Origin of the sequence: Streptomyces sp. SLBN-31, from assembly GCF_006715395.1 — a bacterium.
Taxonomy (GTDB): domain Bacteria; phylum Actinomycetota; class Actinomycetes; order Streptomycetales; family Streptomycetaceae; genus Streptomyces.
The window spans coordinates 901672-959342 of sequence record NZ_VFNC01000001.1; the positions used below are offsets into that span (position 1 = coordinate 901672).

At 71.3% G+C, this 57671-nt stretch carries 45 protein-coding genes and 1 pseudogene (1 of these 46 running past the window's edge); 23 read left to right on the plus strand and 23 right to left on the minus strand.

Annotated features, from left to right (window positions below; all coding sequences use genetic code 11):
- Window positions 1-597: the 5' portion of a TetR/AcrR family transcriptional regulator gene (locus FBY22_RS04370; RefSeq protein WP_142142573.1), read on the minus strand. It extends 15 nt beyond the left edge of the window; the window shows 597 of its 612 coding nt (coding positions 1-597); the start codon lies at window positions 595-597; its stop codon lies beyond the left edge, outside the window.
- A 161-nt stretch (window positions 598-758) separates the two neighbouring features.
- On the opposite strand from FBY22_RS04370, the gene FBY22_RS04375 reads away from it, so the two are divergent.
- Window positions 759-2438 (plus strand): MFS transporter, encoded by a 1680-nt coding sequence (locus tag FBY22_RS04375; RefSeq protein WP_142142574.1) that lies wholly within the window; start codon window positions 759-761, stop codon window positions 2436-2438.
- A 96-nt stretch (window positions 2439-2534) separates the two neighbouring features.
- Complete coding sequence (locus tag FBY22_RS04380) at window positions 2535-3299, plus strand: DUF2127 domain-containing protein (protein WP_142142575.1); 765 nt, start codon at window positions 2535-2537, stop codon at window positions 3297-3299.
- Here FBY22_RS04380 and FBY22_RS04385 read toward each other — a convergent pair.
- Window positions 3296-3523 (minus strand): hypothetical protein, encoded by a 228-nt coding sequence (locus FBY22_RS04385; RefSeq protein ID WP_260844707.1) that lies wholly within the window; start codon window positions 3521-3523, stop codon window positions 3296-3298. The genes FBY22_RS04380 and FBY22_RS04385 overlap by 4 nt on opposite strands.
- A gap of 186 nt (window positions 3524-3709) precedes the next feature.
- Between FBY22_RS04385 and FBY22_RS04390 the strand changes: the two genes are divergently transcribed.
- The 3 genes from FBY22_RS04390 (at window position 3710) to FBY22_RS04400 (ending at window position 6797) form a co-directional block, all read left to right on the plus strand.
- On the plus strand, window positions 3710-4096 hold the full coding sequence (locus FBY22_RS04390; protein ID WP_142142576.1) for a MerR family transcriptional regulator: 387 nt from the start codon (window positions 3710-3712) through the stop codon (window positions 4094-4096).
- The gene (locus FBY22_RS04395) at window positions 4093-4425 is read left to right on the plus strand and encodes a co-chaperone YbbN (RefSeq protein WP_142142577.1); all 333 of its coding nucleotides are present in this window, start codon (window positions 4093-4095) and stop codon (window positions 4423-4425) included. Before FBY22_RS04390 ends, FBY22_RS04395 begins: the two co-directional genes overlap by 4 nt.
- Before the next feature lie 155 nt (window positions 4426-4580).
- The gene (locus tag FBY22_RS04400; protein WP_142147356.1) at window positions 4581-6797 is read left to right on the plus strand and encodes a UvrD-helicase domain-containing protein; all 2217 of its coding nucleotides are present in this window, start codon (window positions 4581-4583) and stop codon (window positions 6795-6797) included.
- 63 nt (window positions 6798-6860) lie between these two features.
- Here the strand turns inward: FBY22_RS04400 and glgB are convergent, their stop codons facing one another.
- The 5 genes from glgB to FBY22_RS04425 all read right to left on the minus strand — a co-directional run bounded on the left by glgB (window position 6861) and on the right by FBY22_RS04425 (window position 16450).
- Window positions 6861-9758 carry a 1,4-alpha-glucan branching enzyme gene (gene glgB / locus FBY22_RS04405; RefSeq protein WP_260844708.1) on the minus strand — a complete coding sequence of 966 codons (2898 nt, stop codon included), beginning with the start codon at window positions 9756-9758 and terminating at the stop codon, window positions 6861-6863.
- Window positions 9759-9790: 32 nt separating this feature from the next.
- Entirely contained in the window at window positions 9791-11179 is a 1389-nt protein-coding gene (locus FBY22_RS04410) for a maltokinase N-terminal cap-like domain-containing protein (RefSeq protein WP_142142578.1), read from the minus strand.
- A gap of 95 nt (window positions 11180-11274) precedes the next feature.
- Window positions 11275-12975: a maltose alpha-D-glucosyltransferase gene (gene treS / locus FBY22_RS04415; protein WP_142142579.1), complete on the minus strand. Its 1701-nt coding sequence runs from the start codon at window positions 12973-12975 to the stop codon at window positions 11275-11277.
- Complete coding sequence (locus FBY22_RS04420; RefSeq protein WP_142142580.1) at window positions 12972-15023, minus strand: alpha-1,4-glucan--maltose-1-phosphate maltosyltransferase; 2052 nt, start codon at window positions 15021-15023, stop codon at window positions 12972-12974. The genes treS and FBY22_RS04420 overlap by 4 nt, the downstream gene beginning before the upstream one ends.
- Before the next feature lie 227 nt (window positions 15024-15250).
- Window positions 15251-16450: a S8 family peptidase gene (locus FBY22_RS04425; protein ID WP_142142581.1), complete on the minus strand. Its 1200-nt coding sequence runs from the start codon at window positions 16448-16450 to the stop codon at window positions 15251-15253.
- 261 nt (window positions 16451-16711) lie between these two features.
- Between FBY22_RS04425 and FBY22_RS04430 the strand changes: the two genes are divergently transcribed.
- Window positions 16712-19330 carry a glycosyltransferase family 1 protein gene (locus FBY22_RS04430; RefSeq protein ID WP_142142582.1) on the plus strand — a complete coding sequence of 873 codons (2619 nt, stop codon included), beginning with the start codon at window positions 16712-16714 and terminating at the stop codon, window positions 19328-19330.
- Between the two features lie 67 nt (window positions 19331-19397).
- Here the strand turns inward: FBY22_RS04430 and FBY22_RS04435 are convergent, their stop codons facing one another.
- From FBY22_RS04435 to FBY22_RS04455, 5 genes and pseudogenes are all read right to left on the minus strand, one after another.
- A complete protein-coding gene (locus FBY22_RS04435) occupies window positions 19398-19916 on the minus strand; it encodes a DUF1990 domain-containing protein (RefSeq protein WP_142142583.1) in 519 nt (172 codons plus the stop codon).
- Window positions 19917-19985: 69 nt separating this feature from the next.
- Window positions 19986-21653, minus strand: coding sequence for a M4 family metallopeptidase (locus FBY22_RS04440; RefSeq protein ID WP_142142584.1), 1668 nt, complete (start codon window positions 21651-21653; stop codon window positions 19986-19988).
- Between the two features lie 303 nt (window positions 21654-21956).
- Window positions 21957-23978 carry a M4 family metallopeptidase gene (locus FBY22_RS04445; protein WP_142142585.1) on the minus strand — a complete coding sequence of 674 codons (2022 nt, stop codon included), beginning with the start codon at window positions 23976-23978 and terminating at the stop codon, window positions 21957-21959.
- A 232-nt stretch (window positions 23979-24210) separates the two neighbouring features.
- On the minus strand, window positions 24211-25917 hold the full coding sequence (locus FBY22_RS04450; RefSeq protein ID WP_142147358.1) for an ABC transporter ATP-binding protein: 1707 nt from the start codon (window positions 25915-25917) through the stop codon (window positions 24211-24213).
- An 80-nt stretch (window positions 25918-25997) separates the two neighbouring features.
- Window positions 25998-27709, minus strand: a pseudogene (locus tag FBY22_RS04455) (ABC transporter transmembrane domain-containing protein).
- Between the two features lie 641 nt (window positions 27710-28350).
- Between FBY22_RS04455 and FBY22_RS04460 the strand changes: the two are divergent.
- From FBY22_RS04460 to FBY22_RS04475, 4 genes are all read left to right on the plus strand, one after another.
- Window positions 28351-29286 (plus strand): MFS transporter, encoded by a 936-nt coding sequence (locus tag FBY22_RS04460; RefSeq protein WP_142142586.1) that lies wholly within the window; start codon window positions 28351-28353, stop codon window positions 29284-29286.
- Complete coding sequence (locus FBY22_RS04465) at window positions 29283-30257, plus strand: NADP-dependent oxidoreductase (protein WP_160159858.1); 975 nt, start codon at window positions 29283-29285, stop codon at window positions 30255-30257. Before FBY22_RS04460 ends, FBY22_RS04465 begins: the two co-directional genes overlap by 4 nt.
- Before the next feature lie 415 nt (window positions 30258-30672).
- Entirely contained in the window at window positions 30673-31005 is a 333-nt protein-coding gene (locus tag FBY22_RS04470; RefSeq protein WP_142142587.1) for a helix-turn-helix transcriptional regulator, read from the plus strand.
- 361 nt (window positions 31006-31366) lie between these two features.
- The gene (locus FBY22_RS04475; RefSeq protein WP_142142588.1) at window positions 31367-31777 is read left to right on the plus strand and encodes a MerR family transcriptional regulator; all 411 of its coding nucleotides are present in this window, start codon (window positions 31367-31369) and stop codon (window positions 31775-31777) included.
- Window positions 31778-31789: 12 nt separating this feature from the next.
- Here the strand turns inward: FBY22_RS04475 and FBY22_RS04480 are convergent, their stop codons facing one another.
- Window positions 31790-33649: an ABC transporter ATP-binding protein gene (locus tag FBY22_RS04480; RefSeq protein WP_142142589.1), complete on the minus strand. Its 1860-nt coding sequence runs from the start codon at window positions 33647-33649 to the stop codon at window positions 31790-31792.
- Complete coding sequence (locus FBY22_RS04485) at window positions 33646-35424, minus strand: ABC transporter ATP-binding protein (RefSeq protein ID WP_142142590.1); 1779 nt, start codon at window positions 35422-35424, stop codon at window positions 33646-33648. Before FBY22_RS04485 ends, FBY22_RS04480 begins: the two co-directional genes overlap by 4 nt.
- Window positions 35425-35629: 205 nt before the next feature.
- Here FBY22_RS04485 and FBY22_RS04490 point away from each other — a divergent pair, with 205 nt between their 5' ends.
- Genes FBY22_RS04490 through FBY22_RS04505 form a run of 4 tightly spaced genes read left to right on the plus strand, consistent with a single transcriptional unit; the run spans window position 35630 to window position 39203 of the window.
- Window positions 35630-36559, plus strand: coding sequence for an ABC transporter ATP-binding protein (locus tag FBY22_RS04490; RefSeq protein ID WP_174267085.1), 930 nt, complete (start codon window positions 35630-35632; stop codon window positions 36557-36559).
- Entirely contained in the window at window positions 36556-37290 is a 735-nt protein-coding gene (locus tag FBY22_RS04495) for an ABC transporter permease (protein ID WP_142142591.1), read from the plus strand. Before FBY22_RS04490 ends, FBY22_RS04495 begins: the two co-directional genes overlap by 4 nt.
- A gap of 25 nt (window positions 37291-37315) precedes the next feature.
- Window positions 37316-38584 (plus strand): sensor histidine kinase, encoded by a 1269-nt coding sequence (locus FBY22_RS04500; protein ID WP_142147364.1) that lies wholly within the window; start codon window positions 37316-37318, stop codon window positions 38582-38584.
- Complete coding sequence (locus FBY22_RS04505) at window positions 38574-39203, plus strand: response regulator transcription factor (protein WP_142142592.1); 630 nt, start codon at window positions 38574-38576, stop codon at window positions 39201-39203. Before FBY22_RS04500 ends, FBY22_RS04505 begins: the two co-directional genes overlap by 11 nt.
- 1 nt (window position 39204) lies before the next feature.
- Here the strand turns inward: FBY22_RS04505 and glgX are convergent, their stop codons facing one another.
- The gene (glgX, locus tag FBY22_RS04510) at window positions 39205-41439 is read right to left on the minus strand and encodes a glycogen debranching protein GlgX (protein WP_174267086.1); all 2235 of its coding nucleotides are present in this window, start codon (window positions 41437-41439) and stop codon (window positions 39205-39207) included.
- A 151-nt stretch (window positions 41440-41590) separates the two neighbouring features.
- Here glgX and FBY22_RS04515 point away from each other — a divergent pair, with 151 nt between their 5' ends.
- From FBY22_RS04515 to FBY22_RS04540, 6 genes are all read left to right on the plus strand, one after another.
- Window positions 41591-42793: an Ig-like domain-containing protein gene (locus tag FBY22_RS04515; protein ID WP_142142594.1), complete on the plus strand. Its 1203-nt coding sequence runs from the start codon at window positions 41591-41593 to the stop codon at window positions 42791-42793.
- 123 nt (window positions 42794-42916) lie between these two features.
- Window positions 42917-44155 carry an Ig-like domain-containing protein gene (locus FBY22_RS04520; RefSeq protein ID WP_174267087.1) on the plus strand — a complete coding sequence of 413 codons (1239 nt, stop codon included), beginning with the start codon at window positions 42917-42919 and terminating at the stop codon, window positions 44153-44155.
- Window positions 44156-44230: 75 nt separating this feature from the next.
- Window positions 44231-44998 (plus strand): enoyl-CoA hydratase/isomerase family protein, encoded by a 768-nt coding sequence (locus FBY22_RS04525; RefSeq protein WP_142142596.1) that lies wholly within the window; start codon window positions 44231-44233, stop codon window positions 44996-44998.
- A 264-nt stretch (window positions 44999-45262) separates the two neighbouring features.
- Window positions 45263-45766, plus strand: coding sequence for an ATP-binding protein (locus FBY22_RS04530; RefSeq protein WP_142142597.1), 504 nt, complete (start codon window positions 45263-45265; stop codon window positions 45764-45766).
- Window positions 45767-46193: 427 nt separating this feature from the next.
- On the plus strand, window positions 46194-47000 hold the full coding sequence (locus tag FBY22_RS04535; RefSeq protein ID WP_142142598.1) for a polysaccharide deacetylase family protein: 807 nt from the start codon (window positions 46194-46196) through the stop codon (window positions 46998-47000).
- Window positions 47000-48178 (plus strand): YncE family protein, encoded by a 1179-nt coding sequence (locus FBY22_RS04540; protein ID WP_142142599.1) that lies wholly within the window; start codon window positions 47000-47002, stop codon window positions 48176-48178. The genes FBY22_RS04535 and FBY22_RS04540 overlap by 1 nt, the downstream gene beginning before the upstream one ends.
- Window positions 48179-48184: 6 nt before the next feature.
- Here the strand turns inward: FBY22_RS04540 and FBY22_RS04545 are convergent, their stop codons facing one another.
- Entirely contained in the window at window positions 48185-48817 is a 633-nt protein-coding gene (locus FBY22_RS04545) for a GNAT family N-acetyltransferase (protein ID WP_142142600.1), read from the minus strand.
- Between the two features lie 49 nt (window positions 48818-48866).
- Between FBY22_RS04545 and FBY22_RS04550 the strand changes: the two genes are divergently transcribed.
- From FBY22_RS04550 to FBY22_RS04560, 3 genes are all read left to right on the plus strand, one after another.
- Window positions 48867-49778: a MerR family transcriptional regulator gene (locus FBY22_RS04550; protein WP_142142601.1), complete on the plus strand. Its 912-nt coding sequence runs from the start codon at window positions 48867-48869 to the stop codon at window positions 49776-49778.
- 58 nt (window positions 49779-49836) lie between these two features.
- On the plus strand, window positions 49837-50049 hold the full coding sequence (locus tag FBY22_RS04555; protein ID WP_115905780.1) for an EF-hand domain-containing protein: 213 nt from the start codon (window positions 49837-49839) through the stop codon (window positions 50047-50049).
- Between the two features lie 202 nt (window positions 50050-50251).
- On the plus strand, window positions 50252-50914 hold the full coding sequence (locus FBY22_RS04560; protein ID WP_142142602.1) for an NADPH-dependent F420 reductase: 663 nt from the start codon (window positions 50252-50254) through the stop codon (window positions 50912-50914).
- Window positions 50915-50924: 10 nt separating this feature from the next.
- Here FBY22_RS04560 and FBY22_RS04565 read toward each other — a convergent pair whose 3' ends face one another.
- The 7 genes from FBY22_RS04565 to gcvT all read right to left on the minus strand — a co-directional run bounded on the left by FBY22_RS04565 (window position 50925) and on the right by gcvT (window position 57593).
- Entirely contained in the window at window positions 50925-51470 is a 546-nt protein-coding gene (locus FBY22_RS04565) for an MOSC domain-containing protein (protein ID WP_142142603.1), read from the minus strand.
- A gap of 40 nt (window positions 51471-51510) precedes the next feature.
- Window positions 51511-52068: a glycoside hydrolase family 25 protein gene (locus FBY22_RS04570; RefSeq protein ID WP_142142604.1), complete on the minus strand. Its 558-nt coding sequence runs from the start codon at window positions 52066-52068 to the stop codon at window positions 51511-51513.
- Window positions 52069-52129: 61 nt separating this feature from the next.
- Window positions 52130-53161, minus strand: a complete 1032-nt coding sequence (locus FBY22_RS04575; protein WP_174267088.1) for a phosphatidylinositol-specific phospholipase C domain-containing protein — start codon at window positions 53159-53161, stop codon at window positions 52130-52132.
- A 107-nt stretch (window positions 53162-53268) separates the two neighbouring features.
- Window positions 53269-54636: an L-serine ammonia-lyase gene (locus tag FBY22_RS04580; RefSeq protein WP_142142605.1), complete on the minus strand. Its 1368-nt coding sequence runs from the start codon at window positions 54634-54636 to the stop codon at window positions 53269-53271.
- A gap of 59 nt (window positions 54637-54695) precedes the next feature.
- Window positions 54696-55961: a serine hydroxymethyltransferase gene (gene glyA / locus FBY22_RS04585; RefSeq protein WP_142142606.1), complete on the minus strand. Its 1266-nt coding sequence runs from the start codon at window positions 55959-55961 to the stop codon at window positions 54696-54698.
- A 14-nt stretch (window positions 55962-55975) separates the two neighbouring features.
- Entirely contained in the window at window positions 55976-56353 is a 378-nt protein-coding gene (gcvH, locus tag FBY22_RS04590; RefSeq protein ID WP_142142607.1) for a glycine cleavage system protein GcvH, read from the minus strand.
- Window positions 56354-56474: 121 nt separating this feature from the next.
- Window positions 56475-57593 carry a glycine cleavage system aminomethyltransferase GcvT gene (gcvT, locus tag FBY22_RS04595; protein ID WP_142142608.1) on the minus strand — a complete coding sequence of 373 codons (1119 nt, stop codon included), beginning with the start codon at window positions 57591-57593 and terminating at the stop codon, window positions 56475-56477.
- Between the last annotated feature and the right edge of the window lie 78 nt (window positions 57594-57671).

Genomic DNA, 57671 nt, shown 5'->3' on the forward strand with positions numbered 1-57671 from the left:
CTTCGTCACCAGGGAGCCGGCCAGTGACGCCGGTACCCCCGCGGCCGTCAGGGCGGTGACCGCCGCGGAGCGGCCCGCCTCCTCGGGCGGCAGCAGGCCGTCGTTCACGGCCTCCATGAGCGCGAAGAGCAGCTGCTCGTGCACGTACGCCAGTGCCGGCGCCGGCAGCGGGGAGCTGAAGACGCCACGGTCCAGGCCCTCCCGCAGCAGTGCGACGGAGGCCTCGCGCACCGGGGCGAGCCGCTCGCGGATGCCCCGCATGGTGACGCTGCGCTGGGCCAGGGAGACCAGGATGCGGTAGCGGTCGGCGACCTCCCAGACCGCGAGGACCGAGCAGGCCAATGCCTGCGCCGGATCCCCGGCCCTCTCCCGCCCCGCCGCGTGCGCGGCCGCCACCGCCTCCACGGCCCCGTCGACGAGCGTGCCGACCAGCGCCTCACGGTTGGGGAAGTGGCCGTAGACCGTCCGTCGTACGACACCCGCCGCGCGCGCGATCTGGTCCATGGACGCGTCCGGGTCGCGCAGCAGCTCGGCGAGCGCGACGTCCAGGATGCGGCGGCGGTTGGCGTCGGCGCGGCTGCTGCTACCCGTGGTCATGGCTGACATTGTGCCTCTCCCCACTTCCCCCGCAGCGACTTGCACAGGGCTGTGCAATCGGCGTACATTACACATCGTTGTGCAAGTGCACAGTGCTGTGCAACCCGCAGTGCCAGTCCACCGTGCAAGACACGCTGTTGCCGAGGAAGGCCACCCCTGCCATGCGACTCTTCCTGACCGAACCGGTCGACCAGACGGAGCGCCCCTACGCCCGGCGTTGGTGGGCGCTCCTGGTCCTCTGCCTGAGCCTGCTGATCATCGTGATGGCGAACACCGCCCTCACGGTCGCGGCCCCCGACATGACCCGCGACCTGGGTCTGTCCAGCGCCGACCTGCAGTGGGTCATCGACGGGTACACCGTCCCCTACGCCGCGCTGATGCTGCTGTTCGGCGCGATCGGCGACAAGTACAGCCGCCGCGGCGCCCTCCTGCTCGGCCTCACGGTCTTCGCCGGCGGTGCGGTCTTCGGCTACCTCGCCGACAGCGCCGCGACGGTCGTCGCGGCCCGCGCCGTGATGGGCACCGGCGCCGCGCTGATCATGCCCGCCACGCTCTCCCTGCTCGCCGCGACCTTCCCGCGGGCCGAACGCGCCAAGGCGATCACCCTGTGGACCGCCACGGCGGGCCTCGCCATCGCCGCCGGTCCCGTCGTCGCCGGCGCGCTGCTGAAGAACCACGGCTGGGCCTCGACGTTCCTGATCAACGTGCCGATCGCCGCCGTCGCCCTCGTCGCCTCGCTCTTCCTCGTCCCGCCGTCCAGGGCCGGTCACAGCGACCGCGTCGACCACGTGGGAGGGCTGCTGTCGGTGGTCTGGATCGGCTCGCTGGTCTACATGATCATCGAGGGCCCGCACTTCGGCTGGGGCGTCAAGGCGGTCACCGCCGCGGTCGTCGCCGGCGCCGGCCTGCTCGCCTTCGTCGCCTGGGAGCTGCGCCACCCGCGCCCGGTCCTCGACGTCCGCCGGTTCGCCCACCGCGGTTTCGCCGGCGCCAACCTCGCCGTCGCCCTCTTCTTCCTCGCCGTCTTCGGCGCCTTCTACTACCTGACCCAGCACCTGCAGTTCGTTCTCGGCTACGACGCCCTGCAGACGGGCCTGCGCATGCTCCCGCTCGCCGGTGCCGTCTTCGCCGGCTCGGCCGTGACCGGCCGGCTCACCCCGAGGGTCGGCATGAAGTGGACGGTCACCGCGGGCATGGTCGGCGGCACCACCGCCCTCGCCCTGCTCACCCGGATCGACGCGACGTCCTCGTACGGCGACTTCCTCGCCCCCCTGATCATCCTGGGCCTGGCCATCGGCCTGGCGCTCTCGCCCTGCACGGACGCCATCATGGGCGCCTTCCCGGAGTCCCAGCTGGGCGTCGGCGGCGCGGTCAACGACACCTCGATCGAGCTCGGCGGCTCGCTCGGCATCGCGATCCTCGGCTCGCTGCTGGCGACCTCGTACTCCGGCCACCTCTCGGACGCCACCGCCGGCAGCAGGCTCCCCGCCACCACACTCGCCACCGCCCAGGACTCGGTCGGCGCCGGATACGCCGTCGCGCAGGGCATCTCCGAGAAGGCGCGGCAGGCGGCCGCGCAGGCCGCGCGGGCGACCGATCCGCAGCAGGCGGCGCAGCTCAAGGCGCAGGCGCGGGAACTCGCCGCGGGCGCCCGGCAGATGGCCGACGCGGTCGGCTCGTCCTTCTCCTCCGCGGTCGCCCACACCAGCCTGATCGGAGCGGTGGTCCTGGGCATCGGCACCGTCGTGGTCGCCCTGCTGCTGCCCGGCAGCGAGAAGGGCGCCGGTGAAGAGGCCCGGGAGCAGGAGGAACGGGAACTCGTCGGCAGCGCGGCGAACTGACCCGCCCGGACCGTCGTCTCTTACGTCGATGCACTACCGTGCCGTGCCGGACCGTCCGGGACGGCACGGCCGTAGGCACGTATGGAGGCTCGGGGGATGAAGATCGACTGGGACCGGCGGACCTGTGCGCGCAAGGGGCACGTCACCTACGCGCCGGACGACCCCCGCCTCCGTGTCCGGCTGCACGCCGACACCGCGCTCGGCGAGGTGTGGCGCTGTCTGCGCTGCGGCGACTTCGTACTCGGTGAGCCGCACGGCTCGGGGCCGGCGTCCGAGGCGCCGCTCGTGCCGCGCGGCAAGGTGCTGCGCGATCTGTTCATCCTGCGCTTCCTGGCGATCGAGCGGGCCGTGCGCGGGGTGTTCATCGTGCTGGTGGCCGCGGCGGTGTGGCGGTTCAGCAACAGCCAGGACGCGGTGCGCCGGCTCTTCGACGAGTACCTGGACGTCTTCCGGCCCGTCTTCCGGCACTTCCACTACGACCTCGACCACTCGCCGGTCGTCGGCACCATCCAGAAGACGTTCGGCTACAAGCACTCCACGCTGCTGCTGGTGGCCGGACTGCTGCTGGCGTACGCGCTCATCGAGCTGGTCGAGGCGGTCGGCCTCTGGTACGCCAAGCGCTGGGCGGAGTACCTGACGGTCGTCGCGACCGCCGCCTTCCTGCCGCTGGAGATCTACGAGCTCACCGAGCACGTCAGCTGGCTGAAGATCACCACCCTCGTCCTCAACATCCTCGCCGTGCTCTACATCGCCCTTGCCAAGCGGCTGTTCGGGCTGCGGGGCGGCCGCAGGGCGTTCGAGGAGGAGCGCCGCAGCGCCTCCCTGCTGGAGGTCGAGGAAGCGGCCGGGGTCCCGGTCTAGGCGTCCCCGGCCCACGGGTCGGTGATCTGTCTGAGCAGGGTCAGGGCTTCGCGCAGCTGGTGCATGCGGCGCTTGCCCAGGTGCGCCTCCCACTCCTGCTCCACCTCGGCGACCACGTCCTGGGCGACCGACCGAGCCGCGAGCGCTCGGTCGGCCAGGCACACCAGCCGGGCCCGTCCGTCGTGCGGGTCCGGCAGTCTGCGGACATTAGACCCGGGCCGCACATCCCCTGACCCGCGCGGCCCGTCCCCTCTCCCCGGGACGGAAAGCCTCGGGGCCGACGGCCGACGCATGAAGGCGAACCACAGTGGACCGTCGCTCGCGCCTTCAGATCCCGGCCGGCCTCCGCATGCCGTCGCCGCCGGTTCGGCCTTGCCTTGACGCGGGCGTCAACGCCTACCGTCGTACTCATGCGAATCGGCGAGCTGGCCGCACGGGCCGGGACCACGACGCGAGCGCTCAGGTACTACGAGTCGCGCGGGCTGCTGTCCGCGCGGCGCGACGAGCTGGGACACCGGACGTACGACGAGAACGACCTGAGGCTGCTGCGGCAGATCAGGACGCTCCAGGACTTCGGGTTCGACCTGGAGGAGACCCGGCCCTTCGTGGAGTGTCTGCGCGCGGGACATCCGGAGGGCGACTCCTGCCCGGCCTCGCTCGCGGTCTACCGGCGCAAGCTGGCCGAACTCGACGAGCTGATCGGCGAGCTGCAGGCGGTCCGGGCGCAGATCGGGGTGCGGCTGGCCTCGTTCGATACGGAGCCACCGTTGTGCGAACTGGGAGGGCAGGGATTGTGATCAGGGCTGCGGGTGTTTCCGAGGTGACCGACGCGGATTTCACGACCGAGGTCATCGGCTCGGCATTGCCGGTACTGGTGGAGTTCACCGCCGACTGGTGCCCGCCGTGCCGGCAGATGGGGCCGGTGCTGAGCGCGCTCGCCGCGGAGGAGGGCGAGCGGCTGAAGGTGGTCCAGCTGGACGTGGACACCAATCCCGAGACGACGAACGCCTACAAGGTGCTGTCCATGCCGACCTTCATGGTGTTCCGGGACGGTGAGCCGGTGCGGTCGATGGTGGGGGCGCGGCCCAAGCGGCGGCTCCTGGCGGAGATCGAGGACGCTCTCTGAGCCGACGGCACAAGAAGAAATCCCCCGGGCAATTGCGCCCGGGGGATTTTCTTGCGTATATTTAATGGTTCGCGACTTCATGGGATTTCGGTCGCAAAGAAGTTCAGTAGGCACAGTATATCGGCGCGGGAGTGGAATTGTCAAACAGCGATGAAATTCGCGGTGAGCAGGAATTCATCGACACCCTTTACGCCCGCGTGGACGCCCTGCGCGCAGGCACCGAAGCCGGTGTCACGGACGCGCTCGCCCAGGGAAACACGCCCATGCAGGCCCGGCTCGAACGGGACATCCTGGTCGCCGAGCGGTCGGGACTGCTCGCCGCGCTGAACGCCGTCGACGGCTCGCTCTGCTTCGGCCGGATCGATCTCACCTCGGGGACGAAACACCACATCGGCCGGATCGGCCTGCGCACCGACGACGCCGAGCGCACCCCGATCCTCATCGACTGGCGGGCCGAGGTCGCCCGCCCGTTCTACCTGGCCACCGGCCACACCCCGATGGGCCTGCGCAGGCGCCGGCACATCACCACCGGCGGCCGCACCGTCACCGGCCTGCACGACGAGATCCTCGACCTCGGCGACCGGGAGCGCACCGGACACGAGGACCCGACCGGCGACGCCGTCCTGCTCGCCGCGCTCGACGCCGCCCGCACCGGCCGTATGCACGACATCGTGCAGACCATCCAGGCCGAGCAGGACGAGATCATCCGGGCGCCGCACCGCGGGGTCCTGGTCGTCGAGGGCGGCCCCGGCACCGGCAAGACGGCCGTCGCCCTGCACCGGGCCGCCTACCTCCTCTACGAGCACCGGGAACTCCTTGCCAAGCGGGCCGTCCTCATCGTCGGCCCCAATCCCGCCTTCCTCGGCTACATCGGCGAGGTGCTGCCCTCCCTCGGCGAGACGGGCGTGCTGCTCGCCACGGTCGGGGAGCTGTTCCCCGGCGTGAAGGTGACGGCCACCGACTCCCGCGAGGCGGCCGCGGTGAAGGGCCGCGCCGACATGGCGGACGTCCTCGCCGAGGTCGTGGCCGACTGGCAGTCGCTGCCCGACCCGGTGATCGCGATCGAGCACGACCGGGAGGTGCTGATGCTCGACGACGGCCTGGTGAAGGTCGCCCGCGAGAAGACCCGGGCCGCCCGACTGCCGCACAACGTGGCCCGCGAGCACTTCGAGGGCCACATCCTCAACACCCTCACCGAGCTGTACGCCGAGCGCGTCGGCACCGACCCCTACGACGGCGGCAGCCTGCTGGACGAGGCCGACATCACCCAGATCCGCGACGAACTCGCGGAGAACCCCGAGGTCTGGGCCGCCGTCGACCAGCTCTGGCCGCGGCTGACGCCGCAGCGCCTGGTCGCCGACTTCCTCGCCGACCCCGTCGGTTACCTCCCGGACGAGGACGCCGCCGCCGTCCGCCGCCCGGTGACCCGCGAGTGGACCGTCGCGGACGTGCCGCTGCTGGACGAGGCGGCCGAACTGCTCGGCGTGGACGAACGGCTGGCGCGGGCGCGCGCGGATCGCGAACGGCAGACGCAGGTCGCCTACGCGCAGGGCGTGCTGGACGTCTCCTACGCCTCGCGCACCTACGAGTTCGAGGACAAGGACGAGGAGGACTCCGAGGTCCTGTCCGCGCACGACATCATCGACGCCGAACGGTTCGCCGAGCGCCAGGAGGAGGACGACCACCGTAGCGCCGCCGAGCGCGCGGCCGCCGACCGGACCTGGGCGTTCGGGCACATCATCGTCGACGAGGCGCAGGAGTTGTCGCCGATGGCCTGGCGGCTGCTGATGCGCCGCAGCCCCACCCGCTCGATGACCCTGGTCGGCGATCCCGCGCAGACCGCGGAGGCGGCGGGCGTCGGCTCCTGGCAGCAGATCCTCCAGCCGTACGTCGAGGACCGCTGGGAGCACACCCGGCTTGGCGTCAACTACCGCACCCCCGCCGAGATCATGGAGCTCGCGGCGGCCGTGGTGCGCGCCGAGAACCCCGGCTTCGAACCGCCGAGCTCGATCCGCTCCACCGGCGTACGGCCCTGGGTCCGCGCCACCGACGACCTGCCCGGCGCGGTCGCGGAGGCGGTGAAGGAGCTGACCCCCGACGAGGGCCGGCTCGCCGTCATCGCCCCCCGCCACCTCCACCGCAGGCTCGCCGCGCGGCTGGACGGCGTGACGGCGGGCGCCGAGCCCGACCTGACGAGGACCGTGGTCCTCCTCGACCCGCGGCAGGCCAAGGGGCTGGAGTTCGACTCCGTGCTGGTGGTGGAGCCGGGGCTGTACGGCACGAGCGACCTGTACGTGGCACTGACCCGGGCCACCCAGCGGCTGGGCGTCCTGCACACCGGACGACTGCCGAAGGCGCTGGTCACCGCGTGAGTGACGCCGCTCGCCCGGGTGAGAGGTGCTCTCACCCGGGCGAGCGGCGTCGGTGCCCCGCGGTCAGGCCGGTCGCAGCCAGATGGTCGCGAGCGGCGGGAGGGTCAGGCGGATGCTCGCCGGGCGGCCGTGCCAGCCCTGCGGCTCGGGCTTGACGACGTCCGCGTTGGTGACGCCGCCGCCGCCGTACTTGCCGATGTCCGTGTTGAGGTACTCGTGCCAGGCCGGTACGTCGTCGGGGGCGCCCAGCCGGTAGTCCTGCCGGACGACGGGGGAGAGGTTGGAGACGGCCAGCAGGGGGCTGCCGTCGGCGGCGAACCGCAGGAACGCGAAGACGTTGTCCTCCGCCGCGTCGCCCACGATCCACTCGAAGCCCGCCGGGTCGGTGTCCTGCTCCCACAGGGCCGGGGTGTGCCGGTAGACGGTGTTGAGGTCGCGGACCAGGTCCTGCACCCCGCGGTGGTCGGCCTGGGCGCCGTAGCCCGGGTCGAGCAGCCACCAGTCGGGCCCGCGTGCCTCCGACCACTCGGCTCCCTGCGCGAACTCCTGCCCCATGAACAGCAGTTGCTTGCCCGGGTGGGCCCACATGAAGGCCAGGTAGGCGCGCAGGTTGGCTCGCTGCTGCCACCAGTCGCCGGGCATCTTCGACACCAGCGACCGCTTGCCGTGGACGACCTCGTCGTGCGAGATCGGCAGCACGTAGTTCTCGCTGTAGGCGTACACCATCGAGAACGTCATCTCGTTGTGGTGGTACTTGCGGTAGACCGGCTCGTGGCTCATGTAGTCGAGCGAGTCGTGCATCCAGCCCATGTTCCACTTCAGGCCGAAGCCCAGGCCGCCGAAGCCGCCCGGACCGCGGTGGTGCGTGGCCCGCGTGACGCCGTCCCACGCGGTGGACTCCTCGGCGATGGTCACCACGCCCGGCACCCGCCGGTACACCGTCGCGTTCATCTCCTGCAGGAACGCCACCGCGTCCAGGTTCTCCCGGCCGCCGTGCTCGTTCGGCACCCACTGCCCCGGCTCGCGCGAGTAGTCCAGGTACAGCATGGAGGCCACGGCGTCGACCCGCAGGCCGTCGATGTGGAACTCCTCGCACCAGTAGACGGCGTTCGCCACCAGGAAGTTGCGTACCTCGCGGCGGCCGTAGTCGAACTCCAGGGTGCCCCAGTCGGGGTGCGCGGACCGCAACGGGTCCTCGTGCTCGTAGAGGGGCCGCCCGTCGAACTCGGCCAACGCCCAGTCGTCGCGCGGGAAGTGGGCCGGAACCCAGTCCATCAGGACGCCGATGCCGGCCTGGTGGAGCGCGTCGACCAGATACCGGAAGTCGTCCGGGGTGCCGAGGCGGGCCGTGGGCGCGTAGAAGCCGGTGACCTGGTAGCCCCAGGAGCCGCCGAAGGGGTGCTCGGCGACCGGCATCAGCTCCACGTGGGTGAAGCCGAGGTCCTTGACGTACGCGGGCAGCTGCTCGGCGAGCTGACGGTACGTCAGACCAGGTCGCCAGGACGGCAGATGGATTTCGTAGACGGAGAAGGGGGCCTGGTGGGCGGGGAGTTCCGCGCGCCGGGAGAGCCATTCCTCGTCCCGCCACTCGTGGTGGGAGGCGGTCACTATCGACGACGTGTCCGGCGGCTCCTGGGTGCGGCGGGCCAGCGGGTCGGCGCGCAGGGTCTTCGAGCCGTCCGGGCGGGTGATCTGGAACTTGTACAGCTCGCCCTCGCCGACCCCGGGCAGGAACAGCTCCCACACACCGGAGGAGCCCAGGGAACGCATGGGATGGCCGGTGCCGTCCCAGAAGTTGAAGGTGCCGGCCACGTGCACTCCGCGCGCGTTCGGCGCCCACACCGAGAACCGGGTGCCGGCCACGCCCTGGTGGGTCATCGGGTGTGCGCCCAGCACGGTCCACAGCTGCTCGTGCCGGCCCTCCCCGATCAGGTGCAGGTCCAGCTCGCCCAGCGTCGGCAGGAATCCGTAGGCGTCGTCGGTGTCCTGGACGGTGCCCTCGTACGTCACCTGGAGCCGGTAGGCCGGAACCTCGGCCAGGGGCACCAGTGCGGAGAAGAACCCGTCCCCGTCGTCGTGCAGCTCCGCCCGCAGCTCCCCCGCGACGACCGTCACGGCCAGCGCGTACGGCCGGAAGACGCGGAAGGCGACCCCGCCCGGGACGAGGTGGGCGCCGAGGACGGTGTGCGGGTCGTGATGCGTACCGGCGAGCAGCCGCTCGCGGTCGCCGGCGTCCAGGGCGGCGGAGGCCTCCGGCACGGGGACGGGGGCCGGCGAGCCGGCACCCGCCGCAGTGACCTCGCGGGAGGAACTCGCGGCGGCGTGCTCGGCGGCAGTGGTGTCCGCGGCGACGGCCTGGGACGCGGTGGTACCGACGGTGGTCGCCTCGGCCGCGACCTTCTTCGTCGCGGCCTTCCCGGCCGGGGTCTTCTTGGCGGCCGTCTTCGACGGGGCCGCCTTCTTCGCGGCCGCCTTCTTCACGGGGGCCGGTGCCGCCGCGGTCTTCCCCGCGGTGGTCGCCTTCTTCGCGGTCGCCTTCGTCGTGACGGCCTTCGCGGCGACGGCCTGCTCGGCGACCGTCTCCCCGGCCACCGCCTTCTTCGCGGCGGTCTTCTTCGCCACCGCCTTCTTCGCGAGGGCCTTCTCGGCCGGGGTCTTGGCCGCGACGACCTTCTTCGCCGGGCTCTTCTTCGCGGCGGTCTTCTTCGCCGTGCCCTCGCCCGTCGTGGCCTTGCGCGCCGCTGCCTTCACGGGCGTCGCCTTCTTCGCGGCGGCCTTCTCGGCGACCGCCTTCTCGGGCGTGGTCTTCTCGGCCGTCTTCCTGGCGGCCGGCGCCTTCTTCGGCGCGACGGCCTTCTCCGCCACCTTCTTCACAGTTTTCGCGGCCTTCTTGGCCGTCTCCTCGGCCGTTTTCTTCGGACTCTTCGGATCCGAACCGCTGGACGTGGGGCGGGGGGTCACGGGCGGCGCCTCCTCGGCGAGGGTCGGTCGGTTCAGTACAGGTCGGACGTGGCGTAGTGCTCTATCGCCGCCATCGGGACGGACAGCCATTCGGGGCGGTGGCGGGCCTCGTAGAGCACCTCGTATATCGCCTTGTCCGTTTCGTATGCTCGCAGCAGCACCGGGTCGGTGCGTGGATCCTGGCCGCTGACCTCGGCGTATCCGGTGCAGAAGGCGGCCCGGCAGGTCTCGGCCCAGCCCTCGTCGGGCCGTTCGGCGGAGTGGGCCGCGTAGTCGAAGGACCGCAGCATGCCCGCCACGTCCCTCTCCGTCGGCTGCGGCATCCGCCGCTCCGCCAGCGGTTTCGACGGCTCACCCTCGAAGTCGATCAGCCACCACTGGCCGCCCGGCGAGCGCAGGCACTGTCCGAGGTGCAGGTCCCCGTGGATCCGCTGCGCGGTCCAGGTACGGCCCTCGGCGGCCAGGTCGGCCAGCGCGGTGAACGCCGTGCGCAGCGCGGGCGCGTACGGCCGCAGTGCGGGCACCGCCTGCGCGGCCGCGTCGAGGCGTTCCGTCATGCCGTCGGCCAGCAGCTGCATCTGGGTGTGCCCGAGCGTGACGGTCGGCAGGGCGCGGGCCAGCGCGGTGTGCACCTCGGCGGTGGCGCGGCCCAGCGCCCGGGCCTCGCTGCCGAAGTCCTCGCCCTTGGCGAGTTCCCGCAGCGCCAGCTCCCAGCCGTCGGAGGCGCCCTGCAGGAAGGGCTGCAGCACGCCGAGCACGTACGGCTCACCGCCCAGCTCCGCCCGCACCCACGCCGTCGGCGCCGGCACCCGGGGGCAGCCCTCCCGGGCGAGGGCCAGCGGCAGCTCCAGATCGGGGTTGACGCCGGGCACCACCCGGCGCAACAGCTTCAGAATGAACGTATCTCCATAGATGACGGAGGAGTTCGACTGCTCGGCGGTCACCACGCGTGGGACGAGTCCGGAGCGGATCTCGTGGCCGGCCTCGCGCTCGAAGCGCAGCCCGCCGATGCGGGCCTCGGAGCGCAGGGCCTCCAGGAGCACCTCGGCGGACCGGCCGTCGTACAGGGCCTCGTAGACTGTCCGGCCGGCGAGCGGGCCGTCCTCCACGTGTCCGATCAGCGCGGGCGCCAGCCGGGGCGGCAGCGCCTCGCGCACGCCTATCAGGAGCTGGTAGCAGTCACCGGGGTGCGGCTCGGCACCCAGGGTGAGCGGCTGATGGGCGCGCACCAGCAGGTGGTACAGGCCCAGCTTGCCGCCGGCCGGCAACAGCTCGGTGGCCTCTACCAGTGAGAATCCGGTGACCGGGCGTCCCTTGCCCGCGAACCAGCGCTGCCTCGGCAACCATTCCCTGAGCAATGGGTCCAGGGATTCCAGCAGGCCAGGGCTGGTCTTGCCGGAAAGTGTGACCGTTTCCGCCATAACGTCACATTCCTTTCCCCGGGGTGGGCGGGGTGTTACGTATGCGTGCCCCGGGTGGGGCAGAGGAAACGCTCCACCCGGGGTTCTGCGTGGCCCTACGACGGCTCCTTGCGCAGCCGGAACCAGTAGAAGCCGTGCCCCGCCAGGGTCAGCAAGTACGGCAGCTCACCGATGGCGGGAAAGCGCACCCCGCCGAACAGCTCCACCGGATGCCGGCCGTTGAAGATCCGCAGATCCAGCTCGGTGGGCTGCGCGAACCGGGAGAAGTTGTGCACGCACAGCACCAGATCGTCCTCGTACTCCCGCAGGAACGCCAGCACCGCCGGGTTCGACGACTGGAGCTCCGTGTAGGACCCGAGGCCGAAGGCCAGGTTCTGCTTGCGGATCTCGATCATGCGGCGGGTCCAGTGCAGCAGCGACGAGGGCGACGACATCGACGCCTCGACGTTGGTGACCTGGTAGCCGTAGACCGGGTCCATGATGGTCGGCAGGAACAGCCGCCCGGGGTCACTGGAGGAAAAACCCGCGTTACGGTCCGGTGTCCACTGCATCGGGGTGCGCACGGCGTCGCGGTCGCCGAGCCAGATGTTGTCGCCCATGCCGATCTCGTCGCCGTAGTACAGGATCGGCGAGCCGGGCAGGGACAGCAGCAGGGCGGTGAACAGCTCGATCTGGTTGCGGTCGTTGTCCAGCAGGGGCGCGAGGCGGCGGCGGATGCCGATGTTGGCGCGCATCCGCGGGTCCTTGGCGTACTCCGCCCACATGTAGTCGCGTTCCTCGTCGGTGACCATCTCCAGGGTCAGCTCGTCGTGGTTGCGCAGGAAGATGCCCCACTGGCAGCCGGAGGGGATGGCGGGGGTCTTGGCGAGGATCTCCGAGACCGGGTAGCGCGACTCCCGCCGTACGGCCATGAAGATGCGCGGCATGACCGGGAAGTGGAACGCCATGTGGCACTCGTCGCCGCCGGACTCGTAGTCGCCGAAGTAGTCGACGACGTCCTCCGGCCACTGGTTGGCCTCCGCGAGGATCACCGTGTCCGGGTACTGGGCGTCGATCTCCTTGCGGACCCGTTTGAGGAAGTCATGGGTCGCCGGAAGGTTTTCGCAGTTGGTGCCCTCCTCGGCGTAGAGGTAGGGCACGGCGTCGAGGCGGAAGCCGTCGATGCCCAGGTCCAGCCAGAACCGCAGCGCCGAGATCATCTCCTCCTGCACGGCCGGGTTCTCGTAGTTGAGGTCCGGCTGGTGGGAGAAGAACCGGTGGAAGAAGTACTGCTTGCGGACCGGGTCGAAGGTCCAGTTGGAGGCCTCGGTGTCGACGAAGATGATCCGGGCGTCCCCGTACTGTTTGTCGTCGTCGGCCCACATGTAGTAGTCGCCGTAGGGACCGTCGGGATCCCGGCGCGACTCCTGGAACCACGGGTGCTGGTCGCTGGTGTGGTTCATGACGAAGTCGATGATGACCCGCATGCCGCGCTGGTGGGCGGCGTCGACGAACTCGACGAAGTCGGCGAGGTCGCCGAACTCCGGCAGGACGGCCGTGTAGTCGGAGACGTCGTATCCGCCGTCACGCAGCGGCGACTTGAAGAAGGGCGGCAGCCACAGGCAGTCCACTCCCAGCCACTGCAGGTAGTCGAGTTTGGCGGTGAGGCCCTTGAGGTCGCCGACGCCGTCGCCGTCGCTGTCCTGGAAGGAGCGGACGAGGACCTCGTAGAAGACCGCGCGCTTGAACCACTCCGGGTCCCTGTCCTTGGCGGGCGTGTCCTCGAAGGTGTCCTGAACGGGCTCGTTGACGATCATATGGTGGGTGACCCTCCGATCTGCGGGGTGGACGGTCGCAGGACGGTGAACACGTGCGCCGGACGAGTGCCCGGTTCGAGGCGTACGTAATTTGCCCTGCCCCAGTGGTAGGTCTCGCCGGTGAGCTCGTCACGCACCGGCACCGACTCGTGCCAGTCCAGGCCGAGTTGCGGCATGTCCAACGAGACCGTGGCCTCCTGGGTGTGGTGGGGGTCGAGGTTGGCGACCACCAGAACAGTGTTCGATCCGCTCCGCTTCGAGTACGCGATGACGGCGTCCTGGTCCGCGTGGTGGAAGTGGAGGTCGCGCAGTTGGCGGAGGGCGGGGTTCGCCCGCCGGATGGTGTTGAGTTTGGTGATCAGGGGGGTGATGGTGCGGCCCTGGCGTTCGGCCGTCTCCCAGTCGCGGGGTTTGAGCTGGTACTTCTCCGAGTCCAGGTATTCCTCGCTGCCCTGGCGCAGCGGGATGTTCTCGCACAGCTCGTAGCCGGAGTACACCCCCCAGGTCGGCGAGAGGGTGGCGGCCAGGACCGCGCGGACCTCGAAGGCGGGCCGGCCGCCGTGCTGGAGGTACTCGTGCAGGATGTCGGGGGTGTTGACGAAGAAGTTCGGCCGCATGTAGGCCGCCGTGTCCGTCGACAGCTCGGTGAGGTAGTCGGTCAGCTCCTGCTTGGAGTTGCGCCAGGTGAAATACGTGTACGACTGCTGGAAACCGATCTGGGCCAGGGTGCGCATCATCGCCGGCCGGGTGAACGCCTCGGCCAGGAAGATCACGTCCGGGGCGGCGGCGTTGATCTCGGCGATCACCCGCTGCCAGAACACCACCGGCTTGGTGTGCGGGTTGTCCACCCGGAAGATCCGCACCCCCGCCGCCATCCACACCCGCAGCACCCGCAGCGTCTCGGCGACCAGCCCGTCCATGTCGGCGTCGAAGGCGATGGGGTAGATGTCCTGGTACTTCTTCGGCGGGTTCTCGGCGTAGGCGATGGTGCCGTCGGGCCGGTGGTGGAACCACTCGGGATGCTTGTGCACCCACGGATGGTCCGGCGAGCACTGCAGGGCGAAGTCCAGCGCGATCTCCAGCCCCTGCGCGCGGGCCTGCTCCACGAACCAGGCGAAGTCCTCCATCGTGCCCAGCCGCGGGTGCACGCTGTCGTGGCCGCCCTCCGGCGAACCGATCGCCCACGGCACCCCCACATCCTCCGGGCCGGGGGTGAGGGTGTTGTTGCGGCCCTTGCGGAACGTGGTGCCGATCGGATGGATCGGCGGCAGATAGACGACGTCGAAACCCATCGCCGCGATCGCCCGCAACCGCCGGGCCGCGGTCCGGAAACTGCCGTGCGGCTCCTCGGCGGTCCCCTCCGAACGCGGGAAGAACTCGTACCAGGCGCCGTACAGCGCCCGCTCCCGCTCCACCAGCAGCGGCAGCGTCTCCGAGGCCGTCACCAGCTCCCGCAACGGATGCGCGGCCAGCGCCGCGTCCACCTCCGGCGTCAACGCCGCCGCCAGCCGGGAGGCGGCCGGACGTGACTCGTCGCGCAGGGCGGCGGCCGCGGCCAGCACGGTGTCGCATGCCGGCGCGGGCGCGTCGGCGGCCGCCCGTTCGTACAGCCGTGCGCCCTCCTCCAGGACCAGCTCCGTGTCCATGCCGGCGGGGATCTTGATCTGGGCGTGGTGGCGCCAGGTGGCGACCGGGTCGCCCCAGGCCTCCACGGTGTACGTCCAGTGGCCGGGTTCTCCGGCGGTGACGGTGGCGCCCCAGCGGTCGGTACCGGGGGCCAGCTCGCGCATCGGCGTCCAGGGGCCCGGTCGGCCCTCGGGGTCGGTGAGGACGACATTGGCGGCGACGGCGTCGTGGCCCTCGCGGAAAACGGTGGCCGAGATCTCGAACGACTCTCCGGTGACCGCCTTCGCGGGGAGGCGGCCGTGCTGGACGACCGGGCGGACGTCGAGGACAGGGATGCGTCCGACGCCGGCGGTGGCCGGCCGGTCGCAGGGCGTCTCGGCGCTGGGTGTCGGGGGTGCTGACGAGTGGTGCGTGGCGGGCATGACCGCTCCTGTCCGCGTCAACGTGGGTGGCCGGTTGGCTGTGGGGAGGGGGGTCCTGCGTGGCTTCTGTCGTGAAAGGTACCGGAGGAGCCTTCCCACCCTGTTCGGGTGAGCATTCCGGCACTTTGTTAACTACTCACGCGTTTGTCTACACACAAGACTGGCCCCGTTCGTGACCGAACGGGGCCGTCTCTGGGCCAAGTTCCCACGAAGTTCCTACGTAGTTCCTAAGAAGACGGCACCTGCAGCAGTTCGTCCGGCGAACCGGGTCCCCGTCCGGTTACCCCGGAGACCGCCAGTCGGAACAGGGCGCGGGCGACCTGTGCCGGCGTGGCCCTCGGATGGCCGGCCAGGTACAGCGCGGCGGCGCCCGTCGCGTGCGGTGTCGCCATCGACGTGCCCGAGAAGGTCGCCTTCGCGGTGTCGCTCGTACCCCAGGCCGAGGTGATCGACACCCCTGGCGCGAAAAGGTCGACGGCGCCTCCGTAGTCGGAGAACCCCGCCCGGGCGTCCGTGCGGTCGGTCGCGCCGACCGTGATGGCCTCCTTGACGTCCGCCGGGGAGTGCAGGGCCGCCGGCATGCCGTCGTTCCCGGCCGCGACGGCGTAGGTGACACCGGAGGCGATGGAGTTGCGGACGGCCGCGTCGAGCTGGGCGTTGTGAACGGTGCCCAGGCTGAGGTTGGCCACCGCCGGCTTCCTCGCGTGCCGGGTCACCCAGTCGATCCCCGCGATGACCTGCGACGTCGTACCGGAACCGGAGCTGTCGAGGACCCTTACGGCGACCACCTTCGCCTTCTTGGCCACGCCGTACGCGGTGCCCGCGACGGTCCCGGCGACGTGCGTGCCGTGGCCGTTGCCGTCCGAGGCGGTCCTGTCGTTTCCTATGAAGTCCCAGCCGTAGCTCGCGCGCCCGCCGAAGTCCTTGTGGGTGATCCGGATGCCGGTGTCGATCACGTAGACGGTCACCCCGGCGCCGGCGGAGGAGGGCCAGCTGTACCTCCCGTCCAGTGGCGCGGCCGGCTGGTCAATGCGGTCCAGGCCCCAGGACGGCGGTGTGCGCTGGGTGCGGTCGAGGGCGACGCGGGTGTCCTGGGCCACCGAGGCGACGCGCGGGTCGGCCGCGATCGCAGCCGCCTGTCTCGCGTCGGCTTCGATCGCGTAGCCGTTGAGGACCGAGCCGTAGGTGTGGCTGATTCGCGCACCGTATTTCTCGGCGATGCCCCTTCCCGCCGACGTCGGAGCCTTCGTTCCCCCCTGGAGCGTCACCAGGTAACTGCCGCTGACGGAGCCGGGCCGGCCGGCGCCGAGTATCCGCCCCTCCGGTGCGGCGTGCGCGGGCAGGGTGGCGGCCGAGAGCGCGGCGGCACAGGCCACCGCGGTCGGTCCCGCTGCCCGGCGCAGACGTCTGCTTCGCGTCCGTGCCATGGTCGTTTTTCCCCTCCCTTTGACTCCCCTTCGGCAGCCTCTCGTGCGGTGAGAAGCCCCACAAGAGGGCCCAGGGGGTGAATCGGCCATGTCGGCCATGGGGGACCGGCGAAGGTTGCGGTGGTTTTCGGACTGTCCGCGACAGTGGCCGCCCTCTTGGACGCGCCGTGGTTACGAAGCCCCTCGCACCTATAACGTCGTGGTTGACGACGAGACGCACAGCGTTGTGCGTCCGCACGGCACACGCGTCGAGGTGGGAAAGTGAAGGCTATCCGTCGTTTCACCGTCCGGCCCGTTCTCCCCGACCCCTTGCGGCCGCTCAGCGATCTCGCGCGCAATCTGCGCTGGTCCTGGCATGCGGAGACCCGCGACCTCTTCCAGTCCGTCGACCCCGAACGCTGGGCCGCCTCCGAGGGCGATCCGGTCCGGCTGCTCGGCAGCGTGTCGCCGGCGCGGCTCGCGGAGCTGGCCGAGGACCGCCGGTTCCTGCGCCGGCTGACGGCGGTCGTGGACGACCTCAACGACTATGTGACCGGCGAGCGCTGGTACCAGGCGCAGTCCGGCGGGCTCCCGGCCGCCGTCGCCTACTTCTCACCCGAGTTCGGCGTCACGGCCGCCCTGCCGCAGTACTCCGGCGGCCTCGGCATCCTGGCCGGCGACCACCTCAAGGCCGCCAGCGACCTCGGCGTCCCGCTGATCGGCGTGGGACTGCTCTACCGGCACGGCTACTTCCGGCAGTCGCTCTCCCGTGACGGCTGGCAGCAGGAGCACTACCCGGTCCTCGACCCCAACGAGCTGCCGGTGACGCTGCTGAACGAGCCCGACGGCACCCCCGCCCAGGTCTCCCTCGCCCTGCCCGGCGGCCGGCGGCTGCACGCCCGGATCTGGCTGGCCCAGGTCGGCCGGGTGCCCCTGCTCATGCTCGACTCGGACGTCGAGGAGAACGACCTCGGCGAGCGCGGGGTGACCGACCGGCTCTACGGCGGCGGCAGCGAGCACCGGCTGCTGCAGGAGATGCTGCTCGGCATAGGAGGAGTGCGGGCGGTGCGGACGTACTGCCGGCTGACCGGGCACCCGGAGCCGGAGGTGTTCCACACCAACGAGGGGCACGCGGGCTTCCTCGGCCTGGAACGCATCGCCGAACTGTGCGCCGAGGGGCTGGACTTCGACTCCGCGCTGGAGGCGGTGCGCGCCGGGACCGTCTTCACCACCCACACGCCCGTCCCGGCCGGCATCGACCGCTTCGACCGCGAGCTCGTCGCCCACCACTTCGGCCCCGACGCCGAGCTGCCGAGCATCGACGTCGAGCGCGTGCTCCGGCTCGGCATGGAGACCTACCCCGGCGGCGAACCCAACCTGTTCAACATGGCCGTGATGGGCCTGCGCCTGGGCCAGCGCGCCAACGGCGTCTCGCTGCTGCACGGCCACGTCAGCCGGGAGATGTTCTCCGGACTGTGGCCGGGATTCGACCCCGACGAGGTGCCGATCACCTCCGTCACCAACGGCGTCCACGCCCCCACCTGGGTGGCCCCCGAGGTGTTCCGGCTCGGCGCCCGGCAGATCGGCGCCCAGCGCACCGAGGACGCGCTGACCGTCGGCGCCTCCGACCGCTGGGACGCCGTCGCCGACATTCCCGACCAGGACATCTGGGAGCTGCGCCGCAACCTGCGCGAGCAGCTGGTCGACGAGGTGCGCGCGCGGCTGCGCGCCTCGTGGCGGCAGCGCGGCGCCGGAACGGCCGAGCTGGGGTGGATCGACGGGGTGCTGGACCCCGACGTCCTCACCATCGGCTTCGCCCGCCGGGTCCCGTCGTACAAGCGCCTCACCCTCATGCTCCGCGACCGCGACCGGCTGATGGAACTGCTCCTGCACCCGGAGCGGCCCCTGCAGATCGTCGTGGCGGGCAAGGCGCACCCGGCGGACGACGGCGGCAAGCGCCTGGTCCAGGAGCTGGTCCGGTTCGCCGACGACCCCCGGGTCCGCCACCGCATCGTCTTCCTGCCCGACTACGGCATGGCGATGGCGCAGAAGCTCTACCCGGGCTGCGACATCTGGCTGAACAACCCGCTGCGCCCGCTGGAGGCCTGCGGCACGTCCGGCATGAAGGCGGCTCTCAACGGCTGCCTCAACCTCTCGGTCCTGGACGGCTGGTGGGACGAGTGGTTCCAGCCCGACTTCGGCTGGGCGATCCCCACGGCGGACGGGGTGGGCACCGACCCGGACCGGCGCGACGACATAGAGGCGGAGGCGCTGTACGACCTGCTGGAGCAGCGGGTGGCACCCCGCTTCTACGAACGCGGACAGCACGGACTGCCCGACCGCTGGATCGAGATGGTCCGCCAGACCCTGACCCTCCTCGGTCCGAAGGTGCTGGCCGGCCGCATGGTGCGCGAGTACGTGGAGCGCCTCTACGCCCCGGCCGCGCAGGCGCACCGCGCGATGGACCCCGACTCCGCGCGCGAACTCGCCGCCTGGAAGGGGCGGGTGCGGGCCGCCTGGCACGAGGTGAAGGTCGACCACGTGGAGACGTCGGCCACCACGGCCACCGCGGAACTGGGCACCACGCTCGCCCTGCGGGTACGCGTCGCCCTCGGCGACCTCGGTCCGGACGACGTGGAGGTGCAGGCCGTCTCCGGCCGGGTCGACACCCAGGACCGCATCGCGGACGCCGAGGCGGTCCCGCTGAAACCGGCGGGCGCCCCGGACCAGGACGGCCGCTGGGTCTACGAGGGCCCCCTCTCCCTCGACCGCACCGGCCCCTACGGCTACACCGTCCGCATCCTGCCGGCGCACCGACTGCTGGCCTCCGGCGCGGAGTTGGGACTGGTGGCGGTGCCCAGCGAGGAGACCGGCGAGGGGGCGGGGGTGCTGATGCGCTAGCGGTCCGGCGGTGCCGGGCGGGGGCGCGGTCGTACGGCCGTCCCGCCCGGTTCGGGCCGCGGGGGCGTCACCACTCCGCGAGGTCGGCGCACATCCGGCGCAGCACCTTCCCGCAGCGCCGCGCGTACGCGTTCTGCAGGCCGCGGGTGGCCGCCCCGCCCGCTCGCGCGTACCACTTGGCCGGGCGGCTGAACGCCGACACCGTCAGCCATACGGTGCCGTCGCCGGTGCGGTCCACGACGAACGCCTCCTCGCCGCACTCGGGATGTCCGGCCAGCGTGCCGTACGCCCAGCCGGCGCGGCGGGGTTCGTCGACCGTGTAGACGATCCGGCAGGGGGCCTTGATCATTCCGGCGAGGGTGACCGTGACGTCGACGTCGGCGGCGGCGCGGTCCGCGCTCGCCTCGATGCCGACGCCCATCTCCCGGTGCATCTCCCAGGTCAGCACCGCCTCGGAGGCCCGGCGGAAGACCTTCTCGCCCTCGCCGATGCGCGTACGCACATGCAGCTGGTGGAAGCCCGGCGGGCAGAACCCGCCGCGCCGGGTCGCGCCGATGTCGTCGTACGTGAAGTCGCTCGGGGGCATGGGACACAAGAGTAGGGCGGCACCCGGGGAAGTCCTCTCCCCGGGTGCCGCCCGCCAACCCCCCTCGGGTCAGCTGACGTTGACCGCGGACCAGGCCGCCGCCACCGCGTTGTACTCGGTGCTGCCGGAGCCGTAGAGCGCGGCCGCCGCGCTCAGCGTGCCGGTGCGTGCCGACTTGTAGTTCGTCGTCGACGTGAAGTACGTCGTCAGCGCCTTGTACCAGATCTGCAGCGCCTTGGCGCGGCCGATGCCGGTGACCGTGGAGCCGTTGGACGTCGGCGAGTTGTAGCTCACGCCGTTGATCGTCTTGCTGCCGCTGCCCTCGGAGAGCAGGTAGAAGAAGTGGTTCGCCACACCCGAGGAGTAGTGGACGTCCAGGTTGCCGACGGAGGAGGACCAGTAGTCCGCCGAGCCGCCGTCCTTGCTGGGCTTGTCCATGTAGCGCAGCGGGGTGCCGTCGCCGTTGATGTTGATCTTCTCGCCGATGAGGTAGTCGCCGGCGTCGGAGGAGTTCGCGGCGTAGAACTCCACACCGGTGCCGAAGATGTCGGAGGTCGCCTCGTTCAGACCGCCGGACTCGCCCGAGTAGTTCAGGCCCGCGGTGTTGGAGGTGACGCCGTGGCTCATCTCGTGCCCGGCGACGTCCAGGGACGTCAGCGGGTGGGTGTTGCCGGAGCCGTCGCCGTAGGTCATGCAGAAGCAGCTGTCGTCCCAGAAGGCGTTCACGTACGAGTTGCCGTAGTGGACGCGGGAGTAGGCGCCGACGCCGTTGTTCTTGATGCCGGAGCGGCCGAACGTGGACTTGTAGAAGTCCCAGGTCTCCTGCGCGCCGTAGGCGGCGTCGGCGGCCGCCGTCTGGTCGGTGGTGGAGCTGGAGGCGGCGCCGGTGCCCCACACGTTGTCCGCGTCGGTGAACAGCGTGCCGGTGCCCGAGGTCTTGTGGGCCAGGTTGTACGTCTTGTGGCCGCCGCGCGTGGTGTCGTACAGCTGGTACGTCGAACCCGACAGGTTCGTCGTCAGGCTGACGGTGCCCGAGTACAGCGTCTTGCCGGTGCCGGTGGCGTTCTCGATGCCCTGGTACTCGAAGAGCTTCTTGCCGGTGGCGGCGTCGGTGATGACGTGCAGCTGGTTGGGGGTGCCGTCGTCCTGCAGGCCGCCGACGACCGTCTCGTAGGCGAGGACGGGCTTGCCCGAGCCGGCCCAGATCACCTTGCGGGCGCCGTCGGCCGCGGACTTGGTGGAGCCCAGCGTCTTGGCGGCGCTGACCGCCTGCTTCTCGGCCTTGGCCGGGGTGAGCTGCGCCTTGAGGGAGGCGACCTTGATGGCGGCCTTCACGGCTCTGGTCACACCCTCGGTCCTGCCGGCCTTCGAGGTGTGGACGACGAGGTCGCCGCCGAGGACCGGCAGGCCCGCGTAGGTGCGCTCGTAGCGGGTGTGGGTGCTGCCGTCGGCGTCCTTGACGACGTCCTTGACGACCAGCTTCTCCTTGGCGCCCAGGCCTATCTTCTGCGCCGTCTCGGCGACGTCCGCCTGCGCCTCCTTGATGAGCGAGACGCGGGTCGCGGCCGAGAGCGCGGTGGGGGCGGCCGCCGGGCGGGCCGCGGTCGCGGCGTCCGCCTTGGTGGGGGCGGCGGCCGCGGTGCCGGTGGTCAGACCGGTGGTGAGCAGGGCTCCGGCGGCGACGGCGGTGGCGATGGCCAGAGTCGAGCGCTTGTGACGCGCGTAGAGGGGGGTCACACAAGCTCCTTGTGGTGGGGGAGTCCTCGCCCGGCGTGGGGCGCCGGGTTGCGGTTGCTGTGAAGTTGTGCGGCGGTTGTGAGGAAGAGTGACATCCAGGCGCGTACATGTCAGTCCCCTCAAGTGATGTTGGCCGAAAAGCGTCGGCAGGGTGAACATTGCAGGCATGTAAACCGAGTTGGCGTCGGTAAAGGGCCAACCTTCGGAACGTAAGGTGACGGCAAAAAGGGGCGCCGCCCCGGGGAGTCGAACCACCGGGGCGGCGCCCTGAATTCGGGGCCTGAGGCCTCAGGGGCCCGCGGCCTACGGGAAGGTGAGCTTCCAGCTGTTGATCGTGCCGACGTCCTGCGCGGCCTGGTCCTGGACCCTCAACTTCCAAGTGCCATTGGCTGATTCGGTGGAGGCGTTCACGGTGTACGTGTCCGTCACGTTGTCCGCCGAGTCGGAGGAGCTGAAGTTCTTCAGCCGGTAGGCGGTGCCCGACGGACCGATCAGATCGATCACCAGGTCGCCGCGCCAGGTGTGAGTGATGTTCGGCGTGACCTGCAAGTTGGACGGTGCGTTTCCGGTCCGTCCGGAGACCGTGATCGAGGAGGTGACGGCGGGACCGTTGTCCGGAATCGACACCGGGGTCGAGCTCTCGTACGACGTCCCGGTACCGCCACCGCCGCCGGAGCGCGAGCCGACCGCCACGCCCGCCCACGCGTCCTGCACCGCCTTGTACTCGGCGGAGGTGGTGCCGTAGAGCTCACCTGCCGCCGCGAGGGTGCCGGTGCGCGCGGAGGCGTAGTTGGTGGTGGACGTGAACTTGGTCGTCAGCGCCCGGTACCAGATCTGCAGTGCCTTGGCGCGGCCGATGCCGGTGACCGGAAGTCCGTCCGCGGTCGGCGAGTTGTAGCTGACGCCGTTGATGACCTTGGCACCGCTGCCCTCGCTCAGCAGGTAGAAGAAGTGGTTGGCGGGGCCGGACGAGTAGTGCACGTCCAGACCGCCGAGGCCCGAGTACCAGCTGTCCTTGGACGCGCCGTCCTTGCTGGGCTTGTCCATGTAGCGCAGCGGGGTGCCGTCGCCGTTGATGTCGATCTTCTCGCCGATGAGGTAGTCGCCGACGTCGGAGGAGTTGTTGGCGTAGAACTCCACTCCCGTGCCGAAGATGTCGGAGGTCGCCTCGTTGAGACCGCCGGACTCGCCGCTGTAGTTGAGCCCCGCCGTGTTCGACGTGACTCCGTGGCTCATCTCGTGGCCGGCGACGTCGAGGGAGGTCAGCGGGTCCGCGTTGCCGGAGCCGTCGCCGTAGGTCATGCAGAAGCAGCTGTCGTCCCAGAAGGCGTTCACGTACGAGTTGCCGTAGTGGACGCGGGAGTAGGCGCCGACGCCGTTGTTCTTGATGCCGGAGCGGCCGAACGTGGACTTGTAGAAGTCCCAGGTGACCGCGGCCCCGTAGTGGGCGTCCGCGCCCGCGGTGGCCGCGTTCGAGGTGGTGCCGTTGCCCCAGGTGTTGCTGGTCTGCGAGAACAGCGTGCCGGTGCCCGAGGTGCCGTGGTTGAGGTTGTACGTCTTGTGGTTGCCGCGGTCGCCGTCGGTCAGGTTGTAGTTCGAACCCGACTGCGTCGTCGTCAGCGAGACGGTGCCGCTGTACTGGGTGTTGCCGGTGCCGGTGGCGTTCTCGATGCCCTGGTACTCGAAGAGCTTCTTGCCGGTGGTGGCGTCGGTGATGACGTGCAGCTGGTTCGGCGTGCCGTCGTCCTGGAAGCCGCCGATGACCGTCTCGTAGGCGAGGACGGGCTTCCCGCTCGCCGCCCAGATCACCTTGCGGGCGCTGTCGGCGGCGGTCTTGGTGCCGCCGAGCGTCTTGGCACGGCTCACGGCCTGCTTCTCGGCGGCCGCCTTCGTGATGTCCGGGGTGACGTCCGAGACCTTGATGGCCGCGTTCGTCGCCTTGATGACGCGCTGCGTGACACCCGACCTGGCGGTGTCGACCACGAGGTCGCCGCCGAGGACCGGCAGGCCCGCGTAGGTGCGCTCGTAGCGGGTGTGCAGGGTGCCGTCGGCGTCCTTGACGACGTCGCGGGCGACGAGCTTCTCCTTCGACCCGAGGCCGATGTCACGGGCCGTCTGGCTGCGGGCCGTGTCGGCGTCGCGCAGCAGCTCGGCACGCTGCGAGGGGGAGAGCTTGACGGCCGCGTGGGCCGGATTGCCCTTGCCGGAGGCCTGGGCCGGGGCGGCGGAGGCGGCGCCCGTCTGGACGGCCGCGGCGAGCAGGGCGGTGACGCCGGCTATGGCGAGGGTGTGGGAGGTGCGTCTGCGAGAGGAACTGCTTCTCAACACTGACTCCTTCTGCGTGGTCGCGGATCGCGCGACCAGGGGAGATCCGGACGGTGGGTCGACCGCCCGGGCAGAACTGGGGTGGAGCTGTGGGGTTGCTGTGTTGAAGCTGTGGGAAGGGTGGCAGGAGATTGACCGCCTGTCAGGAGCGCGTCAGGAACTTGGCCGGAATTGGTTCGTTGACCGGATATCCATGTTCGCTATGCGAACCTGCCGCTGGCCTATGAGCCGATCACGCGGGGTGCGGGCGCTCCCCGTGCCACGTCCCCCACAGCGCCGCGTACGCGCCGTCCGCCGCCACCAGCTGCTCGTGGGTGCCGAGTTCGGTGAGGCGGCCGTTCTCCATCACGGCCACGCGGTCCGCGTCGTGGGCCGTGTGCAGACGGTGCGCGATCGCGATGACCGTGCGCCCCTCCAGTACGGCGGCCAGGGCCCGCTCGGTGTGACGCGCGGTCGTCGGGTCCAGCAACGCCGTCGCCTCGTCCAGGATCAGCGTGTGCGGGTCGGCCAGCACCACGCGGGCCAGGGCGAGTTGCTGCGCCTGCGGACCGTCGGTGAGCCGGCCCCCCTCGCCGAGCGGGGTGTCCAGGCCGCCCGGCAGCTCGCGCACCCACTCGTCGGCGCCCACCGCCGCGAGTGCCGCCCACAACTCCCCGTCCGTGGCGTCCGGTTCGGCGATGAGCAGGTTGTCGCGGACCGTGCCCATGAACACGTGGTGCTCCTGGGTGACCAGGACGACCTGCCGGCGCAGCTGCTCGGGACCGAGGTCGACGACCGGCACACCGCCGACGGTCACCGACCCCTCGGTCGGCGCGTCGACCCCCGCGAGGAGCCGGCTGAGGGTCGTCTTCCCGGCGCCGGACGGACCGACGACCGCCAGCCGCTCCCCGGGCCGTACGGTCAGGTCGACCCCGTGCAGCACCTCGCCGCCGCGTTCGTAGGCGTACCGCACCCCGGCCATGTCGATCCGGTCGCCGGCCGGCGTGGGTGAGCCGTCCCGCACCGCCCGCGGAGCCCGGGCGAGGCCCTCGACGCGGGCGAACGAGGCGCCGCTGTTCTGCAGTTGCTCGACGCGCATCAGGATGTCGTCCAGCGGCCCGCTCAGCCGCTGCAGATACAGGGCCGCCGCCACCACCGCGCCCAGGCTCAGCGTGCCGCGCCCGTGCAGCAGCCCGCCGGCCAGCAGGACCGCGGCGACCGGGACGAGATAGGACACCTCCACCACCGGGAAGAACACGCTCCGCAGGAACAGGGTGTACAGCCGGGTGCGCCGGGACGTCTCCAGCGCGTCCCGGGAGGCCGTCATGCGCCGCTCCTCGAGACGCAGCGCCTCGACCGTCCGGGCACCGGCCGCCGTCGCCGCGAGGATCTCCGCAACCTCCGAGGTGGCGGCTCCCTCGGCGAGATAGCCGTCACGGGCGCGCCGCAGATACCAGCGCAGGCCCCAGCCGATGGGAACGAGCCCGAGCAGACCGCAGGCGCCCAGCAGCGGATGCAGCGCGAACACGGCGCCGAGCAGGAACAGCGCCTGCACGCCGTTGATGAGCAGGTCGGGTCCCGCGTCGCGCAGGGTGGTGCCGACCAGCGCCACGTCACCCGTGCCACGCGCGGTCAGATCACCGGTGCCGGCCCGCTCCACCACCGACGCGGGCAGCGCGAGCGTACGGTCGACGAACTGCTCCCGGACCCGGGCCAGCGTCCGCTCGCCGAAGCGATGGCCGACGTAGCGGGCCCAGCGGGCCAGCAGCAGCTGCGCGAGAGAGCAGAGCAGGATCCACAGGGCCAGCCGGTCGACGGCGCCCACGCCCCCGCCGGCCCGCACCTCGTCCACGATCCGCCCCACCAGCCACGGCCCGGCCAGCCCGGCGCCCGCGGCGAGCGCGTTGAGCGCGAGGACGGCGGCGAAGGCCCGGGAGTCGGCGCGGACGAGCCGCACCATCGCGCGCCGCACGTCGGCGCGTCCGGCGACCGGGAGGTGCCCGGTGGACTCCGAGGCCACCGTACGGCTGGAATCCGATGTCACCGTACGACCTCCTCGGCGTCCGCGTCCCTGGCCACCAGCGCCCGGTAGGCGGGCTCCGCGTCGAGCAGTTCGCGGTGGCTTCCGGCGGCCACGACCGCTCCGTCCACCAGGAAGTACACGGTGTCCGCCCGGTCCAGCACGAGCGGGGACGTGCTCGTGACCAGCGTCGTACGGCCCTGCCGTGCCGCGCGCAGCCGTTCGGCGACCCGCGCCTCGGTGTGGGCGTCCAGGGCGGAGGTCGGCTCCACGGCGAGCAGCACCTCCGGGTCGGCCAGCAGGGCGCGGACCAGCCGTACCCGCTGGCGCTGGCCGCCGGAGAGGTTGCGGCCCTGGGCCTCGATGACCGAGTCGAGCCCGTCCGGCAGCCCGAGCACGACGTCCTCGGCGACCGCCGTGCGCACGGCCCGCTCGATGTCCCCCGGCGCCCGCTCCCGCCGCCCGCGGACCAGGGAGCGCAGCGTCTGCGCGAACAGGTCCGCCTCGTGGTCGGCGACCAGGACGCGCTCCCGGATCCGCGCCACCGGGATGTCGGCCAGAAGGACGTCGCCCCAGGTCGCCGCCGAGGGCGTGTATGCCCCGAGCCGGTCGACGACGGCCGCCGCGTCGGACGGGCGGGCCGCGGCCAGCGCGGTCAGCCGGGCCGGGAGGACCCGGACCCCGGACTCGGGGTCGTACAGGGCCGCGGGCCCGGCGGGCGCGTCATGGGTGCCGGTGTCGGCGAGGGGCTCCAGTCGCAGGAACCGCACGACGCGCCGGGCCGACACCAGCCCCCGGCTGATCTGGTAGCCGCACTCCACCCAGAAGGCCACCGGGCCCACCAGCACCGCCACATAGCCGTACACGGACACCAACTCGCCGACACTGATGAGTCCTTGGGCGGCGAGTCGCGCCGCCAGCCAGGTCACCAGGGCAAGGAACAGCGTCGGCAGGCCCACCCCGAGCGCCTGGACCCAGCTGGTCACCGCGCCGACCCGGTAGCCCTGCCGGCGCAGGCGCTGCGAGTCGCGCCGGAAGGCCTGCGCGAACAGGCCCTTGCCGCCGAGGCCGTTGAGGACCCGCAGCCCGCCGGCGAGATCGGCGATCCGGGCCGTCAGGACGCCCTGCCGCTCCCGGTACTCGGTCTCCGCGCCCTGCAGCCGGGCCAGCAGCGGGCCCACGAGGACGACGATCACGGGCATGCCGAGCAGCACGACGGCCGCCACCAGCGGTGACACGGACAGCAGCAGAGCGGCGACCACGAGATAGGCGACCACCGCTCCGACACCGGGCCCCACCACCGTCAGCGACTGGCTGATCGTCTGCACGTCGCCCACCCCGATCGTGACGACCTCCCCGGCCCCCACGCGCGCCGCAACGCGGCCCCCAGCCGCACCGCCTGCCCGACGACCACCTTCACCGTGCGGAAGTTGGCGTCCATGCGCACCCGGGTCATGGTGCGGTGCCGCATGATGCTCAGCCAGGCGTTGAACGCCCCCACCGCGAAGAGCAGGGCCGTCCAGCCCGCCAGTGCCGGGAAGTCCCCCGGCACCAGCCCGTCGTCGATCGCCCGGGACAGCAGATAGGGGGTGGCCGTCAGCAGGACCATCCACACACTGCCCAGCACCGCCCCGGCGGCGCATCTGCCGGGCTGTCGGCGGACCAGCCACATCAGGTAGTGCCGGCCACTGCGGCAGTCGGGCGTGCCCGGATCCTCGTACGCGTCGATCATCTGCCGTGTCCTCCGCCTCGCCGCCCGGTGGCATCGGGTCCACGAAAGCGGTAACCGGCAGTGCGCTCAAGCGGATTACCCCGGCGCGGGGGTGCGCCGGTCCCAGGGGAGGGCCCGCTCGAGCGGCGACGGCGATCAGAAGTCCTCGCGGCCCTGGCCGACGGCCAGTTGGACAACCATCGGAAAGCCCCTCGCCGTTCCAGTGCAGCGGGACGGCGACCGCCGGCTGACCGGTGATGTTGAACGGCCTGTCGAAGGTGAGGCAGCGGTCCGTCAGTTCGTGCGCCCGGCCGTCATCCGGTACGACCCAAGTCCTCTACAGTCGTTGTTCGAAGTTTCACAAACAACGAACAATCATGGAGCGCCGACGAGCCGTGCGACGAGAAGGAGTCCGATGAACAACCGCCTCCCCGCACGCCTTCGTCCTGGATCAACTCCTGGACGACCAGGCCGGCGTCCGCGCGGTCCTCGAGACGGGACGCCACCGACGTCATCACTCCCGGCCCCACCCTGCGCGACGCCGCCCTCGCCCTCCTGGTGCTCACCGGCCCCGACGACGTCGAGCTGGCGACCCGACTCCCGGCCGCCCTACGGGAGTTCGCCGATCCCGAGCACCCCGGCTTCCGTGAAATCCGTTCGTCGTGGCGACCGCGCTGTGCGGATTCGCCCAGGGCTTTTGGACGATGATTCTGTTCCGGTTCCTCGCCGGTGTGAGCGCCGCGTTCGTCTCCCCGCAGATCTGGGCCTCCATCCCGGTCCTGGTCAAGCCCCAGCAGATCGTGCGGACCATGGGCTTCGCGACGGCCGGCCTGTCCATCGCACAGTTCGCCGGCATCCCGCTCGGCAGCTGGCTCGCCGCCTCCTCCTGGCACCTTCCGTTCTGGGCCATCGGCGCGGTCTCGGCGCTGCTGTGGCTGGTGCTCGCCCGCTTCTTCCCGTCGGTGCCGGGTCACGCCGGGAACGCCGGTACCGGCCCTCGCGCCATGCTCCGCACGTACGGCACGGTCCTCGGCCGCGGCAGGCTGCGCTGGTTCCTCCTGGGCTACCTGGTCTTCCAGACCGGCAACTTCGAGGCCATCTCGTTCTTCGGATCCTGGTTCAACAGGGACTTCGGACTCGACGTGGGATCCGTCGGCACCGCCATGATGGCGGTCGGCGCGGGCAACGTGATCGGCTCGCTGTTCGGCAGCAGGCTGGTGCAGCGCCTGGGGCTGTACCGCTCCCTGCTGTCGGCCGTGCTGGCCATGACCGTCCTGTACTGCCTGGTCCCGCTGTCGCCCAACCTCGGCACGGCCCTGGTGCTGCTGGCGCTCGTCATGATGGTCGCCGGATTCGTCTTCCCGGTGTTCATGAGCGTCCTGCAGCAGCAGACGGAGACCGCACGCGGCACCGTCTCCTCGCTGGCGAACGCCGCGATGTACGTCGGTACCACCATCGGCGGCGCCGTCGGCGGCGTCCTGCTCACCAAGGGCGACGGCTTCTGGGGCGTGGCCCTGTTCACCGTCGTCGCCTACGTCGCCTCGCTCGCCGTGTACGCGGCGGCCGGCGCCTTCCGCCGCGAGGAGGCCACCGCGTGAGCACGGCCGTGCTCTTCGACGCCTACGGGACTTCCGACGAGCTGTACGGCGCCGAAGTGCCCGTCCCCGTGCCGGCATCCGGCGAGGTGGTGGTCCGCTACACCGCGATCGGCGTCAACCCGATCGACTGGAAGCTCCTCGGCGGCGATTTGCGGGACCTCGTCCCCATGGACCTGCCCGGCTGCCTGGGCGTCGAGGCGGCGGGCGTGGTCGTGGACGTCGGCGCCGGCGTGCGGCGGTTCCAGGTCGGCAACGCCGTCATCCGGCACGGTCGCCCCGGCACCTACCGGCAGTACGATGCGGTCCCAGCCGCGCAGGAGGCCGACGAACTCACCGCGCAGCCGGGCCGGTTCTCGGCCGAGCAGGCGGCGGTGCTGCCGGTGGCGGCGGGCACCGCGTACTCCGCCCTGGTCCAGGTCGGGCTGCGGGCCGGCGAACGGCTCCTGGTGCGCGGCGCGTCCGGGGGAGTGGGCCTGGCGGCCGTCCAACTGGCCCGGCTGATGGGCGCCGAGGTGATCGGCACGGCGTCTGCCCGGCACCACCGGCTGCTACGGCGCCTGGGGGCGACCCCGGTCGCCTATGGAGACGGTCTCCTCGACCGGCTCGCCCCGCTCGGCCCGTCCGACGCCTCCGTGGACTGCGCGGGCGGCCCCCAGCCGACCGAGACAGCGGCGGAACTGGTTCAACCCAGGGTCCGACGGGTCACCGTCGCCTGGGAGCCGGGCGCCCGGGCCGGGGACGTGCCCCATCTGGAGCACGTCCCTCTCGAACTGGCCTCCACGCTGGACCTGATCGGACACAGGCCCTTCGAACTGCCCGTGGCCGCACGGTTCCCGCTGTCGCAGGCCGCCGAGGCGCTCGACCTCGGCCGGAAGGGCGGACTCGGCGGAAAGATCGTGCTCCTGCCCGGTGCCACCCCCACGGACCGGCTCCACCCCACCTCCCCCGAGGGACCACGGCCCGCGTCATGACCTGCCGCCATGACGCCGAACATCGACGCCGCCGCGATGTTCGACGTCCTCGATCTGAGCGATCCCGAGACGACCGTGGCTCGCCACGCGCGCCGGCGAGTTCGGTGTCGCACCCGGACGGATCGCCGTCCAGCACCGGCGCGGGCGGCGGCCCGGCCGCGGCGGTCTCGCTGCCGGCCCGGGTCCGGGGTGGCCACCGGGCGCCTACCACCCGGCGTTCTTCGTACCGACCGCCGCGGCCACCCGTCGGCGGGCCGAGGAGCGCACCACGGTGCCGCGGTGTGCCCGGTACGGCTGATCGCCTCGGACGGGCTCCGGCGGTGATGTTCTATCATCGTAGAACGTTGAACGAGGCGGCCGGAGCTTCGCGGGAAGCGGGGCGGCGCCACGTCACGGGCCGACGAGGAGGTCGCGCATGCGCAGCCAGCTGTATCACCCCGACCGGCGGGACATCTCCCTCGACAAGGTTCTGCATGCCCTGAGCGATCCCATCCGCCGGGACATCGCCCGCGTCATGCACGAGGAGGGCTCGCGCTCCTGCGGCCAACTCGACTACCCCATTGCCAAATCGACGCTCTCGCACCACCTCAAGGTCCTGCGTGAGTCCGGCGTCATGCACACCGAGGTCCGGGGCACCACCCGGATCATCACCCTGCGACGCGACGACCTCGACGCCCGTTTCCCCGGCCTGCTCGACGCCGTACAGGTCACCGCTCCCGCTCCCGAGGAGCTGCCGGCGGGCGCGTGAGGGGGCCGCAGGTGGCGCAATTTCACCACCGGAGAAGTCGCCGACATGATCAGCCGGACCGAGAACCGCTACCAGGTCAGGTGTCCCGCAGCTACCTCGGCATGCTCCGCTCCAGCCGGTACACCAATCCCTCCATCGCCGTGGTCGTCGCGCTCGTCAGGTTCTTCAACGACCATCGGCGCGAGGGACATCCGGAATCAGCGTCGACTGGCTGGCATCCGGTTCGTCCCGGGCGCGCGACTCCACACAGGACGGGGGAGACCTCTCGCCCCTCATCGACCAGCAGGTCCGGCACATCGCGATGCGCGCCGGAAAGATGACGCCGGGCCTGCGGAACCAACTCATCGCGATCCGTCCTGTGATGCGCATCGGAGAACTGTCGGAGCGGTCGGGCGCGAGCGCCCGCTCCATCCGCTACTACGAGTCGGTCGGCCTGCTGACGTCACACCGCCGGACCAACGGCTACCGGGAGTTCGACGCGGACGCCCTGGACCGGATCGCCAGGATCAAAATGCTGCTCCGGGTGGGCCTGGACATCGCCGACATCGTCACCGTGTTGCCTTGCGTGGACGAACCGTCGCTCCCCCACTGCGCCCGGGCGCGGCAGCGCTTCGACGAGCAGATCGAGCGGATCGAGCGCCAGCAGGAGCTGCTGGCCGGGGCGAAGTCGCTGCTGGTCGAGCTGCGTACGCACGGCACGGCGGTCGCGGCCCTGCCGCCGGGCGACTCCATTCGCGCGGTCAGCGCCAATGTGACCGTCGGCGTCCGCTGACGGCCCGGCCCGTCACGCCAGACTGTCCCGCCACGCCCGGTGCAGGTCAGCGAACCGGCCGGTGCCCGCGATGAGCTCGGCCGGTGGGCCGTCCTCGACGATCCGGCCGTGCTCCATCACCAGGACCCGGTCGGCGATCTCCACCGTCGACAGCCGGTGGGCGATGACGACCGCCGTGCGGCCGTGCAGCACCGTCGACATGGCGCGCTGTACGGCCCGTTCGCCCGGGATGTCGAGCGAGCTGGTCGCCTCGTCGAGGATCAGCACGGCCGGGTCGGCCAGCAACGCCCGAGCGAAGGCCACGAGTTGACGCTGGCCGGCGGAGATACGGCCGCCCCGCTTGCGTACGTCCGTGTCGTAGCCGTCGGGCAGCGCCTCGATGAAGTCGTGCGCGCCGATCGCCTTCGCGGCCCGCTCGATCTGCTCACGGCTCGCCTCCGGCCGCCCGATGGCGATGTTGTCGGCGACCGTGCCGGAGAACAGGAACGCCTCCTGCGTCACCATCACCACCCCGCGCCGCAGTTCGGGCACCGACAGCTCGCGCAGGTCGACGCCGTCGAGCAGCACCCGCCCGTCGGAGGGGTCGTAGAAGCGGGCGAGCAGCTTGGCCAGCGTCGACTTGCCCGCGCCGGTCGAGCCGACGACCGCGACCGTCTGTCCGGCCGGCAGGACGAGGTCGAAGCGGGGCAGCACCTCACCGCCGGTGCGGTAGCCGAAGCGCACGCCGTCGAAGACGACCTCGCGGCCCGGGATCCCCCCGGTGAGGGCGGGCAGCGGCACGGGCGCCGACGGCTCCGGCACGGACGGCGTCTGTGCGAGCAGACCGGCGATCTTCTCCAGCGAGGCCGCCGCCGACTGGTAGGCATTCAGGAACATGCCGAGCCGGTCGATGGGGTCGTACAGCCGGCGCAGGTACAGCACCGCGGCCGCCAGCACACCCAGCTCCAGCGAGCCGTCCGCGACCCGGTAGGCGCCCCACAGCACGATCACCGCTACCGCGGTGTTGGCGACCAGCCGGGACCCCACGACATAGCGGGCCATCTCCAGCATCGCGTCGCCGTTGGTCCGCTCGTGCCGCCGGTTGAGCACGCCGAACTCGGCGTCGTTGGCGGCCTCGCGGCGGAACGCGCGCACCGGGCGGATGCCGTTCATCGTCTCGACGAACTTCACGATCACGGCCGCGATGGCGGTCGAACGCACCCCGTACACCCGTCCCGCGCGCCGCTGGTAGAGCCGTACCAGCAGGTACAGCGGCACGAACGACACCACCGCCAGCGCCCCGATCCCCACATCCAGCCACAGCAGCATCGCCGAGATGCAGACGAAGGACAGGACGACCGTCACCAGCTCCTGCAGGCCCTCGTTCAGCAGCTCGCGCAGCGACTCCACGTCCGTGGTGGAACGCGAGATCAGCCGGCCGCTCGTGTAGCGCTCGTGGAAGTCGATGCTCAGTGCCTGCGCGTGCCGGAAGATCCGGCCCCGCAGGTCCAGCAGCACGTCCTGGCTGACCCGGGCCGAGGTGACGATGAACGCCGACTGCAGCACCCCGGAGGCCAGCGCGCACAGCAGATAGGCGACGGCCACCACCACCAGCGGCCCGTGGTCGTCGCGCCGGAGCGCCGGTACGGCGTTGTCGATCGCGTACGCCACCAGCAGCGGGCCCGCCTGCGTCGCCGCCTGCTGGAGCAGCAGCAGGAACGAGGTCAGGGCGACACCGGACCTCAGCGGGGCGAGCAGCGAGCGCAGCAGCCCGGCGGTGGCACCCGGGGGAGTGGGCAGCACGTCCCGGTCGAAGGGGTCGAGCCTGCCCTCGGGGCGCGGCAGGTCCGGTTCGTCGTCGGCCGTGGACACGGACGTCGAGGGTGCCGTCATCGCTCGTCCTCCGCTTCCCCGGCGCCCGACATCAGATGGGCGTACTCGGCGTTGGTGCGCAGCAGTTCATGGTGGGTGCCCACGGCCGCGATACGGCCCCCGGACAGCAGGGCGACCCGGTCGGCGAGCAGCACGGTGGACGGGCGGTGCGCCACGATGAGCGCCGTCGTCTCGGCCAGCACGTCCCGCAGGGCGGCCTCCACCGCGGCCTCCGTGTGCACGTCCAGCGCCGACAGCGGGTCGTCCAGGACGAGGAACCTCGGTCTGCCGACGACGGCACGGGCGAGCGCGAGGCGCTGCCGCTGTCCGCCGGACAGGCTCAGGCCCTGCTCGCCGACCTGCGTGTCCGTGCCCTGGGGCAACGCGTGCGCGAACTCGGCCTGCGCGACGGACAGGGCGCGGTTCAGCTCGACCGCCCCGGCCCGGTCGTCGGCGCCCATGAGCACGTTCTCCCCGACGCTCGCGGAGAAGAGGGTCGGTTCCTCGAAGGCCACGGCCACCTTGGCGCGCAGTTCCTCGCGGGACATGGCGGTGATGTCCTCGCCGTCCAGGGTGATGCGTCCCGAGGTGAGTTCGTGGAGGCGGGGGACGAGCGCGGTGAGGGTGGTCTTGCCGCTTCCGGTCGCGCCGACCAGGGCCATGGACTCGCCGGGGCGGATGTGCAGGTCGATCCGGTCGAGGACGGGGGGCGAGCCGTCGGGGGCGTCGGGGTAGCGGAAGCGGACGCCGTGGAAGCGCAGACCGCTGTCCCGCGACGGCCGCGGAGCGGTCCGCCCGGACTGTTCCGGTTCCTCGTCCAGCACCTCGAAGTACCGCTCGGTGGCTGTCGCCGCCTCCTGGCTCATCGCCAGCAGGAAGCCGATGGAGTCCACCGGCCACCGCAGCGCGAGCGCCGTCGACAGGAACGCCACCAGCGTCCCCGCCGACAGCGAACCGTCCGCCACCTGCACGGTCCCCAGCACCAGCGCCGCTCCGATGGCCACCTCCGGCAGCGTCACGATGACGCCCCAGATCGTCGCCAGCAGACCGGCCTTGCGCAGTTCCGTGCCGCGCAGGGTCCGCGACAGCTCCCTGAAGGCCAGCGCCTGGCTGCGGTGGCGCCCGAAGCCCTTGATGATCCGGATGCCCAGCACGCTCTCCTCGACGACCGTCGTCAGATCGCCGACCTGGTCCTGCGCGAGCCGCGCCACGTGCGCGTACCGCTTCTCGAAGATCACGCAGGTGACCACGACGGGCACGGCCGGCACCAGGATCACCAGGCCCAGCGTCCAGTCCTGCAGCAGCATGATGGTCACACCGACGAGGATCGTCACGCCGTTGACCAGCAGGAACGTCAGGGGGAAGGCGAGGAACTGGCGCAGCAGCATCAGGTCCGTCGTGCCGCGCGAGAGCAACTGGCCCGAGGCCCACCGGTCGTGGAAGGCGACCGGCAGCCGCTGCAGGTGCCCGTACAGCGTCGCCCGCATGCCCGCCTCGACGCCGGACAGCGGCCGCGCCACCAGCCAGCGCCGCAGCCCGAACAGCAGCGCCTCGGCCACTCCGAGGAGCAGCAGGTACAGCGCGCCGAGCCACACGCCCGCCGGATCGCGGTCGGCGACCGGGCCGTCGACCATCCACTTCAGCACCAGCGGGATGACCAGGCCCACGCAGGACGCGACGATCGCCACGAACGCGGCCGTCACCAGCCGCGCCCGCACCGGCCGGACATGGGGCCACAGGCGGAGCAGGGTGCGTACGGCCGACCGGTCCTTGGTGATTGCACGTGTCGTGGGCATCAGTGGTGAGCCTACGGACCGGCACTGACGACGCCCACCGAGTTTTGGCCGGACCCGAATCGGCCCATGGTCCTACGACCTGCGTGTTCGAGGAGCCGTACGTGACCGGCGGCGGGGTCGTAGGGCCGCATCCACCGATCGGTTGATGCGGCTTCGAGCGCGACGGCCGATGTGGCCGCACCCCGCGCTTGGCGACGCTGGTCCCATGTCCGTCATCGAAGTCACCGACCTGCGCAAGAGTTACGGCGGCCGGCCCGCCGTCGACGGTGTCTCCTTCGCCGTCGAGGAGGGCGAGATCTTCGGGATCCTCGGCCCGAACGGCGCCGGCAAGACCACCACCGTCGAGTGCGTCGAGGGGCTCCGCGTCCCCGACGCCGGCCGCGTCCGCGTCACCGGCCTCGACCCCGTCGCCGACCACGCGCGCGTGGCGCGCGTCCTGGGCGCCCAGCTGCAGCAGAGCGAACTGCAGCCCAAGCTCACCGTCCGCGAGGCGCTGGAGCTGTACGCCTCCTTCTACCCGCGCCCGCTCGACTGGGCGCCGCTCGCCGAACGCCTGGGCCTCACCGGCAGGCTCGCCACCCGGTTCGCCAAGCTGTCGGGCGGTCAGAAGCAACGCCTGTTCATCGCCCTGGCGTTGATCGGCAACCCGCGTGTCGTCGTCCTCGACGAGCTCACCACCGGCCTCGACCCGCGGGCCCGCCGGGACACCTGGCAGCTCATCGAGGACGTCAGGGCGAGCGGGGTGACGGTCCTGCTGGTCACCCACTTCATGGAGGAGGCCCAGCGGCTGTGCGACCGGATCGCCGTCATCGACCGGGGGCGGGTGGCCGCCCTGGACACCCCGGCCGGCCTGATCCGCCGCTCGGCGGGCGCCACGGTCATCAGCTTCACCCCGTCCGCCCCACTGGACGACGGTGACCTCCAGGCCCTCCCCGCGCTCGCGTCCGTCGACCGCAGGGACGGCCGGATCACGCTGGCCGGCACCGACGAGACGGTCAACGCCGTCATCACCCTCCTCGCCCGCCACCGGGTCACCGCCCACCAGCTCCGCGTCGTGGACGCCACGCTCGACGACGCCTTCCTCGACCTCACGAAGGCCGACACGAAGGCCGACACGAAGGAGACCGCGTCATGAGCACCGCCGTCCTGCGGACCGAGGTCCGCCTCTTCCGCCGCGAACCCGGCGCGATCTTCTGGATCCTGCTCTTCCCGACCCTGCTGCTGGTGATCCTCGGCTCGATCCCCGGGTTCCGGGAGCACCAGAGCGACCTCGGCGGACTGCGCACCGTCGACGTCTACGTCCCGGTCGCCGTCCTGCTCGGCCTGATCGTCGGCGGCCTGCAGTCCATGCCGCAGACCCTCACCGGCTATCGGGAGCGCGGCATCCTGCGCCGGATGGCCACCACCCCCGTCCGCCCCTCCGCCCTGCTGTCCGCGCAGATGGCGGTCTACGGCGGCGCCGCCCTGGTGTCGGCGCTGCTCGCCCTCGCGGTCGGGCGGCTGGCCTTCGGCGTACGGCTGCCGAAGCAGCCCCTCGGATACCTCCTCGCACTGCTCCTGGCCGTCCTGGTGGCCCTCGCTCTCGGATCGGTGGTGTCGGCACTGTCCCGTACGACGAAGATCGCGGGCGCGATCGGATCGGCCGTGTTCTTCCCGTCGATGTTCTGCGCGGGCGTGTGGCTGCCGGTGCAGTCCATGCCGCACCTGATGGCGAGGATCGTCGACTGCACGCCCTTCGGGGCGGCCGCGCAGGCCCTGAACCGGGCGGCGGCCGGGCACTGGCCCGGCTGGGATCACCTCGGCGTGCCGGCGGTGTGGATCCTGCTGCTGACCGGCGCGGCCGGCCGCTGGTTCCGCTGGGAGTAGGGACGGGGCCGTGCAGACTGAGGACATGACCGGGGTGGACACGCAGATCGAGCGGCGCTGGGAGCAGTTCCACACCTGGGGGCCGTACGGGCTGCTGTTCATCGGTCTCGTCCCCGCCCTCGCCACCGCCGACCCGCACGCCGGACCGGGCAGGTGGTACACCGCCTGGGCGTTGCTCGGCGCCGCGGTCGCACTCCAGCTGTGGTGGCACAGCACCCGCCCCCACGGGCCCGACCGGCGCCGCACCCCCTCCCCGGCCGGGACCGCCTACTACGCCGCCCGCTGGGCGCTGGCCTTCGCCCTCACCTGGCTCAACCCGTTCTTCGCGTTCTACGCCGCGACCGGCTACATGGACGCCGACGAGACGATCCCCGGCGTCAGATGGCAGCGGCTCGGCCTGTTCGCGAGCGCGGTCACCGTGGCCGGCGCGCAGGCCGGCGGGATGCCGTTCGGCGGCGCGGTCCAGTGGCTGGTCTTCCTCGCCCTGCTGGCCGCCAACTCCGGCCTGCAGATGGTGGTCGCCCATCTAACCGAGCAGGAGACACGGCGGGCCCACGAGCGGACCGAGACCATCACCGAACTGGAGCGCACCAACGCCGCGTTGCAGCAGGCGCTCGACGAGAACGCCGCCCTTCACGCCCAACTCCTGGTCCAGGCACGGGAGGCGGGCATCGCCGACGAGCGCCGACGTCTGGCCGCCGAGATCCACGACACCATCGCCCAGGGCCTGACCGGCATCATCGCCCAGCTCCAGGTCGTGGCGAACACCCCCGACGAGGAGGCGGCCCGCGAGCACGTGGGCCGTGCCGTGGAGCTGGCCCGCCACAGCCTGGGGGAGGCCCGCCGCTCCGTCCACAACCTCGCCCCGGCCGCCCTGGACAACGACGGGCTGCCCCAGGCGCTGAAGAAGACGGTCTTCGCATGGGGCGAACGCACCGGCGTGCGGGCCGACTTCACCGTCACCGGCACCGCCGAGCAGCTGCACGGCGAGGTGGCCGCCACCCTCCTGCGGATCGTCCAGGAGGCCCTGTCCAACGCCGCCCGCCACGCCCGGGCCCGCCGCGTCGGCGTCACCCTGTCCTTCATGGGCGACGAGGTGGTCCTCGACATCCGCGACGACGGCACCGGCTTCGACCCGGCCGCCGTGCCGGCCCGCACCGTCTCCGGCGGCTTCGGACTGGACGGCATGCGGGCCCGCGCCGAACGCATCGCCGGCTCCCTCACCGTGGAGTCCGAGCCGGGCCACGGCACGGCGCTGTCGGCTCGCGTACCGTTGGTCCGCCATGACCGCTGACATCTCCGTGCTGATCGTCGACGACCATCCCGTCGTACGGGACGGTCTGCGCGGCATGTTCGAGTCCGCGCCGGGCTTCCGCGTCCTCGGCGAGGCCGTGAACGGCGTCGAGGCGGTCGAGCGGGCCGCCGCCCTCGACCCCGACGTGGTCCTGATGGACCTGCGCATGCCGGGCGGCGGCGGGGTCGACGCCATCGCCGAACTCACCCGGCGCGGCGCCCGCGCCAAGGTCCTGGTGCTGACGACGTACGACACCGACACCGACACCCTGCCGGCGATCGAGGCCGGCGCCACGGGCTACCTGCTCAAGGACGCCCCGCGCGACGAGCTGTTCACCGCCGTGCGCGCCGCCGCCGAGGGCCGCACCGTCCTCTCCCCGGCCGTCGCCTCCCGCCTGGTCTCCGCGGTCCGCGCCCCCGGCAACGAGCCCCTCTCCGCCCGCGAACGCGAGGTCCTGACCCTGGTCGCCAGGGGCACCTCCAACCGCGAGATCGCCCGCGAACTGTTCATCAGCGAGGCGACCGTGAAGACCCACCTCACCCACCTGTACGCCAAGCTGGGCGTGAACGACCGCGCGGCCGCGGTGGCCACGGCGTACCAGCGGGGCATCCTCGGCTAGTTCAACCGGCCACCCGCAGCAGCAGTACCGAGCGGGCCGGGACCGTGATCGCCGCTCCTGCCCGGTGTGTCACCGCCGGTTCCTCCGACTGCGTCTCGCGGGAGGTGTCGACGACCACTTCGTAGCGCTCGGCCCACGGCGGGCCGGGCAGGACGAAGTCCGAGGGGCGGTCACCGGCGTGCAGGACGGCGAGGAAGCTGTCGTCGAGGATCGCCTCGCCCCGCTCGTCGCGGCCCGGGATGTCCCGGCCGGAGAGGTACATGCCGAGCGTGGCAGCGGGCGCGTACCAGTCCCGTTCCGTCATCTCGGCGCCGCGCGAGGTGAACCAGGCCAGGTCGCGCAGGCCGTCCGCGGAGTGCGCGCGGCCCGAGAAGAAGGCGCGGCGGCGCAGCACCGGGTGGCGGTGGCGCAGCGCGATCAGCCGGGCGGTGAGGTCGAACAGCGCCTTCCAGCCGGGCTCCGACAGCAGGCCCCAGTCCAGCCAGCCGATCTCGTTGTCCTGGCAGTAGGCGTTGTTGTTGCCGCGCTGGGTGCGGCCCAGTTCGTCACCGGCGACCAGCATCGGCACGCCCGTCGACAGCAGCAGGGTGGTCAGCAGGTTCCGCAACTGCCGCCGCCGCAAAGCCCGTACGCGCTCGTCGTCCGTCTCGCCCTCCGCGCCGCAGTTCCAGGACCGGTTGTCGTCCGTGCCGTCGCGGTTGCCCTCGCCGTTGGCCTCGTTGTGCTTGCGTTCGTACGACACCAGGTCGCGCAGGGTGAAACCGTCGTGCGCGGTGATGAAGTTGACGGAGGCGTACGGGCGCCGGCCGCCCCAGGCGTAGAGGTCGCTGGAGCCCGACAGGCGGTAGCCGAGGTCCCGCACGTCGGGCAGCGCGCCGCGCCAGAAGTCCCGTACGGCGTTGCGGTACCGGTCGTTCCACTCCGTCCACAGCGGCGGGAAGGCGCCCACCTGGTAGCCGCCGGAGCCCACGTCCCACGGCTCGGCGATCAGCTTCACGCGCCTGAGCACCGGGTCCTGGGCGATGACCGCGAGGAACGGCGAGAGCATGTCGACGTCGTGCATCGAACGGGCCAGCGCGGCGGCCAGGTCGAAGCGGAAGCCGTCGACGCCCATCTCCGTCACCCAGTACCGCAGCGAGTCGGTGATGAGGCGCAGCACGTGCGGCTGGACCACGTGCAGGGTGTTGCCGCAGCCGGTGTAGTCGGCGTAGCGCCGGGCGTCCGACTGGAGGCGGTAGTAGCCGCGGTTGTCGATGCCCTTCAGGGAGAGGGTCGGGCCCAGCTCGCCCGCCTCCGCCGTGTGGTTGTAGACGACGTCCAGGATCACCTCGATCCCGGCCGCGTGCAGCGCCCGCACCATGCGCTTGAACTCGCCGACCTGCTGTCCGGTCGTACCGGAGGCGGCGTACCCGGCGTGCGGGGCGAAGTAGCCGATGGAGTTGTAGCCCCAGTAGTTCTTCAGCCCGCGGCGCAGCAGGTGGTCCTCGTGGGCGAACTGGTGCACGGGGAGCAGTTCGACGGCCGTGACGCCCAGCTTCACCAGGTGCTCGATCGCCGCCGGGTGCGCCAGCCCGGCGTAGGTGCCGCGCAACTCCTCCGGGATGCCCGGGTGCAGCTTGGTGAAGCCCCGCACGTGCAGCTCGTAGATGACCGAGTCCGCCCACGGGGTCTTCGGGCGGCGGTCGTCGGACCAGTCGTCGTCGTCGTGGACGACGACGCCCTTGGGGACGTACGGCGCCGAGTCCCGCTCGTCGCGCACCGTGTCCGCGACGTGCTGCTGCGGCCAGTCGCGCACATGCCCGTACACCTCCGGCGGCAGCCCGAAGTCGCCGTCCACCGCGCGCGCGTACGGGTCGAGCAGCAGCTTGGCCGGGTTCCAGCGGCCGCCCGTCCACGGGTCCCAGCGGCCGTGCACCCGGTAGCCGTACCGCTGCCCGGGCACCACCCCCGGCACGAAGCCGTGCCAGATCTCATGGGTCAGCTCGGCCAGACGGACCCGTGTCTCCTTGCCCCGCTCGTCGAACAGGCACAGCTCCACCGCCTCCGCCCCGCCCGCCCACAGCGCGAAGTTGGTGCCCGCCACCCCGTCCGGCCCGGTACGGAACCGGGCGCCCAGCGGCGTCGGCGCACCCGGCCGCACGGGCACGCCCGGCACCCTGCGGGGCGCGCCGTCGACCACGGCGGCAGGGCGCACGCCCTCCTCGGCGACCGCCTTCTGCTCGGCTGCGCTGGACACCTGTCGGCCTCCCACGGCTCGTGGAACGGAAAGGGAAAGGGTGTGCGGCGTCCCGGCCGCGGTGTCCCTCACGCCGTCCTCCCCACTGTTCTGCCCAGAGCGTGGCTCGCACTCACGTTTCCCCAGGGCGGGGCCGCTCGTTGGGTCCCATGTGAAGGACGCACACAGGCGCGCGCGGCGCGCGCGGGCGGCACTGGCCGCCGTACTGACATGGGCCGGGCTTCTCGCCGGCTGCACCTCCCCGCCCCGGATCGACGAGGCCCTGGGCAAGCCTCCCGCCCCCGAGGACGTCATCCGCGTCTCACCGGACGACGGCAGCAAGGGCGTCCGGCCCGACCAGCGGCTCGTGGTGCGGGTGCCCAGCGGGCGCCTGGAGGCCGTGAAGGTCGTCGTGGCGCGGGACGCGCAGGAGACCGAGGTGCGCGGCCACGTCTCCGAGGACGGCCTGCGCTGGGAGCCGGACGACGGCCGGCTCGCGCTCGCCGCCAAGTACACCGTCGACGCCGTCGCCCTGGACGGACACGGCCGCAGGTCGGCCCGCCACACGACCTTCACCACCTACGTCCCCGACGAACGGTTCATCGGCTACGTCACCCCCGAGAACCGTGCCGTCGTCGGCACCGGCATGATCGTCTCCCTGGAGTTCAACCGGGAGGTCGAGAACCGCGCGGCCGTCGAGCGCGCGATCCGGGTCACCGCACGCCCGGCCGTCGAGATCCGCCCGCACTGGTTCGGCAGGGCCCGCCTGGACTTCCGCCCCGAGCACTACTGGAAGCCCGGCACCCAGGTCACGGTCGATCTGCGGCTGCGGGACGTCGAGGGGGCGCCCGGCGTCTACGGCATCCAGGACAAGACCTTCTCCTTCACCGTCGGCCGCAGCCAGGTCTCCCTGGTCGACGCGGCCAGGCACACCATGCAGGTGCGCCGGGACGGCGCCCTGCTGGCCACCGTGCCCATCACGGCCGGCTCGCCCAAGCACACCACCTACAACGGCAAGATGGTGGTGATGGAGATGCTCGAGGTCACCCGCATGAACAGCCGCACGGTCGGCTTCGGCGGCGAGTACGACATCCCGGATGTCCCGCACGCCATGCGCCTGACCGACTCCGGGACCTTCGTGCACGGCAACTACTGGGCGCCCGACGCCCCGGGCCGGGTCAATGTCAGCCACGGCTGCGTGGGGCTCAGGGACGCCAAGGGCGGCGGTTCCGGCACCCCCGCCGGCTGGTTCTTCGACCGCAGCCTGATCGGGGACGTCGTCGAGGTGGTCCACAGCAATGACAAAAAGGTCGCTCCCGACAACGGCCTCGGGGGCTGGAACATGGGGTGGAAGGAGTGGAAAGCGGGCAGTTGATGTTGGGACGAAATGGTGACCTTCGGCTGACACGATTCTCAAAACCCTGCGGTTAATATGCGCGAATGCGCTGGGCTGGCGCACTGGGGTGGGGCCCGACCAGGCCCGGGAGGGGAGAACGACTTGAACGTGCGGCCGATATCGGGGGCGTCGGTTGACGCGCGCGGAGGCAGAGGAGTGCCGGCGCTGATACTCGGCGCCCTGCTCCTCACCGTCACCGCGTGCGGAGGGGGTGGCTCGGGCTCCGGGTCAGGTTCCGGGGACGCCAAGGGCAAGGGCGCCGACAGCGCGCAGAGCAAGCAGTCCGTGGCCGTGGTCGCCATAGCCCCGAAGGACGGCGCGACCTCCGTCGACACCAGCGGCGCGCTCAAGGTCAGCGCCACCAAGGGCAAGTTGACGCAGGTCGAGGTCAAGACCGCCAAGGGTGAGGCGATAGCGGGGAAGATCACCGACGGCGGCGCCTCGTGGACGCCGTCCACCCACCTGGCCGCGTCCACGAAGTACACCGTGCACGCCGTCGCCAAGGACTCCGAGGGCCGCCAGGCGGCCGAGGACTCCAGCTTCACCACATTGACCCCGAAGAACACCTTCATCGGCAGCTTCACCCCCGAGGACGGCTCCACCGTCGGCGTCGGGATGCCGTTCTCGATCCGCTTCACCCGGGGCATCACGCACCCCGCGGACGTCGAGAAGGCCATCAGCATCAAGACCGAGCCGGCCGTCGACGTCGAGGGCCACTGGTTCGGCAACGACCGCCTCGACTTCCGCCCGGAGAACTACTGGAAGTCCGGCACCAAGGTCACCGTCAGCCTGAACCTGGACGGCGTCGAGGGCCGCCCCGGCGTCTACGGCAAGCAGGCCAAGACCGTGAAGTTCACCATCGGCCGCGACCAGGTCTCGATCGTGGACGCCAAGAAGCACACCATGAAGGTCATGCGCGACGGCAAGGTGTACAAGACCCTTCCCGTCACCACCGGCAAGCCCGGCTACGACACCTGGAACGGCCAGATGGTCATCAGCGAGAAGCTGCGGGTGACCCGGATGAACGGCGAGACGGTCGGCTACGGCGGCGAGTACGACATCAAGGACGTCCCCGACGCCATGCGGCTGACCGACTCGGGCACCTTCGCCCACGGCAACTACTGGGGCGGCGGCGCCTTCGGCAACTACAACGCCAGCCACGGCTGCATCGGCCTGCGCGACGCGCGCGGCGGCTACGACCGCTCGCTGCCCGGCGCCTGGTTCTTCGACCACTCCATCATCGGCGACGTGGTGACGGTGAAGAACTCCGACGACCGTACCGTCGACCCGGCCAACGGCCTCAACGGCTGGAACATGTCGTGGGAGAAGTGGAAGTCGTAGACCGTGGTGATCGACGGCCCCGGTGTGAGGTACCGCACCGGGGCCGTTGCCGTTAGTGCCCGTTAACCTGCCTGCATGACCGTGAATCTCGAAGTCGCCGAAGGCGTCGGCACCATCCGTCTCGACCGTCCGCCCATGAACGCGCTGGACGTCGCCACCCAGGACCGGCTCAAGGAGCTCGCCGAGGAGGCGACCCGGCGCGAGGACGTGCGGGCCGTGATCGTCTACGGCGGGGAGAAGGTGTTCGCGGCGGGCGCGGACATCAAGGAGATGCAGAACATGGACCACACGGCGATGGTCCTGCGCGCCCGCGCCCTGCAGGACTCGTTCACGGCGGTCGCCCGCATCCCCAAGCCGGTCGTCGCGGCGATCACCGGCTACGCCCTCGGCGGCGGCTGCGAACTCGCGCTGTGCGCGGACTTCCGCATCGCCGCGGACAACGCCAGGCTCGGTCAGCCGGAGATCCTCCTCGGCCTGATCCCCGGCGCCGGCGGCACGCAGCGGCTGTCCCGGCTGGTCGGCCCCTCCAAGGCCAAGGACCTGATCTTCACCGGCCGTATGGTCAAGGCGGACGAGGCGCTGGCGCTGGGCCTGGTGGACCGGGTCGTCCCGGCCGCCGAGGTGTACACGGCGGCGCACGAGTGGGCGGCGAGGCTCGCGCAGGGCCCGGCGCTCGCGCTGCGGGCCGCCAAGGAGTCCATCGACACGGGTCTGGAGACCGACATCGACACCGGACTCGCGGTGGAACGGAACTGGTTCGCGGGCCTGTTCGCCACCGAGGACCGGGAGCGGGGGATGCAGAGCTTCGTGGAGGAGGGCCCCGGCAAGGCGAAGTTCCTCTGAACCGCTTGCAATTGACACGCTGTCCGATCCGGCGGTCCCTCGATGGAGCGGTTTATGGGAGCCTTAAGGAAGCCTTAAGTCTGGCTTGTCGAGGGACGCGGTCCATTGCCGCCAACGGGCCTCGCGCCGCAGCTCAACCGGGCTGTGGGTGACCCCGAATTGTCTTTGGCATATGCCGAAGGACTTATCCGGAGCGATTCGTTCCGGGGGGCGTATTCCCCCGGAACGGCCCCGGAGTGAGCTTTCGGCGGCCATGATGGGGGCATGGCGGGGCTGGAGGGCATCGAACAGCCGCGGGGACACGGCCGTGCGACGGCGGCGCGCTGGTCGCCCGCGGTGGAGGACGAACGGGCGCTGAAGGCGCTGGAACTGTTCGGCAACCCGACGGAGGCGGAGGTACCGCTCCCCTCCCGGCCCGAGTCCGCGGCCACCGCCCGCCGTCTCGCCCAGGTCGTCGTCCTCCGCCAGTGGGGACTGACGCCGAAGATGACCGAGGACGTGGTCCTGCTGGTCTCCGAGCTGGTCGGCAACGCCGTCCGGCACACCGGCGCCCGGGTGTTCGGCCTCCGGATGCGCCGCCGCAGGGGCTGGATCCGCATCGAGGTCCGCGATCCGTCCCGGGGGCTGCCCTGTCTGATGCCCGTCCAGGAGACCGACATCAGCGGCCGCGGCCTGTTCCTGGTCGACAAGCTGTCCGACCGCTGGGGCGTCGACCTGCTGCCCCGCGGCAAGACGACCTGGTTCGAAATGCGCGTCGCCGACCGCTAGGCCCCGCCGTCAAATACCCGCCTGCCCAGAGGTGCCTGGCACGCGAGCTCGCCGCGTTGCCGAAACGCCCGAACAGCTCCTCTGTCAGGGTGCTCCGGCGCCCAGCGATCGCACGCGTCAGACGCCTCGGGGCCCGCCCTGCGGACGGGCGACGGGAATGTGACGACAGGGCCCGGGGCGCACGTCGCGAATCTCCACGACGGCGGTGTGGGTGACCGGGTCGCGGCCCGGCATCGGACGCCCTGCCCATGACATGGGGCGGTCCGCCTGCCCGCGGTGTCCGGAGCAAGCCGTAGGCCCTGGCGTCGAATCTCCGCCTCCACGGAGACGTCCGGGCCCAGGCCCCTTTTCCGGAGCCGCGCGCCGCGACCCGAAAACATCCCCCTAATCGGGGCAATCGGCCTTTTTCTTACCATGTCCCCCTTAAATGGTGCGGGTGACCCCGACCGACCGCCGCACGGCCCTACGCACGGGCGCCGGCCTCCTCGCCGCAGGCGCCCTCTCCGCCGGATGTGCCACGCACGGCGCCGTCGCACATTCCGCGCCCTCCGCGTCGCGTCCGACGTCCACCGGACCCTCCGCCACCGAGCCGACCTCCCCCGGAGCGGCCCCCGCCCCCCGCCGCTACCCGGGCCGACCCGCCCAGCTCACCCACGGCCCCCGCACCCGCCCCCGCGTCGCCCTCACCTTCCACGGCCAGGGCGACCCCGCCATCGCCCACTCCCTGCTGACCGAGGCCGAGAAGCACGGGGCCCACCTCACCGTCCTCGCCGTCGGCACCTGGCTCGACGAGCACCCCGACATCGCCCGCCGGATCCTCGACGGCGGCCACGACCTCGGCAACCACACCCAGCGGCACCTGGCGATCGACAGCATGTCCGAGGCCGAGGCCCGCGCCGAGATCACCGCCTGCGCCGGCCGGCTCAGGCACCTCACCGGCTCGATCGGCACCTGGTTCCGCCCCTCCCGGGCCCCGCTGGCCTCCCCGCTCGTCAGCCGCCTGGCCCGCGAGGCCGGATACCCGCACGTCCTGTCGTACGACGTCGACTCCCTCGACTACACCCGGCCCGGCGCCGACGCCGTCACCCGCAAGGTCGCCGCCGAGGTGCGCGCCGGGTCCGTGGTCAGCCTGCACTTCGGTTACCCGGACACCGTCGAGGCGCTCCCCGCCGTCCTGGAAGAACTCGCCCACCGCGGCCTGTCCGCGGTGACCACCACGGAGTTGTTCAGCTGATGCAGCGCACCCGAATCGCTCACGCCCTCCTCGCGAGTGCCGTCCTCGTCTCCCTGGCCGCCTGCGGCTCCGGCGCCGACCACCACAAGGACGAGGCCCTCGGCAGCAAGGCGGCCGTCGCGCCCGCCCGGAAGGAGGCCGCCGTCCAGGGGCTGCCCGGCATGCCGCCCGTCCTCGACCCCAAGGACGTGTACGCGGCCGACCGCCCGAACCGGCTCTCCCCGGTCGTCAAGGACTTCCCCTCCCGGGTCTACGTCCCCAACACCAACTCCAACACCGTCACCGTCATCGACCCCGCGACGTACCAGGTGATCGAGACGATCCCGGTCGGCACCCAGCCCCAGCACGTCGTCCCCTCCTGGGACCTGAAGACGCTGTGGGTCAACAACGACCGCGGCAACACCCTCACCCCCATCGACCCGAAGACCGGCAAGGCGGGTAAGACGGTCGACGTCCACGACCCCTACAACCTCTACTTCACGCCGAACGGCAAGTACGCGATCGTCATGGCCTCCCTCGACCGCGAACTCGTCTTCCGGGACGCGCACACCATGAAGCGCGCCAAGACCGTCCCGGTCAGCTGTTACGGCGTCAACCACGCCGACTTCTCCCTGGACGGCCGGTACTTCATCGTCTCCTGCGAGTTCAGCGGGGAACTGCTCAAGGTCGACACCGAGCGGATGCGGGTCGTCGGCCAGCAGAAGCTGCCCTTCCACGGCTCGATGCCGCAGGACGTGAAGATCTCCCCCGACGGCAAGCGGTTCTACATCGCCGACATGATGGCCGACGGCGTGTGGATCCTCGACGGCGACAAGTTCACCCAGCCGTCCTTCCTGCCCACCGGCAAGGGTGCCCACGGCCTCTACATCAGCCGCGACTCACGCGAGATGTACATCTCCAACCGCGGCGAAGGCAGCATCTCCGTCTTCGACTTCGCGCAGAACAAGCTCACCAAGAAGTGGCACCTGCCCGGCGGCGGCAGCCCCGACATGGGCGGCGTCTCGGCGGACGGCAAGGTCCTGTGGCTGTCCGGCCGCTACAACGCCGAGGTGTACGCCATCGACACCGCCTCCGGCCGCGAACTGGCCCGCATCAAGGTCGGCAGCGGCCCGCACGGACTCGCGGTCTACCCCCAGCCCGGCCGCTACTCACTCGGCCACACGGGCATCTTCCGCTGAGCCGCCCTACCGGGGCAGCAGCAGCGCCTCCGAGCCCACGGCACGGTAACCGGCGGCCTGGAACGCCCGCACGCTGCGGGCGTTCCCCGGGGCGACCTGGGCCCACAGCGGCTCGGTGGCCAGATGACGGGCGGCGGTCACCAGCAGCCGCCCCAGCCCCCGGTGCCGTACCCCCTCGTCCACCTCCACCGAGACCTCCAGCCGGCCGCCGACCCCGTGCCCCGTCACCAGCACGCCGCCGTCCGCCTCCCAGGCCCGCACCTCGTCGCGCCGGCCGCGGGCGTAGCCGACCCGGGAGTGCGTGGCGTCCTCGATCTCCCTCAGCGCCAGGGGCGGTTCGCCGGGCAGCGGGGCGGCGACCAGCAGCGCGTCGACCGTCTCCGCCCTGCGGCCCGTGCGCTCCATGAACACCGCCAGGAAGCGCGGGTTCATGGAGGCGGCCAGGGCGTCGCAGTCCGTGGCGCGCAGGGTGTCGTACACCCAGTCCGGATCCTCGTCGGTGAAGACGACGGAGTGCGCGGTGAAGGCGAGGACACCGGCGTCGCGCTCACAGACCTGCGGGACGACGGTCGTACGGCCGTCGGCGGGCGGGAAGACGTCGCGGGCCGCCGCGTCGAGAATGTCCCGCAACGTCTCCATCTCCGCGCTCCTTGAGTCTCCACCCACTGGAAGGCCCACACTCGCAGACATGATCGACGACGGCACCGGACTTTTCACCATCGGAGAGCTGGCCAGGTCCACCGGACTGACGGTGCGGACGATCCGCTACTGGTCCGACGAGGGCGTCCTGACCCCCGTGACCCGCTCCCCGGGCGGCTACCGGCTCTACGACGCCGGCTCCGCCGCCCGCCTGGAACTGATCCGCACCCTGTGCGAGCTGGGCCTCGGCCTCCAGGACGTGCGCAAGGTGCTCGTGGGGGAGCGGACGGTCGCGGAGGTCGCGGCGGCGCACGTGGTCGCCCTGGACGCGCAGATCGGCACGCTGAGGGTGACCCGTGCGGTGCTGTCGTCCGTGGCGCGACGCGGTTCGACCGCGGAGGAGATGACCCTGATGAACAGACTGGCAAGGCTGTCGGCGGCGGAGCGCCGGCGGATCATGGAGGAGTTCGTGGACGAGATGTTCCACGGACTCGACCTCGTCGACCCGGACGTCCACGAGCGGATGCGCAACACCGCGGTGAACCTGCCGGACGACCCGACACCCGAGCAGGTGGACGCCTGGGTGGAGCTGGCGGAGCTGGTGCAGGACCCCGAGTTCAAGGCGCAGATGCGCAGGGCGGCCGAGTTCAATCACGCCGACCGCGGACAGGGGGCGCCTGCCGGGACGTCCATGTGGTTCGCCAAGCGGCTCGTGGAGCTGGTCGGTCAGGCGCGCGAGGAGGGCATCGCGCCCGAGTCGCCCGAGGCCGAGGAGGTGCTGCGGAAGCTGCTGGGCCGGGCCGACCGGGCCGACGTCCTCGAACGCGTCCGGGCGACCCACAACGTCCGTCTCGCCCGGTACCGCGAACTGCTCGGTGTACTCAAGGGCGAGCCGGTGCGGACGTTCGAGGACGAGTTCGGGTGGGTGGTCGCCGCACTGAAGGCGCATCCGGGCGGTTAGTCTGACCTGCGTCAGTACGCCAGCACGGCAATGGAACATGGATAAAAGGGGCGGATCGGTGGCCGATATCGAAGCAGCGCGCAAGGAGTTCCAGAGGATCGACACCGACGGCGACGGGTTCATCACCGCCGCCGAGTTCAAGACCGCTCTGGCCCAGGGGGGCGACTGGAACGTCACCGAGTCGGTGGCCGAGGTCATCATCAAGGCCCGCGACCTCAACGGCGACAAGGTCCTGTCGTTCGACGAGTTCTGGGCGTACCTGAACAAGTGACGCCCGCCCGAGGGGCGCCGGCGCGGTGTGCGCCGGCGCCCCTTCGTCATGCCCGGCGCCGGATCCCGCCGCCGGGGACGATGCCCGTTCGACGGCCGGCGCGGAACGGGTACTCGCCGCCCGTCGGAATAGCCCGGAGAGGCCCGGGGTTGACGCGGAGCAGACGTATGCGTGTGCATCGACCCGAAAGGCAAGGCCTGTCATGAAGATCGGCATCATCGGCGCGGGCAACATCGGCGGCAACCTCACCCGACGGCTGACGGCCCTCGGGCACGACGTCTCCGTGGCCAACTCCCGAGGCCCGCAGACCCTCACCGAGCTGGCCGAGGAGACCGGCGCGACGCCCGTACCGGTGGAGGAGGCGGCGCGTGACGCGGAGATCGTCGTCGTCACCGTCCCGCTGAAGGCCGTCCCGAACCTGCCCTCCGGACTGCTCGACGGGGCCGCCGAGGGCGTCGCGGTGATCGACACCGGCAACTACTACCCGCAGCAGCGCGACGGGAAGATCGCCGGGATCGAGGACGAGGGCCTGACCGAGAGCCGCTGGACCGAGCGGCAGATCGGGCACCCCGTGGTCAAGGCCTTCAACGGCACCTATGCCATCGACATCCTGGAACGCGCGCGCCCGGCCGGCGCCCCCGACCGGCAGGCGCTCCCGGTGGCGGGCGACGACGAGGCGGCCAAGCGGAAGGTCAGGGCGCTGATCGACGAGCTCGGCTTCGACACCGTGGACGCGGGCGGCCTCGACGACTCCTGGCGCCAGCAGCCGGGCACCCCGGTGTACGGCCTGCGCGAGGGCGTCGACGGGGTGACGAAGGCGCTGGCCGCGGCGAGCCCCGAGCGTACGGCGGAGTGGCGGGCCTGACGCCGCCGGCTCAGACGACGTCCAACGGCCGGTGCGGCCCCTCCGGCAACTCCACCTCGACCGGGTCCCCGGGCCGCACCACGCCGCCGCTCACGACGACGCCCATGATCCCGGCCCTGCGCCGGACCGAGCCGTCCGCGTCCCGCCCGACGACCTGCTTCAGCAGCCCCCTGCGGAAGTCGTCGATCTGCGGACACGGGTTGCGCAGCCCGGTGACCTCGACGACCGCCTCGTCCCCGAGCCGCAGCAGCGCGCCGACCGGCAGGCCCAGCAGATCGATCCCCCGCGTGGTGACGTTCTCCCCGAGCTGCCCGGCCGCGACCTCGAACCCGGCCTCCCCGACCTCGCCGAACAGCTCCTCGTGAATGAGGTGCACCTGCCGCAGGTTCGGCTGCGAGGGGTCCCGGGCCACCCGCGACCGGTGCTTCACCGTCAGCCCGGCATGCACATCACCCTCGACGCCCAGCCCTTCGAGCAGCGTGATGCTCTCCCGGTTGGGCTTGGTGAACGAGTACGTTTCGTTGCTGCTGACCGCGGCGACCGACCCACCCGACATGAGAATTCTCCCCTCGTCCCTACGGGGAATGATCTCTCACTCAGGCGCCCGCGGCCCACTCCTTGAGGGCCGCCCTGCTCGCGAAGTCCGCGACGTCCTTGTCGTGCGGTTCGCTGGAGTACTGGTGGAAGCGCCACTTGGCCTTGATACGGGGCTTGCCCGCCGTGACGTAGTCGGCGATCCACAGGCCGTCGCCGGCGTACGAGGTGCGGTCGATGTCGAGCCAGAAGTTCCTGTTGGCGTAGAGGATCACCCGGTTGTTCGGCCTGAGCGCCTTCACCTTGCGGATGAAGGAGTCCTTCTCCGCGTTGCTCGCATGCGTCCCGGAGCTCGTCGTCTCCCAGTCGACGGCGAGGACGTCGCCCGCTTTCTCGGGGGCGTGCCGGACGAAGTACTCGGCCTGGGCCTGGAGGTTGCCGGGCCACAGGAAGTGGTAGAAGCCGACGACCAGGCCCGCGTCCCGGGCGGTCTTCGTCTGCGCGGCCAGTCTCGGGTTGACGTACGAACGGCCCTCCGTCGCCTTGACGAAGGCGAAGGAGAGGCCGTCCGTACCGTACGAAGCGGACTGGAACGCGCTGACGTCGATTCCGTGCAGCATGGGGGAACTCCCTGAAGTACCGTCGTGGGGAGAGGAGTTGCGGACCCCATACTTTAGGGCGTCAACTTCTGGCGGCCACCGAACTCAGCACGGATGCCGGCTTCGCCGCCCAGTCCGAGGTGATCAGACTCGCGTGGTCCCCGGCCAACAAGGCCAGTCTGGCGGCCACTTCGGCGTCCGTCGGAGCGGTCGAGGAGATCGCCGGGGAGACGCCGGCCGCGTCCGTCATGATCAGGATGTAGTGGTTCGCCGAGTAGAAGGACGTGTCGTAGCCGTTGTCGACGTACGACGCCGCGTCACCGTCGAAGAAGACGAACCACGGCCGGATGGAACTGTCGTAGCGGCCGGCGCGCGGGTCGCCGCCCGCCGCGCCGAGCACCGCCGGGAAGGCCTGCGCCGCCGAGATGTTCCCGGCCGCGTACAGGTCGCGCAGGTGGTCGCCGTACTCCTCGTCGGTCCAGTAGTGGTCGAAGGGGTTCTGCTGCTCGACCGTGCCGGGTGTGAGCTCGAAGAGGAACTTGCCCTTCATCGCGTCCCGCGTGGGCCACGCGTTCGCCTTCGCCGCCGCGTCGAGCGTGGAGTAGGAGGAGCCGAGTAGGTCGGCCGGCCGGAAGACGCTCCCGCCGAGCTTGCGCGAGACCAGGGTGTCGAACTCGTCGGGGCCGAGGCCGGCCTTGTTGTTGAAGCCGACCTTCAGCTCGACCTTGACGACGACGGGCGCGTGGTCGGGGTGGAGCTGCTGCCAGGCCGCCATGTTGTCCAGGCAGCTGCCGAGGTCCTGGTTGCGGCTCTTGCTGTAGAGCTCGCCCGGCGTGGCCGCCTTCTCGCAGTTGTTGTCGTTGCCCAGCGGATTGCTGTGGCTCACCCGCCACCGCCTGCTCAGGCTGTCCGCGTACACGTCCAGCTCCAGCAGCGAGGCACCGGAGTCCAACGCCTGTGCCCAGTAGGTGTACTTGGCCTTCTCGTACGCATTGTGCGTCCCGATCGCCGTAGTCTCCGAGAACTTCGGCGACGCCGCATGGGCGTTGCCCGGTACCGCCATCAGCATCGCGGCCGCGCCCAGCAGCGCCGCCACCCGTCTCACCACGCGCATACGTCAAAACCCCTTCGCCGTCACCGAGTTGGCGGCAGCGTAGGGGCAGACGGTTACTGATGGGTAGACCCGGCTGGAACGTCATTCTCCGCCCGGCGCGGGGGAGTTCAGCACTCGATGATGTTCACGGCGAGTCCGCCGCGGGCGGTTTCCTTGTACTTGACGCTCATGTCGGCCCCCGTGTCCTTCATGGTCTTGATGACCTTGTCGAGGGAGACCTTGTGGGAGCCGTCGCCGCGCATGGCCATCTTCGCGGCCGTGACCGCCTTCACCGCGGCCATGCCGTTGCGCTCGATGCACGGGATCTGGACCAGGCCGCCGACCGGGTCGCAGGTCAGGCCCAGGTTGTGCTCCATGCCGATCTCGGCCGCGTTCTCGACCTGTTCCGGCGAGCCGCCCAGGACCTCCGCCAGCGCGCCCGCGGCCATGGAGCAGGCCGAGCCGACCTCGCCCTGGCAGCCGACCTCGGCGCCGGAGATGGAGGCGTTCTCCTTGAACAGCATGCCGATGGCGCCGGCGGCGAGCAGGAAGCGGACCACGCCGTCCTCGTCCGCGCCGGGCACGAAGTTGATGTAGTAGTGCAGGACGGCGGGGATGATGCCGGCCGCGCCGTTCGTCGGCGCGGTGACCACGCGGCCGCCCGCCGCGTTCTCCTCGTTCACCGCCATCGCGTAGAGCGTGATCCACTCCATCGCGTGCGCCAACGCGTCGCCCTCGGCGCGCAGTTGCCGCGCCGACATCGAGGCCCGGCGCCGGACCCGCAGGCCACCGGGCAGGATGCCCTCCCGGGACAGGCCGCGTGAGACGCACGCCTGCATGACCCGCCAGATCTCCAGCAGCCCGGCCCGTATCTCCTCCTCGGTGCGCCAGGCCTTCTCGTTCTCCAGCATCAGCGCGGAGATCGACAGTCCGGTCTCCTCGGTCAGCCGCAGCAGCTCGTCGCCGGTGCGGAAGGGGTACTTCAGCACGGTGTCGTCGAGCTTGATGCGGTCCGCGCCCACCGCGTCCTCGTCGACGACGAAGCCGCCGCCCACCGAGTAGTAGGTCTTCGACAGCAGTTCGGTGCCGGAGGCGTCGAACGCCCACACCGTCATGCCGTTCGCGTGGTACGGCAGCGCCTTGCGCCGGTGCAGCACGAGATCGTCGTCGAAGGAGAAGGGGATCTCGTGCTCGCCGAGCAGCTTCAGCAGCCCCGCGGCCCTGATCGCCTCGACCCGCTCGTCGGCCGTCTCCACGTCCACCGTCCGCGGTGAGGCGCCCTCCAGGCCCAGCAGTACCGCCTTGGGCGTGCCGTGCCCGTGGCCGGTCGCGCCGAGCGAACCGTACAGCTCGCAGCGCACCGAGGCGACGGAGGGCAGCACGCCCTCGTTGCGCAGGCGGCGGGCGAACATGCGCGCCGCGCGCATCGGACCGACCGTGTGGGAGCTGGACGGGCCGATGCCGATCGAGAACAGGTCGAAGACCGAGATGGCCACGGGTACTCCTCAGTGCGGGGGTGGTGGGGCACCCGGCTCACGGGTGCCCCACCGGGGACTTACTTGTTCAGGCCGGGGTACAGCGGGTGCTTGTGGGCCAGGGCCACGACCCGGGCCTTCAGACCGGCCGCGTCGTACGACGGCTTCAGCGCCTCGGCGATCACGTCGGCGACCTCGGCGAAGTCCTCCGCCGTGAAGCCGCGGGTCGCCAGCGCCGGAGTACCGATCCGCAGCCCCGACGTGACCATCGGCGGGCGCGGGTCGTTGGGGACCGCGTTGCGGTTGACCGTGATGCCGATCTCGTGCAGCCGGTCCTCGGCCTGCTGCCCGTCCAGCTCGGACTCGCGCAGGTCGACCAGGAGCAGGTGCACGTCCGTGCCGCCGGACAGGACGTTCACCCCGGCCTCGCGGGCGTCGGCGGCCGTCAGGCGCTCGGCGAGGATGCGGGCACCCTCCACCGTACGCCGCTGGCGCTCCTTGAACTCCTCGCCCGCGGCGACCTTGAAGGACACCGCCTTCGCCGCGATCACGTGCTCCAGCGGACCGCCCTGGAAGCCGGGGAAGACCGAGGAGTTCAGCTTCTTCGCGAAGTCGGTGCTGCGCGCGAGGATGATGCCGCCGCGCGGGCCGCCGAGCGTCTTGTGCGTGGTGGAGGTGACGACGTCGGCGTACGGCACCGGGTTGGGGTGCAGCCCCGCCGCGACCAGGCCCGCGAAGTGGGCCATGTCGACCCACAGGTACGCCTCGACCTCGTCGGCGATCCGGCGGAACTCGGCGAAGTCCAGCTGCCGCGGGTATGCCGACCAGCCCGCGATGATGACCTTCGGGCGGTGCTCCTTGGCCAGCCGCTCCACCTCGGCCATGTCCACCAGGCCGGCGTCGTCGACGTGGTACGCGACCACGTCGAACTGCTTGCCGGAGAAGTTCAGCCGCATCCCGTGGGTGAGGTGCCCGCCGTGGGCGAGGTCCAGACCCAGGATGGTGTCGCCGGGCTTGGCCAGCGCGAACAGGGCCGCCTGGTTGGCGGAGGCGCCGGAGTGCGGCTGGACGTTGGCGTACGCGGCGCCGAACAGCTCCTTCACCCGGTCGATGGCGATCTGCTCGGCGACGTCGACGTGCTCGCAGCCGCCGTAGTAGCGCCGGCCGGGGTAGCCCTCGGCGTACTTGTTGGTCAGGACCGAGCCCTGGGCCTCCATGACCGCCAGCGGAGCGAAGTTCTCCGAGGCGATCATCTCGAGGGTGGACTGCTGGCGCCCGAGCTCGGCGTCGACCGCGGCCGCGATCTCAGGGTCGAGCTCGTGCAGGGGTGTGTTCAGGACAGACATGCGTCTACGGCTCCTCAGCCGGCGTTCTGGGCGGTGTACTCGTCGGCGGAGAGCAGGTCGCTCGGCTCCTCGGTGACGCGGACCCTGAACAGCCAGCCGCCCTCGAAGGGGGCCGAGTTGACCAGGGACGGGTCGTTCACCACGTCCTCGTTGATCTCGGTGACCTCACCGGTGACGGGGGAGTACAGGTCGCTGACCGACTTGGTCGACTCCAGCTCGCCGCAGGTCTCGCCCGCGGTCACGGCGGAGCCCACCTCGGGAAGCTGGGCGTAGACGACGTCGCCGAGGGCGTTGGCCGCGAACTCGGTGATGCCGACCGTCGAGACGCCGTCCTCGGCGGCCGACAGCCACTCGTGCTCCTTGCTGTAGCGCAGCTGCTGGGGGTTGCTCATGGCCTGAATTCTCCTGTACGCGCGGGAGTGCTGGTGAATGGGGGACTGCTGGATACGCGAGTGAGCAGGGCGGATGTGCTCGGCGTCACGTCCGTGCGGTGAAGCCGTCCGGCTCCAGTGTCTACTTCTGCCGCTTGTAGAAGGGCAGTGCCACGACCTCGTACGGCTCATGGGTGCCCCGGATGTCCACACCGACCCCGGGCGTGCCCGGTGCCGCGTGCGCCGCGTCGACGTACGCCATGGCGATCGGCTTGCCCAGCGTGGGGGAGGGGGCGCCGGAGGTGACCTCGCCGATCACCTCGCCGCCGGCGACGACCGGGTACCCGGCGCGCGGCACCCGGCGGCCCTCGGCGACCAGGCCCACCAGGACGCGCGGCGGGTTCTCCCGCGACCGCGCGGCGGCCGCCTCCAGGGCCTCGCGGCCCACGAAGTCGCCCTCCTTGTCGAACTTCACCACCCGGCCGAGCCCGGCGTCGAAGGGCGTCAGCTCGGTGCTCAGCTCGTGCCCGTACAGCGGCATGCCCGCCTCCAGGCGCAGGGTGTCCCGGCAGGACAGTCCGCAGGGGACGAGCCCGGCGCCCTCGCCGGCCTTGGTCAGCGCCTGCCACAGCTCGACGGCGTGTTCCGGCCGTACGAAGAGCTCGAAGCCGTCCTCGCCGGTGTAGCCGGTGCGCGCGATGAGCGCGGGGACGCCGGCGACCGTGCCCGGCAGGCCGGCGTAGTACTTCAGGCCGTCGAGGCCGGCGTCGGTGAGGGAGGCGAGGATGCCCGGCGACTCGGGGCCCTGCACGGCGAGCAGCGCGTAGGCGTCCCGGTCGTCGCGCACCTCGGCGTCGAAGCCGGCGGCCCGCTCGGTGAGGGCGTCCAGGACCACCTGGGCGTTGGAGGCGTTGGCGACGACCATGTACTCGGTCTCCGCGAGCCGGTAGACGATCAGGTCGTCCAGGATGCCGCCGTCGGTCCGGCAGATCATGGTGTAGCGGGCGCGGCCCACGCCGACCGAGGCGATGTTGCCCACCAGCGCGTGGTTCAGCAGGGCGGCCGCCTGCTCGCCGGTCACGGTGATCTCACCCATGTGGGAGAGGTCGAAGAGGCCCGCCTTGGTCCGCACGGCGAGGTGCTCGTCGCGCTCGGAGCCGTAGCGCAGGGGCATGTCCCAGCCGGCGAAGTCGGTCATCGTCGCGCCCAGCGAGCGATGCAGGGCATCGAGCGCGGTACGGCGGATTTCGGTACTGCTCATCGGACGGTCGTCTCCCAGGGCGTTGAACATGACGGACGAGGTCATGACGGGCGAGGTCGTTCCTCCCCATCTGTCATC

Excerpts from the sequence above, each read along its gene's own strand:
- FBY22_RS04390 (WP_142142576.1), top strand. The coding sequence starts at position 3,710 with ATGCGAATCGGCGAGCTGGCCGCACGGGCCGGGACCACGACGCGAGCG.
- FBY22_RS04565 (WP_142142603.1), bottom strand. The coding sequence starts at position 51,470 with ATGTCGGGTGGGTCGGTCGCCGCGGTCAGCAGCAACGAAACGTACTCG.
- FBY22_RS04470 (WP_142142587.1), top strand. The coding sequence starts at position 30,673 with ATGCGCAGCCAGCTGTATCACCCCGACCGGCGGGACATCTCCCTCGAC.
- gcvH (WP_142142607.1), bottom strand. The coding sequence starts at position 56,353 with ATGAGCAACCCCCAGCAGCTGCGCTACAGCAAGGAGCACGAGTGGCTG.
- FBY22_RS04375 (WP_142142574.1), top strand. The coding sequence starts at position 759 with ATGCGACTCTTCCTGACCGAACCGGTCGACCAGACGGAGCGCCCCTAC.
- FBY22_RS04425 (WP_142142581.1), bottom strand. The coding sequence starts at position 16,450 with ATGGCACGGACGCGAAGCAGACGTCTGCGCCGGGCAGCGGGACCGACC.
- FBY22_RS04540 (WP_142142599.1), top strand. The coding sequence starts at position 47,000 with ATGCAGCGCACCCGAATCGCTCACGCCCTCCTCGCGAGTGCCGTCCTC.
- FBY22_RS04380 (WP_142142575.1), top strand. The coding sequence starts at position 2,535 with ATGAAGATCGACTGGGACCGGCGGACCTGTGCGCGCAAGGGGCACGTC.
- FBY22_RS04545 (WP_142142600.1), bottom strand. The coding sequence starts at position 48,817 with ATGGAGACGTTGCGGGACATTCTCGACGCGGCGGCCCGCGACGTCTTC.
- glyA (WP_142142606.1), bottom strand. The coding sequence starts at position 55,961 with ATGTCTGTCCTGAACACACCCCTGCACGAGCTCGACCCTGAGATCGCG.
- FBY22_RS04435 (WP_142142583.1), bottom strand. The coding sequence starts at position 19,916 with ATGCCCCCGAGCGACTTCACGTACGACGACATCGGCGCGACCCGGCGC.
- FBY22_RS04495 (WP_142142591.1), top strand. The coding sequence starts at position 36,556 with ATGAGCACCGCCGTCCTGCGGACCGAGGTCCGCCTCTTCCGCCGCGAA.
- FBY22_RS04420 (WP_142142580.1), bottom strand. The coding sequence starts at position 15,023 with ATGCCCGCCACGCACCACTCGTCAGCACCCCCGACACCCAGCGCCGAG.
- FBY22_RS04480 (WP_142142589.1), bottom strand. The coding sequence starts at position 33,649 with ATGACGGCACCCTCGACGTCCGTGTCCACGGCCGACGACGAACCGGAC.
- FBY22_RS04530 (WP_142142597.1), top strand. The coding sequence starts at position 45,263 with ATGGCGGGGCTGGAGGGCATCGAACAGCCGCGGGGACACGGCCGTGCG.
- FBY22_RS04490 (WP_174267085.1), top strand. The coding sequence starts at position 35,630 with ATGTCCGTCATCGAAGTCACCGACCTGCGCAAGAGTTACGGCGGCCGG.
- FBY22_RS04570 (WP_142142604.1), bottom strand. The coding sequence starts at position 52,068 with ATGCTGCACGGAATCGACGTCAGCGCGTTCCAGTCCGCTTCGTACGGT.
- FBY22_RS04505 (WP_142142592.1), top strand. The coding sequence starts at position 38,574 with ATGACCGCTGACATCTCCGTGCTGATCGTCGACGACCATCCCGTCGTA.
- FBY22_RS04575 (WP_174267088.1), bottom strand. The coding sequence starts at position 53,161 with ATGCGCGTGGTGAGACGGGTGGCGGCGCTGCTGGGCGCGGCCGCGATG.
- FBY22_RS04450 (WP_142147358.1), bottom strand. The coding sequence starts at position 25,917 with ATGGTGCGGCTCGTCCGCGCCGACTCCCGGGCCTTCGCCGCCGTCCTC.
- FBY22_RS04485 (WP_142142590.1), bottom strand. The coding sequence starts at position 35,424 with ATGCCCACGACACGTGCAATCACCAAGGACCGGTCGGCCGTACGCACC.
- gcvT (WP_142142608.1), bottom strand. The coding sequence starts at position 57,593 with ATGAGCAGTACCGAAATCCGCCGTACCGCGCTCGATGCCCTGCATCGC.
- FBY22_RS04410 (WP_142142578.1), bottom strand. The coding sequence starts at position 11,179 with ATGGCGGAAACGGTCACACTTTCCGGCAAGACCAGCCCTGGCCTGCTG.
- FBY22_RS04475 (WP_142142588.1), top strand. The coding sequence starts at position 31,367 with ATGCGCATCGGAGAACTGTCGGAGCGGTCGGGCGCGAGCGCCCGCTCC.
- FBY22_RS04535 (WP_142142598.1), top strand. The coding sequence starts at position 46,194 with ATGGTGCGGGTGACCCCGACCGACCGCCGCACGGCCCTACGCACGGGC.
- FBY22_RS04550 (WP_142142601.1), top strand. The coding sequence starts at position 48,867 with ATGATCGACGACGGCACCGGACTTTTCACCATCGGAGAGCTGGCCAGG.
- FBY22_RS04560 (WP_142142602.1), top strand. The coding sequence starts at position 50,252 with ATGAAGATCGGCATCATCGGCGCGGGCAACATCGGCGGCAACCTCACC.
- FBY22_RS04525 (WP_142142596.1), top strand. The coding sequence starts at position 44,231 with ATGACCGTGAATCTCGAAGTCGCCGAAGGCGTCGGCACCATCCGTCTC.
- FBY22_RS04500 (WP_142147364.1), top strand. The coding sequence starts at position 37,316 with ATGACCGGGGTGGACACGCAGATCGAGCGGCGCTGGGAGCAGTTCCAC.
- treS (WP_142142579.1), bottom strand. The coding sequence starts at position 12,975 with ATGATCGTCAACGAGCCCGTTCAGGACACCTTCGAGGACACGCCCGCC.